We start from the raw sequence: 54,994 nt of genomic DNA, 5'->3' as shown, positions 1-54,994 counted from the left end.
CGTGAGAAAGGGGTCGTAGCGCCGAAAGCCTAGCTCGTCCTCCTCTCGCCCGAATAGGACCGCATACTCGGTCCGCATGGTGTAGGCGCCGAAGCCGCTGACATCGAGCTGCCCCCACTGCCAGGCATTTGCACGCGCGGCGGAAAGGCCGGGCAGTTCAAGCTCGGCGTCATTGAACAGCTCGGCAGGGTCAGCAAAAGACTCGCACTGAACGATCACGACCACTTCCGCAGCAGCGGCTGCCGGACTGCCGATCTCGGCACGACAAGGCGCGGGATCGCGACTCTCCCTCCAGCGCAGCCAATACAGAAGCAATGTCGGTAGCAATCCATGCCGGCGAACATCGCCCTCGGCGTCAGGGGTGCTGACGAGCGCGCGGAACCAGGGAGTACGCACTGAGATCGCAAGCGCGCTAAGGGTGGCGATCAGAAGCGCCAGACCGGCGAGGTGCGCCTGCAATGCGGGAACGAAGAGCCAGGCCAAGCATCCCAGAAGCACGAAAGCGGCCAGTCCCACGGTAACACGCTGCGCGATCGTGATTGCAGACAGATAAAACTTGGGATGGCGGAAGATGGAGGCGATCAGCGCAAGATCTGAGAAGAGCAGCGGTTCACCGAGCATCGCATTCTTGGCGTTGGAGACCAAGACCAGGAAGGCAAGCAGGGCCAATGCCAATCCCGCTGAGACAACTGCGTTGCCGCAACAGGCAAGAATCGCACCGAACAACGCCGACATCATCAAGGAGGTCAGCCACATGCCGGCTTTGCTGCGCCCAAGCGACGTGAAAGCGCCGGCTGGCCGGGGGCGCACTAATCCGTCCAGAAGAACGGCACTCACCAGCAAAACCGCAAATATCATGGCTGGGAACGTCACTGTCCTGCTGCGTGGGCTACCCATGTCCGCTTAGGCTCGGCTTCCATATCCCCCTTGCGGCTGGGAACGGCCTCATAGCCGGCTGACACGGTGCTGTCATCTTACGTCTGTGTCACGAACCCGTAGCAGACTTGCGGGCCGGTGGCAGGTGGACTAACGCGGCGAGCGGATGCCCGGCTCACGGCCATGAGATAAAACTCGCCGGCCTCGCGTCCATACGAATGCTACCACGGAGCACGTCCTGCCCGATGCCAGTACATGTAGCCGCCGCGCCGGATCATCGTGGCGTTGAGGATATCGAGCCGAGCGTGGCCCCGAGGCGTGCCGTTCTGCTGCTGCAGAGCTTGATGGGACCGTTGTTCCGCCGGTTGGGTCAGGGATTGATGGGGGCCGGGCACACGGTCTATAAAGTCAACCTCAATGGCGGCGACCGGTTGTTCTGGCGCCTACCCAACGGGATTGACTACCGGGGCTCGCTGCACGAGTGGCCCGATGCACTGAAAACCCTGATACACGAACATGGCATCACCGATGTCATGCTCTTCGGCGACTGCCGGGATCATCACATGGCGGCGACGAGAGTCTGCCGCGAGGTGGGAGTCCATGTGCATGTGTTCGAAGAGGGGTATATCCGCCCCGATTGGGTCACGCTTGAACTCGGGGGCGTGAACGGTCACTCCTCGCTTTGCCGCGACCCTGCCTGGTTTCGCGAGAGAGCCGCGGCTCTGCCCCCTATCACTCCGCACTCCCAGGTTCCGTCGTCTTTCCGTCGACGTGCTACCGAAGGGCTGCTTTACAACGCAGCAGACGTGCTAACGCGCTGGTATTACCCACACTGGAGCAACCATCGGCCTTGGCATCCGGTGGTGGAAGGGGTGGGCTGGTTCCGCAAGCTCCGGCGCCGGAAGCAGCGCGATGGTCAAAGCACGGAACTGATGGCGAGACTGGCCGCTTTGTCGGAGCCCTACTTCCTGTTCCCTCTGCAACTCGACTCCGATGCGCAGATACGGCTGCACTCTTCCTTTGCAGGCATCGCTGACGCGCTGAGGCTGGTGATCGATTCGTTCGCCCGCCATGCTCCTCAAGAGGTCCGGCTTGTCGTCAAAGAGCATCCGCTCGACAACGGCGTACGTGACTGGATGCAGGTCACAGCCGATATGGCTAGCCTCTTTGGTGTCGAGGATCGGGTCGACTATCTTCCTTCGGGCGATATCGTCCCTGTCGCGGAGCGCGCACGAGGCATGGTGACGATAAACAGCACCAGCGGAACTTTGGGGTTGGCGAAAGGTGTTCCGGTGGTCGCGTTAGGGCATGCGATCTACGACATGCCGGACATTACATTCCAAGGCGGGATTGACGCTTTCTGGAAGAATCCGACTGCACCCGACCCCGAGACTTTCGCCGCGTTTCGTCGCGTGCTGGTCGAGGATTGTCTGATCCCTGGGGGCTTCTTTTCAGAAGAGGCGCTTGAGAAAGTGGTGCGACACGCCATAGCTCGCTTTGAGCGTAGGCCTATCGCACCTGAATAGTCCGCCTGCTCTAGCGGACCCGATCGGCTTTGCCGAAGCTGCTTTCCAGCCGCGACGTGAGCTTGCTCAGGGCGCCATTGACCGCCTCTGATACGTTCTCCGCGCGGTGAGAGACGGCCAGCGGCTGTTGACCTGCAGGCCGCGCCTCCAGTGTAGCCTCAAGCCCTTCGCTCGTCACCGTATCGGATCCGTCCAGATCGCGCAGATGCACCTCCACTCGCGTCAGCCGCTCGCTGAAGCGAGACAGGCGCTCGCGAATGCGTTCTTCCGTGTCAGAGACCGTAGTGGCACCGATCTTCGAAGTGTTGTCGCTGTTAACTTGGATTTGCATCAGCGCTCCTTCCTTGTGCGTTCCACCACGGGGCGATGACCTTCTGCATTGAGTGCGCCGTCGACCGGTGCGTCAGGGTTACGGCCTTGAACCGCCCCGGTATCGGGCGTGTCAGTCTGCCGATCGAGGTACTCCTGGTCCTCGCTGGCCTTTTTCGCCGAGAGTGCCTCTTGCGAAAGTTCGCTTTGGGATTTCTCGGTCATCATACTTTCTCCTGATTTTGTGGAAATCTTACTGCTTCAACGGCTTGGCCGTCCGCCAGTTCCTCATTGAGGGTAAACCAAGGAGCGCGCCCTGCGGCGCTGGCGTGGGGAGGATTACGTCGCGCGCTTATTTCGTTCGATACGGTGTGCGAGCGCGCTTCCGGTTATAGCGCTTTAGGGCGTATCCGCCGGCGGCCGCCGCGAGCATACCTGGCAGGCCGAAGCGCCGTGTCACCGCGACAGCGGCCGCGCCCATCAAAGCGCCACCCGGCTCTTTCATGCCACCGCGACGCTTTGCTGCCTTGGCGCCGATAAGCCCGCCAACAAGTTTTCCAAGCATGGTCGTCTCCATAGGTTGATGGAGATTTAGCGGCTCAGAATGCACTGGGTTCCCATCTTTCGTGTGCGAAGTGCCGGGAAACGAACCGAGGCCTGGGGAGGTCGCCCGGGATGGTCGCTTAGATGTTAACTACCGCCGGTGAGGGCGCGCGTCACAAACTCCTGGCCCAGTCGCAGTCCAACCGGATCGACGCTGTGCCCCACACCGGCCGAGACATGGGTGGAGACATCGAGCCCAAGACGCTTCAGCTCGCTCTCTGCGCCGTGCAAAGCTGCGACGGGCACCACCTGGTCGTGGGAGCCATGGACAAGCAAAATCGGAGTGCGGCCAGTCTCTTCATGCCTCAGGTCGCTGATGCTGGTGAGCATGCCCGAGTAGCCGACGATCGCCGCCACGGGCCGCACCCTGCGTAGCCCAACGTGAAGCGCCATCATCGTTCCCTGGCTGAAACCCACGATGGCCAGGTCCGCTCCGGTCAACGAGTACTGGCTAAGCTTACGATCGACGAACGCATTGATTGCTGGGGCAGCCTTTGCTGCTCCGGCAGCTAGCGCCTGTGGGGAAATGTCGGAAAGCGCCCACCATTGATAGCCAGCTCCGAACCCGCATCGCTGGGGTGCGTGGGGAGCCAGGAAGAGCGCGTCCGGTAGGCTGTGCTGCCATCCGGGCGCTAGCGAGATCATGTCGCTGCCCGACGATCCGAAGCCGTGGAGAAGTAGAACGATCTGCTTGGGTCTTGCGCCAGACAGCGGCTGCAGACTGGCTCCATTGACGATCTTTTCCATTCAGGTTCCGCAAAAGGTGGCGCGCACGCGCTCGTGCTCAAGGGGCGGCGTGGCGTAACGCGCATACTGGGGCTGCAGTTCGAACGGACGCGACAGCAACGTCATGAGTTCATGGAATGGCGCGAAGTCCGCCTTGTCAACGGCGGCTCTGATCACCTCCTCGATCCTGTGATTGCGAGGGATGTATGCGGGATTGGATGCATCCATGGCCGCCTTTCTGGTGATGGCGTCCTGTGGCTCCTCTGCCAGTCGAGCCCGCCAGCGCTCCAACAGCGTGTCGGCGGCAGTGGGGTCTACGAAGAGTGAGCGCACTTGCTCGTCTCCAATCCCGGGCTGGATCGCGCTGCTGAGATTGCGGAAGAAGAGCGTGAAGTCGACCTGGTTCTCCATCATTGCGGCCAGGAAGTCGTTCGCCAGTGATGCGTCCTCGTGCCGTTGTTCTATGAGGCCCAGCTTGCGCGCCATTCCGGCGTGGTACGCCTCAAGGAAACGAGGCTCGAAGGCGTCCAACGCCTCTTGTGCGATAGCGATTGCCTGCCCCTCATTGTCGCTAAGCAGCGGGAGCAATGTCTCTGCGAGGCGCGTGAGATTCCACAAGCCGATCTGTGGCTGGGCGCCATAAGCATAGCGCCCGAACTGGTCGATGGAGCTGAATACCGTGGCCGGATCATAAGTGTCCATGAAGGCGCACGGGCCGTAGTCGATCGTCTCGCCGGCGACAGACATGTTGTCCGTGTTCATGACGCCATGGATGAAGCCGATCAGCAGCCACCGTGCGATCAGATCGGCCTGCGCCGCAACGATACTGTCGAGGAGCGAGCGATAGACGTTCTCGGCTGTCGTCGCCTCGGGATAGTGCCGCCACAGGACGTGGTCGGCAAGCGCCTGCAAGGATTCGACGTCTTGTCGCGCTGCAAAGTACTGGAACGTCCCGACTCTGATATGGCTCGACGCAACGCGCACGAGTACCGCGCCGGGCAGAACCTGCTCTCGCACGACAGGCTCGCCCGTTGTCAGCGCCGCCAGCGCGCGCGTGGTCGGAACGCCGGCGGCTGCCATGAACTCGCTGACGATGTACTCGCGCAGCACCGGGCCCAGCGCTGCCCGCCCGTCGCCCATGCGGGAAAAGGGCGTACGCCCACCTCCTTTGAGCTGGATGTCGAACCGTCGGCCCTCGCAGTCCAGCAGTTCTCCCAGGAGGATAGCTCGTCCGTCGCCAAGTTGCGGAACGAAGTTGCCGAACTGGTGTCCAGCATATGCGGTGGCAGCGGGCTCTGAACCATCAAGGATCGACTGCCCCGACAAAAATGCGAGCCCTTCGTCGCTCGTCAGCCAATCCACGTCGAATTTGAGTGAACTGGCCAACTCGGTGTTCAGCCTGACCAAGCGCGGCTCAGGAAATGGCGCTGGAGCCACGCGAGCAGAGAACCGCTCGGGCAAGCGGAGATAGCTGTTATCGAAGTCTAATCTGGGTGGCACCTTGATCCCCTTTTTGCTGCAACACCGCTGATCGGCCTCAGGTTCCTGCACCGCTCCGTAAACGGGGCGGTACGTTGGACACGCACCTCCGCTACATTGCGGCAATATGCTATTGCTAATCTGTCGCAAGAGGCTAAGCGGCCGCACATGATTGATGTGGAGGCAAGGGGTTCACATGGGTAAACTGATCACTGCGGCTGGGCTTACAAGCGCGTTGCTCTGTCAGTCGGCGTGGGCGAATGAAAGCGCTCCCGGAAAAGAAGTCATCGACGAGATCATCGTAACTGGTGCGAACGCGGGCACGAAGACGGAAACTCCGCTGATCGAGTTGCCGCAGCCCGTGACGATCATCACGTCCAACCAGTTCCTCTCGCAAGGTGCGATCAACATCAGCGATACGGTGAAGTACGCGGCCGGCGTGCTCGCCAATCCTTACGGTCGCGACACCCGAGTGGACGGCTTCAACATCCGCGGCATCGATGCTCTCCAGTTCCGGGATGGCATGCGCGACATCTTTTCGTCTTATGCCAGTATCACGTCTGACCCATACAACTTCTCACGGGTAGAGATAGTTCGCGGCCCGGCTTCGGTTCTTTTCGGGCAGGGTTCAATCGGAGGTCTCGTCAACTTGGTCTCAAAGACGCCGCAGTTCGAGAATGCCGGTGAATTGAACCTGGTGTACGGCAGCTATGACCGCAAGGAAGTGCTTGGCGACATCAACTTGGCACTCGGTGATAATCTCGCGGTCCGAGCCGTTGCCCGCGTCCGTGATGCCGACACGTTCGTCGACCATGTCGCTGACGACCGCGTCTTGTTCGCGCCTTCTATACGCTGGCAGCCCACGGTTGATACGGATGTGGTCCTGACCGGCCTTTATCAGGAGGACGAGACCGGCTCCACCTCGCAGTTCCTGCCGATCGTCGGCACTTTCCGCCCGAACCCCGCCAATCCCGGCGAGCGGCTGAATCCTTATACTTTCGTGGGTAAGCCAGGTTGGGATCGCTACAACGGCCGCTCGCTCCAGGGGGGCGGCTCTATCACCCATGCGTTCTCGGATAAGGTCCGCATCAGCTTGAAGGCGCGCTATATTGACAGCGACCTGGAGTACTTCACACACTACGCCGACAGCTACAGATACCCTGCCAACCCGTTTCAGGTGTATGGCAGCAACGGGCGCACGATTGGCCTGTACGTGGATGCCAACGATGCGCGCATGAATGTCTTCTCGACGGACAACAACGTCCAGTTCACATTCAACACCGGCGCCAATATCGAGCATAAGATGCTGGTGGGAATTGACTACAGCTGGAACAAGGTTGGCAAGCGTACGGCCGCAACCGCTATGGAGACAGTCGATCTCTACGATATCGACTATGACTCCTTGCTCACGTACGATCCGACCGGCCCATTCAACTTTGACTCGCAGAAGCAACTTGGCATCTATATACAAGATCAGATCAGGTTCTTCGATCGGGTATCAGTTGTCTTGGGAGCGCGCCGCGATCGGGTGACGTCCTCGGCTGGCGCAACCGATCATGCCACGACTTTCCGCGCCGGTATCATTGGGGAGATCGGAGCAGGGTTCTCTCCATTTTTCAGCTATACCGAAAGCTTCCTCCCGATCGCTGGCGCAAATAGCGACGGCGACGGATTCAAGCCGCAGACAGGCACGCAGTTCGAGGCCGGAGTGAAGTGGCAGCCGACCCCCGCAACGCTGGTGACGGCAACGGCCTTTCACATCAAGGAGCGCAATCGCGTACTCTATCTGCCGAACAACGTAACGGCTCAATCCGGCGAACTGACCACGAAGGGCGTAGAGGTTGAGGCGAGCCACACGCTGCCGGATGACTTCGAACTGCTTCTCAACTATGGCTATAACCAGCTTCGATCCGAGGTGAACAGCAGCCTCAACTACATGCCGAGGCATATCGCGTCGGCATGGTCCACCAAGACCTTCGGCGTCATGGACGGTGCCCAACTGCGCCTGGGTGCCGGTGTCGTATATAGCGGGAAAAGCAAGTCGAGAGGGCCGCTTGATCCTTACGGCATCAATCCAGCCATACCTGCCGGTACACTCTATACGATCGTGACACCGGCGCGGACCACGGTCGATGCTCTGGCCGAAGTCGACTGGGGTAACTGGCGGTTTGCGGTGAATGCCACAAACTTGCTCGACAAGAGGTATTTTGCTTCCTGTCTGGCGCGGGGCGATTGCTTCATGGCCGCACCCCGCAATGTGATGGGCACGGTCGGATTCCGCTTCTAACCGCTGAGGAAACCCCGGGTGGCAGGGATGTGCCCTGCCACCATTCAGGGCTCTGGGCCTAAGCAAGGGTCTCCATAGACCTTCCGTGCATCCCATCTGCGAGAGAAAATGCGGCGGGGCCCGGCGGCATTCTGCAACTCCACCGGGAACATCTCGGGCTCCTCTCCGTAGTCTCTTCGTGAGAGGGCGCAGCATGACATGGGCGAAGTGTCGCGAACCAGTGCGGTTCGGACTTCAGTCTGCCGTAGGAGCAGTTCTCTCCTACGGTGTCGCGCGCCTCCTTGGCTTGTCTGAAATGTCTTGGGCAGTCATCTCCGCAGTTTTTGTCGCCCGCCAGAATCTGGATGCCACCTTCAAGGCTGCGATGGGACGACTAGGTGGCACTCTGCTCGGGTCTATGGCGGGGCTGGCGGCCGTGATGCTGCTCCCGGGCGCCGATGATGTCGGCTGGCGGCTCGCGGCTGTCGCTCTGAGTATGAACGGCGTCGCCGTGGTTCTGCCAAGTATGCAATATGGCGTCGTGGCAGCGGCGATAATCGTGCTACCCAGCGACAATGATGCCTTGGCGGGTGCGATTGACCGAGGTGTTGCGATCGGAGTTGGCACTCTGGTCAGCACGGCTTGTACCTTCGTGATCTGGCCTGAGAGCGCTAGTAAGCGCGCAGAGCGAGCCATCATGCGCGCGCTGGCTGCGTGCACCGACTTGCTTAATGCTCAAGCCGATGCGCTGGTGCATGATAAGCAGGTGTCCCGCAACGATCTGCAACAGCGATTTCTCAATGCGATCACGGATGCGCGGGGGCTTATCGGCGATGCGCAACGATGGAGTGCGCGCGGCCACGATGTAGCGCCATTGATCGAGGCCACTTCCCGGCTATGGCACACCCTGATCATTCTGGATCGGCTTCAGCGGGCTCGTGGACGGCGCGCACCGCTCGCTGAGAACGCGATGGCAAGGCAGCGTCTTGGCGAGATGCGTGAGCAAGTTTGCACCACGCTGACGAAGGCGCGGCTGGGCTGTCGGCTCGACGTCAAGCCCGCCATTGCGGCAGTTCGCTGCACGATCGATGCCGCAGAGGATGACACAAGTCGAGTCGCGCTGGCGCCACTGACGTTCGCACTTGAAGAACTGATCTGCGACCTGGAGGCCCTGAACCATGCGCTGCCCACGGAGTGAGGCAGGAGCGGCGCTCGCAGCAACGGGCGTTACACAGCGCTGAATGGTGCCGGCTACAGGATTCGAACCCGTGGCCCCCTGATTACAAATCAGGTGCTCTACCAACTGAGCTAAGCCGGCCCGCGAAGAGCGGATGCGGCGCCCCATACCAAGGGGTGGGGGCGCCGGTCCAGACTTCGTTTTGAAAAAATGCTGCGAATGTCCTTAGAAGACTGCGCGGGGTTCAGGTTCCTGCATCATGACTTGGCGGATCAGCGGGATCGGCGCACCGCCAAAGCCCAGGAAAGTGTCGTGGAATTCCTTCCAGCTTGCCTTTCCGCCGCGCGTGGCGGTCCAGTCCTCGCGCAGCTTCAGGATCATCAACTTGCCCAACGTGTAGTTGAGGTAAGCCGGATCGTAAGTGCCGCGTGCTGCCTGCTGTTCGGCGGTGCCTTCAACCTGGTAGCACTGCTCCTCAAACATCTTCTGTGACTGCGCCTGAGTCATGCCGCGCGCATGAAGCCCGACGGCTGAGAGGAAGCGGCAGTTGCGCAGGAGGGCGTTGGAGAGCTGGCCAACATGCACGCCGGGGTCACCATTGCCGTACCCGGCTTCCCACATCATCTCTTCTGCGTAGTGTGCCCAGCCTTCGGCGTAAGCGTACCCCACGAAGATCCGCGAGACCCAAGACGGTGCGCGGTTCGAATGCAGGAACTGGAGGAAGTGCCCCGGCATGACCTCATGGATGCTGGTGAACAGCAAGTCGTTCTTGCCCGGAATGTAGTCCCGCTGCTTCTGCAACGGCCAAGCCGGGTCGGGCGGCGAGATGTAGTAGATGGAAGGGATGCCTTTCTCGAACGGTCCCGGCGGGTCGATGTAGGCGCTGTTCTGGCGGTTGTACGGCGGGCTCTCGCGCACCAATGCCTGCTGCGTGCCGGGAATCGTGACGAGATCCTGTTCGCGCACGAAGGCAGTCAGATCGGGGATCTGCTTGGTGGCGGTAACGACAGGACTTTCGGCGGGTTTGTCCGCGTTCAGCTTGTCGAAGCACTGGGGAATGGTCTTGCCAGGAGCGTAGCGGGCGCAAGCGACCTTCAGGGCCTCCTGATTGCGCTTGAGGTCGGCGCGGCCGATGGCTTCCAGCTCGTCTATCGAGATGTCGACCAGCTCGGTTTCCTTGAGCATTCGCGCGAACAGGTCGGGCCCAAGTGCATAAGCTTGCGAAGCACTCGTCTGCTGCGTTTGCAACCAGGCTGCGAGTTCGGCCATGGCCGTCGCCGCCTTTTCGGATGCCGCCTTGAACTCGGCCTGCAGCGCGGGATCGTTCACGTCTGCGAAGGCTGCGCGGGCATCGCCGCGATAGTACTCCGCGAAGCCGCCGAAGCCGGCAACACCGAGCTTGATGAAGCTGGCTGGTAGCGGCGTCTGCAAGTTGGCGCGAATGTTGGTGGCAGCTTGCGGAATCGCGTTGAAGAACGAGACCATGGCACGCATGCGCGTCGGCTTGTCCGCGTATTCGCGCGAGACATAGACGTTAGGGTCCAGGCCACCGTCAATGTACCAGCCGGGATTGCGGTGCGGGCGATCGGCATCGACAATCCAGAAAAGTTGGCCCCGGGCGACCGAAACCAGATGGTCACGCTCCAGCGCGTCCTGCGGGGAGAGGTTGGTGTAGGCCCCGGCATTGTCGACAACCGAGCGCAAGAAGGCCACTCGCTTCGCGATGCCGGCGGCGCTCCAGTCCGGGAGTTTGCCGTCGTACTGGTGCGCGCCTTGATAAACGGCCGTCGCCGGATCGAGTGCGAACCACTGATCGATGGTGGTTTGTACGTAGTCCTGCCAAGCCGGCCGCGCGACGGTTGCTGCGGCTTGCTCCACGTCCGGCGCTCCGGCGGTTGTACAGGCTCCGAGTGTGAGGCAGGCAATCCCTGCCAGCAGCAATTTTCTGGTTCTCATGGCAGCCCCTTCGATGAACGCATGAAGGGGTGCCCGCTGGGCGGGCACCCCCTCCTGATCAGGATTGTGGTCTAAGCTGCTCCGAAGGTCCAGCCCTCCGTGCGGGCGATATCCTCGCTCAGTTCGCCGGGGTGCCAGAGCGCCGCATCGCTGGCATGCAGCCGCAGCCAGGCGGCGGTCAGAAGTGCGTCGGCGCTATGATCGTCGATCGGGCCAGCCAACTTGCACGGCGGCGAGCCGAGCACCGACAGCGCGGTGTTGAGGGCAGCGGCATCACGGATCTTCGAGCGCCCTGCGCTCCGACTGGCCGCGACGGCAGCGATGGCGGTGTAGATCTCCACCACGACCGAGCCGTGCTCGGGCGGCTCCATACCGTCGATCGGCCACACGAAAAGGCGGTCCGCAAGCCGATGCAGCAGGCGCATTCCGGTGAGGCTCGACTTCCCGACTTGCGCCGCGCCGACGAGGTTGAAGTTGCTGTAAGGCTTACATCCTGCACGTTCCTGTGCTGCCTCGGTCACGCGAAAACGGCCGCGGCGATGCGATGCACCGGACAAATGGAAAAGCGCTCCCTCGCGACCGCCGTGGCGGCGGAAGTACGCGCTTGCGAAGGGGTGATCGACAAAGCTGCTGGCAGCGAAGTGCGGATCGGCGGCGCAAGTCTGGTCCACCAGGCGCCAGAGGGACCGCGCATCCGGCGGGCTCAGTTCCCAGCCCGGGAAGAAGGCGCCAGCGTCGCGATAGGGTAGGGACAGGCCCAGATCGAGGCCGACCAACGTGTTAGCGGGCAGGTCGGTCACCAAGTAGTCGAGCACGGCCTGGCGCGACCAGTGGCGTTGTCCTGCTGGCTGCAGCAGGCGCGGTGCGCCATTGGCTGAGCAAACACCGAGGGCAATGCCGGGCTGATGTTCGCCAGCCGCGCCTGACCAGTCGATGGCAAGGAAGTGCTGGAAACGCGCGCCCCTCACCGACAGGAGTGGCTTACTCACCGCGTTCGCGCCGTTCGCGACGCTTCTTGTCCCACCACTCCATGCGTTCGATCACTTGCCGCTCAAAGCCGCGCGGAACGGGTTTGTAGTACGTCTGGGCGGACATGCCTTCCGGCCAGTAGTCGGCGCCGGAAAAGCCATCCGGTGCATCATGATCGTAGGCGTAGTTCTGCCCGTAGCCGATGTCTTTCATCAGCCTTGTGGGCGCATTGAGGATATTTGCAGGAGGCATCAGCGATCCGGTTTCCCGCGCCGACTTGAAGGCCACCTTGTATGCCGCGTAGGCCGCGTTCGACTTGGGGGCGGTGGCACAATAGAGGCAAGCCTGCACGATCGCCAACTCGCCTTCGGGAGAGCCGAGAAACTCATAGGCATCCTTCGCGGCGAGGCACTGAACCAGCGCCTGCGGGTCTGCCAGGCCGATATCCTCGCTGGCGAAGCGCGTCAGGCGCCGCAGGACGTAGAGTGGCTCTTCCCCCGCGGTAAGCATACGCGACATATAGTAAAGCGCAGCCTGCGGGTCGGAGCCGCGCAGCGCTTTGTGCAAGGCCGAGATCAGGTTGTAGTGGCCGTCGCGGTCCTTGTCGTAAACTGCCACGCGCCGCTGGAGGAAGCCGCCCAGCGAAGCAGGGTCCAGCGCAGCGGGCAATTTAGCAGCGTAGAGCGTCTCCACTTGGTTGAGCAAAAAGCGCCCGTCGCCATCAGCCGACGCCACGAGCGCATCGCGCGCGTCGTCGGTCAGAGGGAGCGGACCTTCCAGCGCTTCGGCCCGCTCGATGAGCGACGACAAGGCATGGGCGTCCAGCCGGTGCAGGATCAGCACCTGCGCTCGGCTGAGCAGGGCCGCGTTGAGGGCGAAGCTGGGGTTCTCAGTCGTGGCCCCCACCAAAGTCACCGTGCCTCGCTCGACGAAGGGCAGAAAGCCGTCTTGCTGTGCGCGGTTGAAGCGGTGGATCTCATCCACGAAGAGGAGGGTGCGCTGTCCCGCCTTTGCCGCGACGTCGGCTTCGGCAAAGGCCTTTTTGAGGTCCGCCACGCCTGAAAATACTGCGCTGACTGCGGCAAAGCGCATGCGGACCGCATCAGCAAGCAAACGCGCAATGCTGGTCTTGCCGGTGCCGGGAGGGCCCCACAGGATCATTGAGGACAATCGGCCCGCAGCCACCATCCGCCCGATTGCACCCTCCGGCCCGGTCAGGTGCTCCTGGCCAACGATGTCCGCCAGGGTTCGAGGGCGCAGACGGTCAGCCAGCGGCGCGTCTTCTCGCGCTGCTACGGGCGGCTGGTCGGGAAGTTCTTCGGCGAAAAGGTCGGCCATCCCAAAGCATCTAGCAACTGCGCGCCTCGATTGCATCGTCCGGATAGCAGGAGCATACGTCCCCCAAGTGGGTGGGGAGCTGCGGCATGGACACGATCGCGAATGGAGAGGCTGGGGGCGGGGCGCCTGTCCACCTGTGGGTGGTGGGCGTTCTCGCGACTTTGTGGAATGCATTTGGCTGCGTCGACTACCTGCTGACCAACTTGCGCGATCCCCGTTATGTCGCGCGGTTCGCGCCGGACATGATCGATTACATCGATGCATTTCCGGCCTGGGTGATCGTCACCTGGGGAATGGCGGTAGGGTTTGCGCTGATCGGTTCGCTGCTGCTGTTGGCGCGATCGCTGTGGGCGGCGTATTGCTTCGCCTTCGCAGTGCTCGCCCTCGCTGCCACGCAGCTTTATCAGTCCTCGACTGTGCTCCCTCCCAGCATGAACAACCCGGCGAGCTGGCTCCTTACCAGCGTGATCTGGCTGGTTGCGGTGGCTCTGTTGCTCTACGCGGTGCGGATGCGCACACGAAAGGTACTGCGCTAGGCGCGAGCCAGTTTCTGGCGCACCAGGCGCAGGTACGTATCAGCAACGGCCTGGTTGATCTTGTCCCAGCTGAAATCCTGCGCGCGTGTCTCTCCGGCGGCTCCATGACGGGTCCGCAGTTCCGGATTAGCTACATAGTTGCGCAAGGCCTCAGCGAACTGATGGACTGCACCGGGGCGGATCAGCCGGCCGGAAACATGGTCCTCGACGAGGCTTTCACTGCCAGTTGCGGCCGCGGCCACCACCGGAATTCCGCAGGCCATCGCCTCGAGCGTCACGTTGCCGAATGTCTCGGTAACTGACGGATTGAACAGGATGTCCATGCTCGCGACGGCGCGGCCAAGGTCTGCACCCTGTTGGAAGCCGACGAACTTCGCCCCGGGTAGCCGGGCCTCGAACCAGTCGCGCGCTGGGCCTTCGCCAATCACCAGAACCTTGGGATAAACTCCACGGCGGCGCAGCTCGTCGATGGAGTCCGAGAAGACGTCGAGCCCCTTTTCCATCACCAGTCGTCCGAGAAAGCCGATGGTGGGTTCCTCATCGCCGATGCCGTTGGCGCGCCGCCACTCCAGCGAACGCGCGCCGGGATGAAAGATGTCGCGGTCCACGCCGCGCGACCAGATCGACACGTCATAGTTCATGCGCTGTTCGCGCAGAACCTGGGCCATGCTTTCCGATGGAGCGACAAGCGCGTCGCATCGGCGATAGAACCGCCGCAGCATCGCCTCCATCGCAGGCTCCGCCCAAGCCATGTTGTAGTAGCGCAGGTACGTCTCGAACCGGGTGTGGACCGACGCCAGCACCGGCAAGCGACGATGACGGGCCCAAGTCACCGCTTGATGTGCAACCGGGTCGGGGGAGGAGACGTGCACCACGTTGGGCGCAAAGGCCACGAGGTTCCTGCGAGCCTTGCCGGAGAGGGACAGCGGCATGCGGTACTCGCCTCGTGTGGGGATCGGCAAAGCGCGCACGCCGACCAGGTCCCCCGTCGCCTCGAAAGCAGGGTTGGCGATGACAGGAGAGTAAACGCGCACTGTTGCGCCCTGGCTCAACAAGTACCCGACAAGCCGGTTGAGCGCTTGGTTCGCCCCGTCACGAACGTAGTTGTAGTTGCCCGAGAACAGAGCAATGCGCAGGTCGGCAATTTCCATGGTGGGTGCGCCATAGCCTTGGCCGGCGTCCTTGGCGAGACCGTAGCTCTATCGTCCGCAAATGGCCGATCCAGCCATGCTCAACCGTAGCTTGGCCGTCCGTCAGTATCCTGCGCCTCAGCAGAGCGTGACTTGAATGTCACTCGTTCATGTCAATGCATGGCTCTGTGCAACCGGACGACATCGCTGGGTTTGTGGCAGGTCGGGAAAAGCAACGGTCCCAAGAAGGAACATTGATGTCTCAGGTTAGAAAAACGATGACTGGCCTCACTATCGGCCTTGCCACTGCGGTTGCCGTCCCTGTGGCCGCTCAGGACCGCGAGGCCCACTTCGACGGCCCATATATCCAGGTTTTCGGCGGTGCGTCCGGCCAGCCTGCCGATCGGGGCAACGGCCTCGTCTTCGATACGGACCAGGATGGAACGTACGGGGATACCGTCAGTACGGTTAGCGGGGCCGACGCGTTCAGCCCTGGCTTCTGCGGCGGGCGCGCGCGCACCGGCACACCTGACGCGGGCTGCATCGCTGACAGAGACGGCGTCGAATACGGTGGTCGCATCGGATACGATCGTCGCATGAACAACTTCGTGGTCGGGGGCTTGATCGAAGCCACCGGCAACAGGTCCGTCGATGGGACCAGCGGTTTCAGCACCACGCCTGCAAGTTATACGTCCGAGCGTAGCCTGGACTACAACGTCTCGGCGCGTCTGCGTGCCGGCTACACGCCCGGCGGCGGTATGCTGTTCTATGTCACCGGCGGCGGTGGCATGGCGAAGATCGATCATCAGTTCAGGACGACGAACACTGCCAACTCGTTCCAGGAGCGGCGCGACGGCAAGGCTGTCTGGGGCTGGCAAGTTGGCGGCGGTGGAGAGCTGATGGTCACTGATCAGATCAGCCTGGGTCTCGAATACCTTTATAACCGTTATGACGATGACAAACACTATGTAGAGGTTGGGCAGGGCACGGCTCCCGCGACAAACCCCTTCCTCCTGCGATCCGGAGGTACACGCATTCAACCATCCGACACGCGGTTCGAGTATCACTCGCTGCGCGCGGTCGTAGGCTTCCGCTTCTGATTGGAAGCTGGCGGTCGTAAAGAAGTCGGCGCCCGGCTCAGAAAGCCGGGCGCCTCATCGGCCGGAGCTAGCGGGCAAGGGGAAACCGCGCTCCGGCACGCATCTTAGTATCCGCGGCGACCGTAATACCGATTGTCATAGCGACGACCGTAATAACGATCATCATAGCGTCGGCTATAGTGACGATCGTCATAGCGACGTCGATCATCCCGCCGCGAGTAGAAGCGTGAATTGTAGCGCGGTGCGCGGTTGTAGTAGTAGCGATCGTTGTCCACATAACGGCGGTCGTAGTAGCGCCGATCTACGTGACGCCGGTCGCGATTGCTGGAGGCGACGATCGCGCCCACCGCAAGACCCACGATGCCGGCTCCGATCGCCACGGCGGCTGTGTCGTCGCGATCGCGATATCCGTCACGCGCCATGGCGGGAGACGCCGAGACCACCGCAGTTGCAGCCAAGGTTAGCGCTGCAAGGCCCTTACTCAATATATTCATGTCCATTCTCCTCGATTTACGGGCGGAGAAGACTCGACTGCCTTCGCATGTCGTCCGATGTGTCTCTTATATAAGGTCCACGCTGAACGCTTGCGGGACCTGAGTTGCAGCGATGGTTCAGATTGGATCGGCTCATTGAGGCGTCACACTGTCGTACAGCCTCATAACTCTTGGGATCGCCGGAACGTTCCGCTTCCGCGTCCGGTTGGGGAGTGCCGGGGAACAGGAGGGGTTAGAGGCACTTACGGTCAGGAGACCTCACGCAGGAGTAACCCTATGTCATTTATTGACAAGATCGCCGCCTCACTTGCCCCGACCGCATCTGCCGAAGACAGGGCTGAAGCCCGCCGTAAGGCCGAGCAGATCGCGCAAAGCAACGACTGGCTCCACAAGATCATCGGCCACCATCGGCAGATCGAAGCCGCATTTGAGCGCTCGATGAATGCGCCCGGCTCACAGCAGCGGCTGGAGGCCGTACGTGAGTTGAAGCTTGTGTTTACCGGGCATTCGAACGCCGAAGAGTCCGTCATCTATCCCGCAGTTATCGAGCACAGCAGCAAGTCGCACGCCACGATGGCTTACGAGGAGCAGGCTGCGGCGAAAATCAACTTTGCGATCTTGGAAAACCTGGACCCGATGAGCGATGACTGGCGTGAAAAGCTGGAGCATATCCTGAGCGCTGTGCAGCAGCACGTCTATCAGGAGGAGAGCAGCTGGTTCCCCGACGTGGCGCAGAACGCGCCGCTGGCCAAGCAGAAGGCTCTGACTGACCGCTATACGGAAGAGTTTGAGCGTTACTGTGGTGGGCGCGTCGGTCAGCCGACGCAGATGTCGCCGATCACCTGACCTTGTAGGCTCTAATGCAAACGGGCGCTCGCGATGCGAGCGCCCGTTCTTGTATGCAGATCAGGCCGCGTCCTTCTTGCGGCTGGCTTTCTTGCGCTCGTTCGGATCGAGCATCGCCTTGCGCAAGCGGATCGACTTGGGCGTCACTTCCACCATCTCGTCATCGTCGATGTATGCGATCGCCTGCTCCAGCGTCATCACGCGGGGCGGGGTCAGGCGGATAGCGTCGTCCTTGCCGGTCGAACGGAAGTTCGTCAGTTGCTTGGACTTCATCGGGTTAACTTCGAGATCTTCGGGCTTCGCGTTCTCGCCGATGATCATGCCTTCGTAAAGCGGCTCGCCGACGCCCACGAACAAGATGCCGCGCTCTTCGAGAGGGCCAAGCGCATAGGCATTCGCTTCACCGGCGCCGTTCGAGATCAGCACGCCATTCTTGCGGCCTTCGATCTTGCCCTTGTGTGGGCCGTAGCTGTCGAACAGACGGTTCATGATGCCGGTGCCGCGCGTGTCCGACAGGAACTCGCCGTGGTAGCCGATCAGGCCACGCGAGGGGGCCAGGAAGGTGATGCGGGTCTTGCCGCCGCCCGAGGGGCGCATGTCGGTCATCTCGCCCTTGCGGATCGCCATCTTTTCGACGACCGTGCCCGAGAATTCCTCGTCCACGTCGATCACGACGGTCTCATATGGCTCGGTCTTCTTGCCGTTCTCGTCTTCGCCGAACAGCACGCGCGGACGGCTGATGCCCAGCTCGAACCCTTCGCGGCGCATCGTCTCGATAACGACGCCGAGCTGAAGCTCGCCGCGGCCGGCCACTTCAAAGCTGTCCTTGTCGGCGCTCTCGGTAACGCGGATGGCAACGTTGGTCTCGGCTTCGCGCTCCAGGCGGTCGCGAATCATGCGGCTGGTGACCTTGCTGCCTTCACGACCGGCCATCGGCGAATCGTTCACCGCGAAGCGCATCGACAGCGTCGGCGGATCGATCGGCTGGGCCTGGAGCGGTTCAGTCACCGTGGGGTCGGCGATCGTGTTCGACACCGTGGCGGTGGTCAGGCCTGCGATCGAGATGATGTCGCCAGCCTTGGCTTCCTCCACAGGAATGCGGTCGAGCCCGTGGAAAGCCAGCAGCTTGGAGGCGCGACCGGTCTCGACCACGTTGCCCTCGTTGTCGAGTGCGCGGATCTGGTCGTTGAGCTTGATCCGGCCCGACTGGACCTTGCCGGTCAGAATGCGGCCCAGGAAGTTGTCGCGGTCCAGCAGCGTGACGAGGAACTTGAACGGCCCGTCGACGTCCGCTTCGGGAGCGGGAACGTGCTCGATGATCTTCTCGAACAGCGGTGTCAGCGTGCCTTCGCGAGCATCCGGATCTTCACTGGCGTAGCCGTTGCGGCCCGACGCGTAGAGAGTCGGGAAGTCGAGCTGCTCATCGTTGGCGTCGAGGCTGACGAACAGGTCAAACACTTCGTCGAGCACTTCGGCGTGGCGGCCGTCGGGACGATCGATCTTGTTCACGACGACGATCGGCTTGAGGCCGAGGCCGAGCGCCTTGCCGGTGACGAACTTGGTCTGCGGCATCGCGCCTTCCGAGCTGTCGACCAGCAGGATCACGCCGTCGACCATCGAGAGAATGCGCTCCACCTCGGCGCCGAAGTCGGCGTGGCCCGGGGTGTCGACGATGTTGATACGGTAACCGTTCCACTCGATCGAGGTAGGCTTCGCAAGAATGGTGATCCCGCGCTCCTTCTCGAGGTCGTTGGAGTCCATCGCGCGCTCTTCGACACGCTGGTTGTCACGGAAGGTGCCGGACTGGCGGAAAAGCTGATCGACGAGCGTGGTCTTGCCATGGTCGACGTGCGCGATAATCGCGATATTGCGCAGCGGAAGCGGGGCGGACATGAGCGAGCCTGTAAGTTCGAGGAAGGGTTAGGCGGCACTTCGCTGCGCCGCACAATCCGCGCGCCCTTACTCGATGTGGATGGCTGGGGCAAGCCGCGCGCTACGAGCATTTCGTTTCCCAAGGCCCGCCGAAGGACTTAATGTGGGTGGCCACACAGCGAAATGGGAGAGCTTGCCGTGCTCGATTACATGCTGATGCCGTTCCGGCGCTATGCCGAATTCTCGGGTCGCTCACGACGGATGGAGTTCTGGGCGTTCACTCTCCTGAACGTCATCGTCTATGCCATCATAACGGCCATTGTCCTTGGGACCACCGGCACGCTGGCGACTTTCGGGGACGTCGGCAGCGCAGGTTACACCGGTATGATGTCGCTGTTTTTCGGTGGAGCGGGTCTGCTTTACGTGATCTGGTGGCTCGCCACGGTCATTCCGACCATTGCGGTGACAATTCGCCGTCTGCATGATCGAAACATGAGCGGTTGGTGGTACCTTGGATTTATCGTCGCCGGATTCATTCCGCTGTTGAATCTGATCGGCAGCATCGCCCTGCTGGTTATCATGCTTCTGCCGGGAACCCCCGGACCGAACCGGCATGGGCCCGATCCCAAGGACCCCGCGAGCGCAGAAGTCTTCGCCTGAGAGCTTTCTCGCTCGTCGCCTCGCGGGCCGCGGTCGCGTTCGGTGGGCTCGCCGCGCTTGGCGGGTGCGATGCGATTGCACCGCCTGCGGCGTCTCCCAGCACCAGCGCTCCCGATCAGCCGCGGCGGATACCGGTGACGGGTCCCGAACGCCCGGTCGTCTTTTTTGGGGACTGCCTGCTGGCAGGCGCTGTTGTCGAGCGCGGAGACAATTACCCTGCCAAGCTCGAGGCAGCGATGCGGGCCCAGGGTATCGATGCGCGGATTAGCAATGCAGGCGTCTCCGGTGAAACGACCGGGCAAGCCCTACGCCGGCTGTTGCCAACTCTCGATGCCCAGTCGACCAAGCCTGATGTCGTCATCATCAGCTTGGGGGGCAACGACATGCTGCAGGGATTGCCGCCCGAGGAGGTGCGGGCAAACCTCTCACGCATTCTGGACGTCTTGCGCGAACGCCGCATCGGTGTCGTCCTCCTGGCGATGTTGGCGGCGCCCAGCTTGAGCCCCGAATATGCACGTGATTTCAATCCGATCTATCCGGGTCTGGCGGATGAGTACCAAGCAGCGCTGGTGCCGTTCTACCTGCAGCCGCTGTCGTTGGGACCGGACCATGTCGCAAGCGACCGAGCGCGGCCCACGACACTTGGCGTCGACGGGATCGTGGCCGCGACGGTCGATGACGTCGCGGATGCGCTACCTGACCGCTAAGTGGCTATGAGCGCAGGGCCACGCCCCCGTGGACTTGCCAGACTGCCGCCTCCCTCAGAATCGCCTCGAACGGTGCACCTTCGGTACCGGTAAACCATACCTGTGCCGACCCGGACCGCAGCCGGTCAAAAAGCGCTTCCCGACGTAGCGGATCGAGGTGTGCGGCGACTTCGTCCAGCAGCAGGAGGCGAGGGCGGAGTTCGCCAACGCTCTCCAGCAACTGAGAGTGCGCGAGGACAATGGCGATGAGCATGGCCTTTTGCTCGCCGGTCGAGCATTCCGCAGCCGGCTGGTTCTTGGCGGCCATGATCACCTCCAACTCGTCGCGATGTGGCCCCGTCAGAGTGCGCTGCGCAGCACGGTCACGTGGACGACCGTCGCGCAGGGCAAGCGCCAAATCGGTGACGGACTGCGGCCCCCCGGCCCGGTAAGTGAGAGCCGGCCGCGCGAACGGCGCATCAGGCAAGTCTGCGAGCACTGTATTGAGCGCATCGACGGTTCCGTTTCGAGCCTGTCCCACGGCTGCTCCCGCTTCGGCAAGTTGTGTCTCGATGGCATCGAGCCATTGCGGGTCCGGTAGGCGTTCATCAGACAGCAGTCTGTTGCGCTCTCGCAGCGCGGCCTCTAGCCGCGTCGCGTGGCCCGCATGGCTGGGGTACAGTGCAAGTGCAAGCCGATCCAGAAAACGCCGGCGCGCCCCCGCACTTTCCGAAAACAAGCGATCCATCGCCGGAGTGAGCCAGCCGATGGAGAGCCACTCCGCCAAGCGAACCGCGGGTGCCTCCGCGCTGTTGATCTGGACGACGCGCCGGCCCGGTCGATCAGCTGATGCTGCGGTTCCCACCCGCACCGGCTCGTTTCCGGTGGTAAGGAGAGCGCTGACAGCAAAGCCGCCGACGCCGCTCTGTGCAGGCATATCGGCGAGCGTCGCACGCCTCAGCCCCCGGCCCGGTGCGAGCAAGGAAATCGCCTCCAGGACATTGGTCTTGCCTGCGCCGTTCTCACCGATCAGCAGGTTGAACTGGGCCGTACCTGTTAAAAGCGTGTCGCGGTGATTGCGAAAGTCAGCCAGTTGAATGCGGTCAAGCGCCATCGTGGGCGGCACCTAGCCCGGTCGGTGCGAGCGGGTCAAACCGCGCTGGTCTTGGCGAACGGCGAGAAGTCGGTGTCCTCGTCGTAGACATCCACGCCTTCCCGGCCCTTCAACCAGCCTACCACCACGTAAGTCACGGGCGTCAGCAAAGCCTCCCAGGCTACCTTCATGGCCCAGTTCGTGACCATGACTAGCAGGACAGACTGCGTGGTCCAGGTGCCGAGGAATGCCACGGGGTAGAAGATCGCGCTGTCCACGGCTTGTCCGAACACTGTAGAGCCGATCGTGCGGGTCCAAAGCAGCTTGCCCTTCGTCCAGACCTTCATCTTCGCCATGACGAACGCGTTGACGAACTCGCCCGCCCAGAACGCGAGAAGCGACGCAAGGACGATGCGCCATGTGCTGCCGAACACCGACACATAGGTGGATTGGCAGACAGATCCGCTGTCTCTGGCCGCGACAACGCTGGCGTAGAGCGGATCTGCGCTCGCGGCGCAGCCCCAGTCCGACGAGGGCGGCATAGCGACGACTACGAAGCTCATAAACGCCATGAACAGCAGCGCAAAGAACCCGGCCCAGACGCATCGCCGCGCGTTGGCGTAGCCGTAGACCTCGGTCAGAATATCGCCGAGGACGTAACTGACGGGAAAGAACAGGATGCCTGCGCCGAACGTCACGCCCCCTAGGCTGGAGAGCTTCGCCGCACCGATCAGATTGGAGAGCAGCAGCATCGTCACGAACGCTGCCATCACATAATCGAAAAAGCGGAAATGGCGTCGTGCGCCGATTCTTCCGCCAATACGGGAAAGCTGCTCTTCGCTCATGGGCCGAGGCGTAACCTGCCCCTTTGCGCAAGCCTAGTAGCTTTTTCCTTCATCGGGCGGGGAACGGTGCATCCGAGACGTTTGCCTCTCTCGGGAACCGCGCTATGGAAAGCTTAAGGTGCGCCCGTAGCTCAGCTGGATAGAGCACGAGCCTTCTAAGCTTGGGGCCACAGGTTCGAATCCTGTCGGGCGCGCCAATTGCCTCAGAGTGATCAGCGGCTCGAAGTGAGCGAACGCGGGTTCGACACCCGTTGGCGAAACCCGCCAGCTTGTCTCTCATGCTCCCGAACGGAGCGGAGCGGGGAGAGAGCCGATGGCCGAGCGCGACGACATTATCGAGCTTATCAACTTGTATGCCTTGGCGATGGACACCTGGCGCTGGGACTTGTTCGACCGCAGTTTCGCGCCCGAGATCGGCGCTGACTATGGCCCACTTCGCACTGGATGGATCGGGCAAGCTTCAAGCAAGATTTCGGCACTTTCCATGAGCTGTTCAATGCGACCAGCACATGATGACCAATCACCTCGTAGCGGTGACGGGTGACGATGCTCGCTCTCATACCTACAGCACTTGGCGTCCTGTCCGGCACGCCGCGGGCGATCTTCCGGTGTGGGACGGCACTGGCTACTATGACGGCACTGGCTACTATGACGACACATGGAAGCGCGGCGCGAGCGGGTGGCGTATCACGCAACGCACCTGCCGCGTCGTTACTGGACGGGCAATCCCCGCGTGCAGTCTCCCCAGGGACGATATCGCGTTCCAGCTTGATCTCGTCTAGCCGTGGAGAGAAGCGGCGGAGGGACGGATCGGGGTTCTCAACGCACTAAGCCTTGCTGCAGGCAAAGCGTAGCTCGACAAGCGACATTACATCGCGGACAAAGCTCCCAAAGGCATGCCGGGCAAACGGCGGCTGATCGGGAGAGCTGCGTGACCTACCTGGGTGAATTCCGTCGCAATCTGCGACCCTTGCTCGCTGCGAGTGTGGGGTCTGGCACGAGCCTGCCGCTGTTCGCCTACACAAACAGCGTCTTCGCCCCGCATCTGGTGGAGGAATTCGGCTGGTCCCGCGCGCAGTTCGCGCTAATCGGCGTCGCGACACTCACGACTTTGTTCGTCCTGCCGTTCGCGGGGCGTTTTACGGACAGCAAGGGCGTGCGGCCGGTGGCTTTGCTGGGCACGTTTCTCGTGCCGCTCTGCTTCCTCGGTTACGCTGCGCAGGGCGGCAGTTTCCTTTATTATGCGGCTGTCTTCACGCTCGTGTTGGCGGTGGGCAGTCTGACGAGCCCGCTGGTGTATACGCGCCTGATCGCAGAGAATTTCAGTCGGGCAACAGGCCTTGCGCTTACGATCGTAAATTGTGTGCCGGCGGCGCTGGCCATGGTTTTGGTGCCGCTGCTGAACTGGTGGATCGAAGGGTATGGCTGGCGCAGCGCGTATCTCGCTCTTGGCGGCCTGACACTGTTGGGCGGACTGACCGCCATCTCGCTCATCCCCAAGCGCAAAGCGAAGGATTCGCCAGGAGAAACTCCAACTCACACTGAGCCCTCCAGCGTCGCCTCTGAGCCCATCACCGCCAAGCAGGACTACCGTACCATCCTCTCCAACCGACTGTTCTGGATCGTATTTCTCGGCATGTTCCTTTGCCTGCTGCAGATGCCGCTCCATTCCAGTCAGATGAACCTGATGCTGGTGGATAACGGCATATCGACGCAGGCTGCGGCTAACATCGTGCCGCTCTATGCCTTTGGCACCATCGTCGGTCGCATCGGGTGTGGTCTCGCCCTGGACCGGTTCGCGACGCCGCCGGTGACCACCCTCTCGTTGATTCTTCCAGCTGCCGGCTTCTTTGTGCTGGGGACGGATCTCGACAGTCTTGTCGTGATCGGTGCGGCGATGTTCGTCGTTGGTCTTTCAATCGGTGCCGAGTCCGATCTCATCTCCTACCTTGTCGCTCGCTATTTCAAGCTGCGCATCTATGCCACGACGCTGGCACTGCTGTACTGCGTCTCGTTCCTGGCATCCGCGCTGGGTGCGCTCGGCGTCAGCTGGACCCTGGCCATCAGCGGCTCCTTCTCTCCCTACCTGTTCTTCATCTCCGGTGCGGTGGCAGTGGGTAGCCTGTTGTTCCTCCTGATGCCGTGGGACCACCGCCATGAGAAGATCGGGTAGCCCCAACCCATAGCGGAACGAGAAGCCGGAAGTGATTCTGTCCGAGATGGCAGCGGCGAGAACATTGGTTTCAAAGCGGAGACAGGGGAGCTCTCAACGAGGCTGTTTCGGCCTCAAAGACAGTGAGAACAGCGATATCGCTTTGGCGATGGCTGGGGCGGCAGGATTCGAACCTGCGAATGCCGGTACCAAAAACCGGTGCCTTACCACTTGGCGACGCCCCATCGCGTTGGTGGAGGGCGCTTAGCGGCTAACCATCGTGATGAAAAGGCCCCTTGCTGCATTCGTCGCATCATGTATGCGCCCGTCGCAGGCGACGGCTGAGGGATATTGCCGCCGCGACCAGGGAGATAAATGAATGAGGCACACAGCGGCAAAGCTGTTTCTTTTCGCGACCACTGCGCTGGGGAGCTTCGCTCCTGCGATGGCGCAGGACGCTGGCGGCGACATCGTCGTTACCGCACGGCGTACTGAAGAGCGGCTGCAGGACGTTCCAATTTCGATCACGGTGTTTAACCAGGAGCAGGTGAGCAACCGGAACATCGTATCCGGCGCTGACCTGGCAACCTACACACCCTCGCTCGCCGCAAACTCTCGATACGGCGCAGAGACCGCCACGTTTGCAATCCGCGGCTTCACGCAGGAAAGCTTCACCTCGCCGTCCGTGGCGATCTACTTCGCTGACGTGATCGGCCCACGTGCGCAGGGCGGGACACCCGGTGGTAATGGTGCTGGCGTCGGCCAGTTCTTCGACCTCCAGAATGTGCAGGTTCTGAAGGGGCCGCAGGGCACGCTCTTCGGTCGCAACACCACGGGTGGTGCGGTGCTGATCGTTCCGCAGCGTCCTAAAGACGAACTGGGTGGCTACATCGAGGGGTCGTACGGCAACTACGACATGAAGCGCGTCCAAGGCGCGCTGAATGTGCCGCTGGCTGACACGTTTAAGGTCCGCCTTGGCTTCGATCGCATGAAGCGCGATGGCTTCTTGAAGAACCAGGCGGATGTTGGACCCGACGCGTTCGGCGACGTCGACTACACGGCCCTGCGCCTTAGCATCCTCGCCGAGCTGACGCCGGACATCGAGAACTACATCGTCGCTCGCTACAGCAAGTCCAATACCAACGGTACCGCCGGCAGGCTGGTGGGCGCAAACACGCCCGGATGTGATGCGGGTGTCGATCGCTCGCGCTTCGGACTGCCGAGCCCTACGAGCACCGCCTTCTACCTCGCGCCGCTGGCTTGCGATCAGCTGCAGGCCGCAGAGGAGCGTGGCGACGGGTACTTTGACGTCGCGGTGAACAACCCCAATCCGTTCCTGAAGATCGAGCAGTGGGGTGTGCAGAACACGACTACCTGGAACGTCAGCGACACAATCACGCTGAAGAACATTGCCAGCTACCAGGAGTTCCGGCAGCGGCAGTCGTTCAACATCGGCTCCGACAACTACAGCGTGCCGGCTCCGGGAACCAGTCCCCTCTGGTTCAACACGCCTCCTTCGCAGGTTGGACTGCCATTCACTTGGGTCGGCCTTGCTCCCGATTCGAACTACGACAACGTGAATCAGTCGACCTGGACCGAGGAGTTCCAGGTGCAGGGCCGCACGAGCGATGGATCGCTGAACTACGTTCTCGGCGGGTATTATGAAGGCAGTGCGCCGGGTAGCCAGTTCCAGGGCTCCCTCTCGCCGATCACGACCGTGCTTCAGCCAGCGCAGACGGGTGCACCGATCCCGATCTTTACGACTGTAAGCTGTGCGAACCTGCAGACGCTGGATTGCACCGCGATCAACAATGTGGGTGATCCGCGTATCCCGTCGATCATCCAGAACTCGCTTACGCGCTACTGGTACCAGAATGTCGGGTTCTTCGCTCAGGGTACCTATGCGTTGACCGATCAGCTCTCGCTGACTGGTGGCATCCGGTACACGATCGACAAGGTAAAAGGGCAGGGCGCCACGCGCACGATCCGCATCATCAACGGCGCGCCGCCGATCATCGGCTGCGCTGCAAGGGGAACGGGTCCTGACTGCCTGACCACGATCAACCAGAAGTCCGAGAAGCCGACTTGGCTTATCAGCCTTGACTACAAGCCGAGCAACGACGTGCTGCTTTATGCAAAGTATGCGCGCGGCTATCGTCAGGGTAATGTGAACGCCTCAAATGCGATCCCGGTCGCATGGGGGCCGGAGAAGGTTGACACTTACGAGATCGGCGCCAAGACGTCCTTCCGTGGTACCGTGTCGGGCTACTTCAACATGGCGGCGTTCTACAACGACTTCTCGAACCAGCAGCTCTCGGCCAACCTGATCCCCGACGGCACGGTGTCGAACGCGACGCCTTCGCAGGCGATCGTGAACGCCGGTAAGTCGAAGATCCAGGGTGTCGAAGTTGACGCTTCTGTCTCGTACGAAGGCGCCAACCTGAACGTGGGTTATGCCTATCTCGATACCAAGCTGAAGTCGTACAATCCGCCGACGTTCGTGGGTTACTTCCCGCCGACGACGGGCGCCCTGATCGGCGGTGACCTTCCGCTGTCTCCAGAGCACCGTCTGACGGTAACGCCGTCGTACACGCTTCCGCTCGACTACAGCGTCGGACGCGTGAGTATTTCGGCGACTTACACTTACACGGCAAAGCAGGTTGCCACGAACGACTCCCCGTACGGCATTCTGCCATCCTCGGATCTGTGGAACCTCAACCTCAACTGGAACTCGGTGGGCGGCAGCCCGATCGATCTCGCAGCGTTCGTAACGAACCTGACGAACGAGAAGTATCCGGTGTTCGTCGGCAACTCTTGGATCTCGACCGGTTCCGAGAACCTGATCCTCGGCCAGCCGCGGATGTATGGTGCGCGTCTGCGCGTCACCTTCGGCGGCGGCTGAACGGGTGGCACGTCACCTGTAGGCTGTGCTCACAGGTGGGTGTCAGGCCCAATCTTGTTGAGAGCCCGTCGACCTCAGGTCGGCGGGCTCTTGCATTTTAAAGTTGAGCGAAGTCAGGCCAGCCTTGTTCGCTATGCGATCAGACGTTTGATGATGTCGCCATGACCTCTTCGTCTTTGCCTTACATCACGGCGTCGATGTCGGCTGCATCGTGCCGCTCGCGCACCAGGCCGTCACCGCTGCGGTTCACCTTCGTGCCACGCTTTACGCCGGTCCGCTCGCTGAGTTCGGCCGCCCAACGCTTCAGGTTGGTGTAGCTGGGCATGTCCAGGAAGCGGTGCGCGTCGCCATAAGCTTCGCCTCGGATCAGATAGCCGAGCCATGCATAAGTCGCGATGTCGGCTATCGTGTATGCCTCGCCGGCGATGTAGGGGGATTCCGCCAGCCGCCGGTCGGCAACGTCGATGATCCGCTTCGTCTCCATCGTGTAGCGATTGATCGGGTACTCGTACTTTTCCGGCGCATAAGCATAGAAGTGACCAAAGCCGCCGCCGATCACGGGCGCTGTCGACATCTGCCACATCAGCCAGGACAAGCACTCGGCGCGACCTTTCGGGTCGGTCGGGATGAAAGCGCCGAACTTCTCTGCCAGGTGGAGGAGAATGGCGCCGGATTCGAAAACGCGGAAGGGCTCGGATCCGCTGCAATCCAGTAGGGCCGGGATCTTGGAGTTGGGGTTGAGGGCGACGAACCCTGATCCGAACTGCTCGCCTTCCGCGATCTCCATCATCCAGGCATCGTATTCGGCACCGCTGTGGCCGGCCGCGAGCAGTTCCTCGAACATGATAGTGACCTTCTGGCCGTTGGGCGTGCCCAAGGAGTAGAGCTGGAAAGGATGCTTGCCTCGCGGCAGATCCTTGTCGTGCGTAGCTCCCGAGATCGGTCGGTTGATGTGCGCGAACTTCCCCCCGTTCTCCTTGTCCCAGGTCCAGACTTCGGGCGGCGTGTAGGAGGTATCGGCCATCGCGTTCTCACATCCCTGCTGAATTAAAGGCCCCTCATCTAGGTGCGCGGGAGGCGTGAACAAGGCGTGAGAGTCATCGAAGGTCCGTGAGTCCTGCCGGAAATTCGACGCGCGGTCACAGCGGCTCAGCCCTGTCAGAGGATCTAGTCCGCTGAAGAGGTACGGTGCGAACACAGTCCAGAAGGTAACTCGCCTCGCTGCGGCCCTGTGATGCGAGCACGAGCACCGGGCGAGCAGCTTCGCCGCTCAGCTCAGCTTCATTACCCAGCCATGCGGGTCGGGCGCCTCGCCGCGCTGGATGGCGACCAGCCGGGTCTTGAGCTTTTGCGTGGTTTGACCCGGACCACCGCTACCGATGGTGAACTCGCCATCGTGGCCCGCAACCTTGCCGACCGGCGTCACCACGGCGGCCGTTCCACAAGCGAAGCATTCAACGAGACGCCCGGAAGTCGCGTCCTGGCGCCACTGATCGAGGCTGTAGCGCTCCTCGCGCACGGTCAGGCCTTCGTCGCGAGCGAGCGTCAGCAGGCTGTCGCGCGTGATGCCGGCCAGGATCGTGCCCGACAGCGGTGGCGTCAGCAGCGTGCCGTCGTCGAAGACGAAGTAGAGGTTCATACCTCCCAATTCCTCGACCCACTTGTTCTCCACCGCATCCAGGAACACAACTTGGTCGTGGCCCTTCCGGATCGCTTCGGCTTGCGGAACCAGGCTGGCGGCGTAGTTGCCGCCGCACTTCGCAGCGCCGGTGCCACCGGGAGCGGCGCGGGTGTAATCCTGGCTGACCCAGATGCAGACAGCCGGTGCGCCAGACTTGAAGTAGTTCCCCGCCGGGCTGGCGATGACGATGTACTTGTACTCCTTGGCCGGGCGCACGCCGAGGAACACCTCGGACGCGAACATGAACGGGCGAAGGTACAAGGCGCCGCCCTCAACCGTGGGCATCCATTCGCGATCAGCCTCTACGAGCCGGCGAACCGACTCGACGAATACGTCCTCGGGCAATTCAGGCATCGCCAGGCGCCGTGCCGAACGGTTAAAGCGTTCCGCATTGGCATAGGGGCGAAACAGAGCGACGCTGCCGTCAGGATGCTGATAGGCCTTCAGCCCTTCGAAGATTTCCTGAGCGTAGTGGAGAACGGCACAGGCCGGATCAAGCGAGATGGGGCCACGCGGTCCGACGACGGCATCGTGCCAGCCGCGACCCTCCGTCCATTCTATCGTCACCATGTGCTCGGAAAACTTCGTGCCGAAACCGGGGTTTTCCAGCACCGCCGCGCGCTCCACTGCGCTGATCGGCGTGGTGAGGGGCTTTGTGGTGAACTGCAGGCCGGTGTCGGCGACGGTCGCCATTGAACAGGATCCTTCAACGTCGGAGGTGCTTGGCCGTTGACTGAAAATTTCGGCTCGCACAACAGCAAAGCAACATTCGGCCTGCCGTTCTCGTCGCTAATAAGCGTGCACTCAAACGCAAAGTTGAAAAACCCGGCTTTCCCTCAGGTCTGCTCGGCGTGCTTATGGCAGGCGCTGTCTGGCACGCTTGCTTGGCGGTGGCACGCAGTCAGTATGCGAAATGAGAAGGGCCGCACCGAAGCCTCGGCACGGCCCTTCGCATGGTCAGCGGCCGGAAGTGCCGCCAGCGAAACCTCTATCGCTTACTGAACGAACTTCAGCGATAGTGCCTCACTACGGAAATTGCCGACCTCTCTGCTGAACCATGAGACATCGGATCACCTCCTTTCGCGCTGTTGAGCCAAGACGCCGCAACTAAGCGGCTGGGGCAAGTTGGCGTCAAACCATCTCTGTCTAAGAGAGGTCTCGGTGCCCGCCGGCCTTGGTCTATTTGTGGGAAATTCCGCGCCGCACAACAAGACTTGCAATGTTTTTTTTTAGCGCCAAGATCGGCGGTTCCGACCGCTTTTCCCCAGCCGGCTTCACGCGGTTGAACTCAGCTCAGCGGCAGTCTTCGATGACGCGGCTCACCTCAGTCCAGCTCGGAACAAAAAGCGGCGGCATGCCAGAAGTCTCGACGGCGAAGCGCCCCCGGGTAAACGCCATGGCATCCAGCAGAGGATCGCGTGCGGGAAGGCTCACGGCTACGCGGCCCATTTCTGGACGCGAAGCAAAGCTGCGCGTCAGCGATTGTGTGTGCACCGTCATCGTCGCTCCGCCAGAGGATGCCGGCGAGCCGGGTTCGCTGCGTTCAATCCGAACCGTGCGCGCAGCTGGTTCGCAGCGCAGGATGAGCCGCCCTCCGGCGAAGCGGGCAACCGACTGTCCATTCTCCATGCTCCAACTCCAGTCTCCCGGCGTCACCGGCGCATCGATCCATGCTGTAGAAGGTGAGGGGGCGGGCACCGGAGTGGGTGTGCTTGTCGGAGCGGGCACAGCAAGGGCTGCAGGCGCCGGAGCCGGAATTATGCGCTGGTCCGCACAAGAGGCGAGCGAAAAAGCTCCGAATGTCAGGGCGGCGGCCGCCAGCAGGTTTGCCTTCATGGTCGTGGTATGGAATGAGACGCGCCACACCACAACCCTGTGCCATCCATGTCCAACCCATCCCCGCCTCGATCCGCCGCCCGCAAGGGGCCAGGCAAGCTTCGTGCAGATCAACTGCTCGTCGATCGCGGTCTTGCGGAGAGCCGCACGCGTGCCCAAGCTCTTGTACTGGCAGGCCTTGTGTTCACCGGAGAGGTAAAGGTGGCCAAGCCGGGCCAGCAATTGCCTGCTGAGGCTCCGCTGCATGTGCGTGGACGCGATCACCCGTGGGTCTCGCGCGGAGGGATCAAGCTGGCGCACGCGATCGCGCATTTCGCCCTCGACCCGCGTGGTGCCGTCGCCATGGACATCGGCAGTTCCACCGGCGGCTTCACCGATGTTCTGCTCAGCCAGGGGGCAGCGCGTGTCTTCGCCGTCGACTCCGGCACCAACCAGCTCGCGTGGAAGCTGCGGCAGGACCCACGGGTAACCGTGCTTGAGCAGACCAGCGCCCGCGTGCTTACGCGCGAGTTGATCGATGCGGATTGTGATTGGGTGGTCTGCGATGCGAGCTTCATCGGCCTTGCCAAAGTGCTGGAGGTGCCACTCTCTCTCGCAGCGGCCAAGTGCACCCTTATCGCTCTGATAAAGCCCCAATTTGAAGTGGGTCGCGGCGAAGTGGGTAAGGGCGGCGTGGTCCGCGATCCTGCCTTGCACGCTCGCGTCTGCGAGGAAGTGCAAAGCTGGTTGTCCAGCAAAGGGTGGACTGTATCGGGGGTTATTGAAAGCCCGATTACAGGTCCGGAGGGGAACGTAGAGTTCCTGATCTGCGCCACTCGGGACAACTGAGTTGATCCGTTTCCTTGCGTGTTTGCATTCGATGCTTAACACACAGCAAGTGTAACCGATTCGGCGGAGATAACGCGCGGATGAACTTCCTGGCGTCTACAGGGCAATTGCGTGCAGGCTTCATCCGTTCGGCGCTCGTCTGCGTCCCGGTCGTACTCCTGTTGGGAATTCTATCCGGCACGCTCTCAGGCAGCGGTTCGGATGGCGCTTGGTTTGCCGCTTTGCGCAAACCAGCTGCTTATCCTCCCTCGGCAGCGTTCGGCATCGTATGGAGCGTGCTGTACGTCCTCATGGGATTAGCGCTCGCGATTGTGGTGTGCGCCAACGGAGCACGGCGCAGAAGGGTCGCAATGATCGTTTTCGCCGTGCAGCTGGCCTTGAACCTCGCGTGGTCGCCACTGTTCTTCGGCATCCATCGTATGAGCTGGGCGCTGATCGACATCCTGCTGCTGGATGCCGCTGTGGTGGTTACGATCTTGCTGTTCGCCCGCGTGCGCCCGCTGGCTGCCTGGCTTCTTGCGCCTTACCTTCTTTGGGTTCTTTTCGCGACGTATCTGAACTGGGCCATTCTGCAGGACAACCGCGATCTTGATGGAGTGCAAGTCTCTGCGCCGGTCCAGCGGATCGAGTTCTGATTCTGGTACTTGCGGAGGTCGAAAATACCTCCCATCTAACAACTATGCAAAGCGAAAACCCCATCATCTCCGACTTCGTCAAACTGATGAACAGCGCAGCCGGTACGCTCGCCGGTGTGGGGCGCGAGGCCCGCGACTCCGCCCGTGAGCGTTTCAAGGAATTCATGGGCGAGATGGACTTCGTGAGCCGCGAAGAGTTCGACGCCGTCAAGGACATGGCCGCCAAAGCCCGCGAAGAGACGGAGACGCTCAAGCAGCGGGTCGACGAACTGGAAATGAAGCTCATCGCGAAGAGCTAACGTTCCGGGCGTCAGTCTAGCAGACCGTCCGGATCACTCCTACACGACCGGCTTGCACCGCGCAGCTTCGGGCCTCAGAACCCCTCCATGGAGTACCGTGGTCCCGCTATTGTCTGCGCCAGCCGTGCGCAAGGCGAGACGGCCGTCATCGCGCGTCTTTTAACTGCCGAGCGCGGGTTGCTCAGTGCTTACATCGCGGGCGGTCGGGGGCGGCAGCTTCGTCCCGTTCTGCTTCCAGGAAATCTCGTTGAGGCGGAAATCCGCTCGCGATCCGAAAGCCAGCTTCCCTTTGGCCGCCTGGAACTGCGTGAGAGCCGGGGGCCTTGGTTGAGCGAGCCACTGCCGGCGGCCGGCATTGCCTGGGTGACGGCGCTCACCGCGGCCGCCCTGCCAGAACGCCAACCTTTTCCCGCTCTGTTTCAGGCGCTTTCTGCCTTGCTGACTGCCATTTGCGTGGCGCCCTCGGCGCGCGGCTGGATCATTCCCATGCTCTCGTACGAAGTTCTGGTGCTGCGCGAACTCGGCTACGGCGTGGCGGCGACCCGTCCCGTAGAGGGAGACTGGACGGGAATATTCGCTGCTTTTGATCGCATCGGGCGCGAGCTTTCGCGCTACCCGCTTGCCGAACGCCGCGCAGACGTTATGGCGACGCGCGCTATCCTGCGGGAGCGGTGGGCGCGGATTGCAGGCGCCTGAACTGGTGGGGACGAAGATGAGCGCGAGTGCGATGCGGGTGGCGGTGTTCGCCGGTGACGGGATTGGGTCGGAAGTGACGGCCGAGGCAGTACGCGTGCTGGAAGCGCTCGACCTGCTCAAGCTCGAACTGGTCTACGGCGACGTCGGCGGGGTGGCTTACCGTAAGCACGGTCATCCGTTGCCGGCCGAAACGCTGGAGATCGCACGCTCTTGCGGCGCGGTTCTGTTCGGCGCCGTCGGTGACTTCTCGTGCGACCATCTCGAGCGCCACCTGCGGCCTGAGCAAGCCATTCTGGGCCTGCGCAAGGAACTCGGCCTTTTCGCCAACTTGCGACCTGCGACCGTCTTCAAGGGCCTGGAGGACCTAACTACGCTACGTCCGGAAGTTGCTGAGAAGATCGACCTGCTGATCGTTCGCGAACTCAACGGCGACGTCTACTTCGGTGAAAAGGGAATTCGCACCCTCGACGACGGGCGCCGTCAGGGGTGGGACATGATGTCCTATGCGGAGGACGAAGTGCGTCGAATCGCCCATACCGGCTTCAAGGCCGCCATGGGGCGCCGCAGGAAGCTCTGCTCGGTCGACAAAGCCAACGTTCTGGAGACATCGCAGCTTTGGCGCGACGTCGTGATCGAGGTCGCGAAGGAATATCCCGAGGTCGAGCTCAGCCACATGTACGTCGACAATGCGGCGATGCAGTTGGTGAAGAATCCCGGTCAGTTCGATGTCATCGTCACCGGCAATCTGTTCGGCGATATCCTCTCCGATCAGGCAAGCATGTGCGTGGGTTCGATTGGACTGCTGGCTTCTGCCAGCCTCGCAGAGGGGACCTTCGGGCTGTACGAGCCGATCCACGGTTCAGCGCCGGACATCGCGGGCAAAGGCCTCGCCAACCCGATGGCCACAATTCTTTCGGCAGCGATGCTGCTGCGGCACAGCTATGGGCTTGAAGTACAAGCCGCTCGGATCGAGGCGGCTGTCGGCAGAGCGTTGGCCGATGGCATTCGCGGCGGAGATCTGGGTGGGCAAGCCGGAACGAAAGAGATCGGTGACGCCGTTCTCGCGCGGTTATGAACAACCAAAGTTGACAACGCTAAAGCATCTTTCAGGTTTGAGAATTAAAGCGCGTTTCCATGAACATGCCCAGTCCCGCCCTTAATCAGGCTGTGTGCACCGCTGCGCGGCCGCTGGAGCTGGCCGTTGTTCTGCCTACGTTCAACGAGCGCAACAACCTTGAGGCGCTGGTGGAGCGGTTGAACGATGCGCTTCAAGGCATCGCCTGGGAAGCCATCGTCGTGGACGACAACAGCCCTGACGGCACCGCCGAGGCGGCGCGCGCGATCTCGCTGCGCGACCCTCGTCTACGCGTGATCCAGCGCATCGGCCGCCGAGGCTTGTCGTCAGCGGCGATCGAAGGGATGTGCGCCACTGCGGCCCCCGTAGTTGCTGTGATGGATGCGGACCATCAGCATGACCCGAAGCTTCTGCCGGGCATGCTCCAGGCGATACGATCGGGTGAGTACGACTTGTCCTATGCCTCTCGTTTCTGCGAAGGGGCGAGTACGGACGCCTGGAACCGGCCAGACCGGGTGAAGGCATCCGGGCTTGCCAACAGCCTTGCTCGCAGAGTGACCGGCCTCACATTGACCGATCCAATGAGCGGTTACTTCATGCTACGCACGCAGACCTTGCGGGCCGACGCACACCGCTTGTCCGGTGTCGGCTTCAAGATCCTTCTCGATATTCTGGCCACCGTGGAGACCCCGTTGCGCGTCAAGGAATTCCCGCTTGCATTCGCCGCCCGTGCCGATGGGGAAAGCAAGCTTGATCGCACTGTCGTGTTCGAGTTCCTGGTGGGGCTCTATGACAAGTGGCTCGGCCGAGTGATCCCCACGCGCTTTGCCCTGTTCGGTACCATCGGCGCAGTGGGCGTTCTGGTCCACATGGCGATACTTATGACGTTCCTGGCGATCTTCGGGGGGCCGCCGATCCGCGGGCAACTCGTTGGCTCGTTTGAAGTGGGACAGACGATCGCTGCGGTCTGCGCGATGACGTTCAATTTCTTCCTCAACAACTCGCTGACATATGCGGACAAGCGCCTCACCGGGGTCCTGCCGCTGGTACGGGGGTGGGCGAAGTTCGCCATGACTTGCTCCGTGGGCCTGACCGCCAACGTGGGCGTGGCCGCCGTGCTCGTGCACTATGGCTTCCATGAGTATCCGGCCGCCTTGACGGGTATCGTCATTGCGTCGGTGTGGAATTTCGCACTTTCGTCCAAGTTCGTCTGGGGCAAGTACGGCACCGCTTGAACTCTTCGGGAGCGTTGAACGGAGTAGCGCGGGATCGGGGCTAAGTCCCCGTTAACGCCAGCTATCCAGCCACATCCATTGCATGAAGCTTTGCTTCCCATGGTGCAGCCGCGCGGCCGAGATGATGGGGTAGAAGTAGACGAACATGCCTGCCGCGATGGTCAGCGCCGCGGGAGCGAGGCAGCGCCACCAGTCGCTGCGCCGCCACACTGCATCGAGTGCCAGCGCAAGGCAGGCCATCAGAAAAGCGCTCGGTAGCAGATAGTGGTAGTAGAATTGGATCGGCTTGCCGTTGATGATCCAGATACCCAGCGTGACGGCGTAGAGCACTACGAATGCCAGCGCGTCGAATCGGCGCCGCCATAGCCCCGCCCAAGCGCACCAAATAAGCGCCGGGAGTCCCGCCAGCATGGTGAAGGGATTGCCGACCAGCAGGATGCCGCGCTGGCCGCCATCGGCGTCGTCGTACAGATACCATATGGCGCGCCAATTGATCACCCACTGATACCAGACGCTGCGATAGGGGTGGAGGCGCTTCACGCTATCCTGCAGCCGGATCATGTATTCGTGATACGGGATGAAGCCGAGCGGCTCGATCGCGCGTGAACTCCAGAAGAAGCCGGGAAGGTAAGTCAGCCAATAGAGCCCGAGCGGGAAGGCTCCCAACCACCAGGCGGCTTCGACCAGCGAGATGCGGGGGATCGGCCCCGCGCCCCTACGTCCTACGATCCGCCAGCCGCTTTCCCGCACACGGAGCGCGAGGAACAGCAATCCCGGCAGCACCAGCACAGGCGCGATGCTCCACTTCGCGCCCAACGAAAGACCCATCGCCAGTCCGCACAGCGCCAGCCGCAGGCGAGGCCTCCAGGATGGCTCGCGCAGCACTGCCGCGAATTGCCACAGGGCCACCATACCCAAGCCGGCCGAGATCATGTCGAGCATGGCGATGCGGCTCTGGACGAACCACAGGAAATTGACCGCGAGGAGGAACATCGCCGCGATCGTGGCGAACCGGCGCTGGCTGACATGCCAAACCAGCCGGCCGAAGGCATGCAGGCCAAGCACGCCGAATATAAGCGACGGGACACGCCATGCCCACGGGCGATCTCCCAGAACGGTGATGGCAGCGGCGATCACTTCCTTGGCGAACATCGGATGCTCGCGATTGGCTGGAACGCCTTCGAGCAGTTGGCGCGCGGCCACCACGTAGTGGATTTCGTCGAAGTAGATCCTGTTGGGAAGCCCTAGGCGGTGAAGGCACAGCAGAAGGAAACCAAAGCAGAGCGCCAGGCACCAAGGCAGCGGATCGCGTTCGCTCGCAGATTGCATCGGAGCGGCGGCATAAGTGCCAACGGTTGTACTCGCAAGACAGATCGGCGCTCTGCCCGCTTGTGCTGGCAATCACGCGATCGTAAAGCGCTTCGTCATGAAACGGACCACCGGACAGGATCGCAGCAAGACATCGCAGTGGCGCCCCGCCACCCAGGCCGTGCGTGGGGGCACCTGGCGTTCCGAGCAGGGTGAAACCAGCGAAGCGCTGTTCCTGACCTCCGGCTATTCCTACGAGGACGCGGGCACCGTGGCGGCGCGCTTTGCGGGTGAAGATGCGGGCATGACTTACTCGCGCCTGCAGAACCCGACCGTGCAGATGCTGGAAGAGCGCATTGCGTTGCTCGAGGGCGCCGAGGCATGCCGGGTGCAGGCATCGGGCATGGCCGCGATGACGGCTGCCTTGTTGTGCCAGCTTTCGGCCGGCGACCACATGGTCACTGCGCGCGCCGCATTCGGTTCTTGCCGCTGGCTAGGCGATCACTTGCTGCCGCGCTTCGGCGTCGAGGTGACCGTCGTCGATGCCTGCGACAACGCGGCGTGGGAAGCGGCGATCCGGCCCAACACGAAGGTGTTCTTCTTCGAGACGCCGGCGAACCCGACTATGGACATCGCCGACTTGGAGTACATCTGCGGCCTTGCCCGGGCCCACGGCATCACATCGGTGATCGACAACGCATTCTGCACGCCCGTGCTGCAGCGTCCGTTGGAGTTCGGCGCCGACGTGGTTGCTTATTCCGCCACCAAGCTGATGGACGGGCAGGGCAGGGTGCTGGCTGGCGCGGTCTGCGGCAGCGAGACTTTCATCAACGAGAAGCTGCTGCCGTTCCAGCGCAACACGGGGCCAAACCTCTCTCCGTTCAACGCCTGGGTAGTTCTCAAGGGGCTGGAGACGCTGGATCTGCGGGCAAGGCGTCAGAGCGAAAACGCGCTCAAAGTGGGCCGCTTCGTGGAAAGCCGGGTGCCGCGCATCCTTCACCCCTGGCTGGAGAGCCATCCGCAGCACAATCTGGCGCGTCGTCAGATGGTGGACTGCGGCCCGATCTTCAGCTTTGTTCTGGATGGCGGGCGAGAGCAGGCGCACGCCTTGCTCGATGCGCTCGAACTGGTCGATATCTCCAACAACATCGGCGATTCGCGATCGTTGATGTGCCATCCCGCTTCCACTACCCACCACAACATGGGGCCGGAGGGTCGGGAGGCGATGGGTATTTCGGAGGGCATGCTGCGCCTCAACGTCGGTCTGGAAGACCCTGAAGACGTGATTGAGGATATTGACCGGGCACTGACGAAAGCTGGGCTTTAATCGGGTCGAAGGCTGAAGAGCGAGCGGCCGGCCACGCCGGCGCTCGTTGAGATTTGTTCCCAAGACCTTCAATAGGCACAAGAAAAATTGGGGGTGCAGCGGTGTTGTCCGCTTCGGAAATTGAGGTTACCTTCGCTCACGAGATGAAGGAGCTATTCCAGCACGCAGCCATCACTGATGGCATTACCGTCCGGGTCGCGGTGAACTTCCTGCCGGAGCAATCGCGCATTGATGCCGGCAAGTGGTTCTGGGTCTATCACATTCGGATCGAGAACGGATCGCAGCAGACAGTCCAGTTGACGACGCGGCATTGGCGAATCACCGATGGGCATGGCAGCGTCAACATGGTCGAAGGCGAGGGCGTCGTCGGTGAACAGCCGGTGCTGGAACCCGGCCAGAGCCATGATTACGTTTCGGGCTGCCCGTTGACGACGCCGCACGGCAGCATGGAAGGCCACTACGTCTTCCACCGGGCCGACGGCACTGCGCTGCGCGTGGCGATCCCCTTCTTTCCACTCGCCGCGCCTGCAACGGCAGGCTGACGCGCCGCATGCCATCCTGACAGCAGTTCACACGAGTGGCCGCCTGAGAACTATAGGAGTAATGGATGATCAGCATCGCCATCGCCGTAGCGCTCGCGTCAGCTACCAACCCTAAGGTGCCCTGCGGAGCCGAACCGGCCGAAGCGGCGGCTTGGGTGAGCCTTTTGGATCAGAGACACTGGGACGAAAGTTGGGCTGCCGCAGGACCCTTGTTTAAATCGCAAACGCCACAGGCGCGCTGGGCTTCGATCATTGAGCCGGTTCGTGAACCGCTAGGGGCAGTCTCGTCCCGCGCGGTGCAGAGCGTGACCAACGCCAGTTCACTTCCGGGCGTACCTGACGGTCAGTACCAAGTGGTGAAATTTCACACCAGCTTCGCTCACAAGAAGGGTGCGACCGAAACCGTGGTCTTGGCCTGTGAGCCGTCAGGCTGGAAGGTAAGCGGCTACTTTATTCGTTAGTCGCTAAAGGGTTTTCTGAAGCTGGATGCCGGCTGACGGGCCGTTCTTCATGTTGGGTGGGCGGGCACTCTGCGGGCCGCGTCTCAATCAAGAAAAACCCCCGCTTCCTTCGGGAAGCGAGGGTATTTTTCTGTGACCCAATGATGGCGTCAGACTTAGGCCTGTGCTTCGCCTTCGGTCTCTTCCTCGTCCGCGACGATCTCGCCGGGCTCGAGGCTGGGGTCGCGCTTCTCGGTGAAGCCGGAGACGTCCTGCTCGAACATGGCGGCCATGACGTCGACGCCCTGCGACTGCAGTTCAGCTTCGTCGGGCGAACGTGCAACGTTCACCTTCACGTTAACCGAAACTTCCGGGTGCAGCGAAACGCGCACGTCGAAGATGCCCAGCGTCTTGATCGGGCGTTCGAGCACGATCATCTGCTTGGTCACGTTGGCGCCGTCTTCGTTCAGCGCGTCGACAATGTCGCGCACCGAAACCGAACCGTAGAGCTGGCCCGAGTTCGACGAGGCGCGGATCAGGACGACCTGCTTGCCCTCGACACTACCGGCGTCCTTCTCGGCATGGGTGCGGCGCTCGGCGTTCTCGCTCTCGATGCGGGCGCGGTTGGCTTCGAAGACCTGCTTGTTGCGATCGTTCGCGCGCAGGGCCTTCTTGTTAGGGAGCAGGTAGTTGCGCGCGTAGCCGTCCTTGACGGAAACGACGTCGCCGATACCGCCGAGCTTCTCGACGCGCTCCAGGAGGATGATATCCATGAGGCTTTCCTCCTTACTTGACGATGTACGGCAGCAGGCCGATGTGCCGGGCGCGCTTGATCGCCTGGCTCAGCTCACGCTGCTTCTTGGCCGAGACGGCCGTGATGCGGCTGGGGACGATCTTGCCTCGCTCGGACATGAAGCCCTGGAGCAGACGAACGTCCTTGTAGTCGATGATCGGCGCGTTCTTGCCCGAAAACGGACAGGACTTGCGGCGGCGGAAAAAGGCGCGTGCCATGTGTCAGTTCCCCTCGCGTTCGCGGCGGCGGGTCCGCTCGCGGTCGGACTTGCGCATCATCACCGAAGGGCCTTCCTCGGCCTCGTCGACGCGAATGGTCATCCAGCGGATGACGTCTTCGTTGATCGCGGTCTGACGCTCAAGCTCGGCGACAGCGGCGCCGGAGCCTTCGATGTTGAGCATCACGAAATGCGCCTTGCGGTTGCGCTTGATCTTGTAGGCGAGATTCTTGAGGCCCCAGGTCTCGGTCTTGGTGACCTTGCCTTCCTGGCTCTCGACGATCTCGGTGGCGGTGGCGGCCAGCGCATCGACTTGCGCTTGGCTCAGATCCTGGCGCGCCAGGAACACGTGCTCATAAAGAGCCACGGCTATTTCCCTTCACATCTGTAACCGATCGCTGGCTTGTCCGCACGATTGCGGGGCCCCTCCGGCTTTCTTCAGCTTCCGCGAGGCGCAAGGTGCGCTGCGGAAGGGGCGGGCCTTAGCGATTTCGGGAAGGAACGCAAGTGCTGAGAGGCGCTGAGCCTATTCTTTAGTCGGGACACATCGTCCCTCTGGTGCGTTCTGCTGCAATGCAGCAATTCCTCGCAACGCCCTCGCGCGACTACGACTTGGTCCTTGTCCTCAGCGGAGGCAATGGGCTGGGCGCCTATCAGGCAGGCGCATATCAGGTGCTCCACGAGAGCGGCTTTGCGCCAGACTGGATCGTGGGCGCCTCGATCGGTGCAGTCAACGGTCATCGGCGGGAACGCACCTGAGCGCCGAGTCGCGGCACTGCAGGAGCTTTGGCGCATAGACGGGCGCGGCAGATCGGCCGCGGACACGTGGCAGCCCCTGGACGAAGCACGGCGGACGCAGGCCGTCAGCTCGGCAATGACGATCGGAGAGCCGGGCTGGTTCGCTCCACGGTCGCTCTATGGCCCCTTGTGGAACCCCTTCGGCAACCCCGAGCCATCGAGCTTGTACGATTCGTCTCCGCTGGAGGGGCGGCTTCGCCGACTTGTAGACTTCGACTTGCTCAATCACGGCACGACCCGGTTTTCAGCAACCGCCGTGGATATCGAGACAGGCGCCGAGATCGTGTACGACAATCGCTCGCACCGCTTCACCGCGCATCATCTGCGGGCCATCGGTGCGCTTATGCCGGTCTTCTCGCCGGTGGAGCTGGAGGGTAGGCTGGTCGGCGATGCCGGGCTCTCCACGAACCTGCCTCTGGATGTGGTTATGGGCGCGCGAGCCGATCGGTCGGTGCTCTGCATCGCGTTCGATTTGCTGCCGCTGCGCTCGGGACGACCGGAAAGCCTCGGTGCCGTGGCATCGCGCACGCAAGACCTGATCTTCGCCACGCAAAGTCGCCGCGCCATCGCGGCATGGCAGGCGATTTTCGCTGAGCGGGCCGGGCGCGAGGCGAAGGAATCCATCACCTTGCTGCACATCAGCTATGCGGACCAGGACCGGGAAGTCAGCGGCAAAGCGTTTGACTTCTCCCGCGCTTCCGCATCAGCGCGTTGGCAGGCAGGGCACAAGGACGCCGAGAGAGCCTTGGCCGCGATTGCCGCGAAGTCTCTACCCCTCGGCGAGCCTGGGCTGCATGCCTATGCGCTGGGAAGCGGCGAGGGCGACAGTCCGCGGCTCCAGCCGATCGACGCGAAGCTCGGGCCCGTGCTTGCCTGAGAGCGACGCTGCAAGACGGATAAACGCTGGCGCAACCAACAAGCTTCTGAGCACTTTTGCCTTCGATCTCGCCACGGCGCATGAAATCGGCCACTGAGGCCGGCGTTGCAGAACAGGAGTGCCTCACCACCATGCCTTCAGGTCTCGTTGCGCTACTGGACGATGTTTCCGTAATCGCTCGCGCCGCTGCTGCGTCTGTCGACGATGTTGCCGCCGGCGTGGCCAAGGCGGGGAGCAAAGCGGCCGGCGTGGTGATCGATGACGCGGCGGTGACGCCTTCCTACGTGACCAACTTCACGCCCGACCGCGAACTGCCGGTAATCTGGCAGATCGCCAGGGGATCGCTATTCAACAAGCTGGTCATCCTGCTGCCCGTGGCGCTTTTGCTCAGCGAGTTCCTGCCAGGCGCCATCACTCCGCTACTGATGCTGGGCGGTCTGTTTCTCGCCTTCGAAGGTGCCGAGAAGGTGATGGAGAAGCTGGGCGGAGCGAAGCACGGAAAAACGCTGGAAGAGCCCATCACTGATGTCGTGGCTTTCGAGAAGACGCGCATCTCTGGCGCGGTGCGGACCGATCTCATCCTGTCGGCAGAGATCATGGCGATCTCCTTGGCCGAAGTCGCGGGTGACGGCCTCGTGGTGCGCGCGGTCATCCTTGCTGCCGTTGGCGTTGTGATCACGGTGCTTGTGTACGGAGCGGTCGGTCTGATCGTGAAGATGGACGATATCGGCCTCCACTATGCGAAACACCGCAGTCCATCGGTTCAGCGCACAGGACGCATGCTGGTTCACGCGATGCCTTATCTGCTGACGGTGCTCTCGACAGTAGGGACGGTGGCGATGTTGTGGGTGGGCGGCGGCATCATCCTGCACGGGCTTGAGGAGTTGGGTGTCGCAGGCCCAGCGCACTTCGCCCATGATGCCCAGCACGCCGCGGCGCACGCGACCGGAGCGTTGGGCGGCGTTATGGGCTGGCTGACGTACGCCGTCGTTTCTGCAATCGTCGGACTGGTGCTCGGCGGAGTAATTGCCTTTGTGGTTCACCTCGTCTCCGCGGCGCGCGGAAAGGGCGCGCATTAGGCTGGGACCCCAGGCACCTGCGGCTGTTTTCGGGAAAGGCACCTTCCGGCCAAACGGTGGGACGGGATAGTGGTCGTTGAGCTAAAGCCTCTTGATGACGCGAACCGTCTCAGGCTGGAACCCTGCTCGCTGATAGAACACAAGTCCGTGATCGTTGCTGGTAAATACATCAAGCGCGAGGCGGCTAAAGCCCATCCCCTTTGCCCACGTTTCCGCCTGCTTTACGAGTGACTTGGCGATGCCACGCCCCTCATGCTCCTGCTTGATTGCCAAAAGTGCAATATAGCCGCACGGCTCGTTCAACACATCATCCGAGCCTTCGCGAACACTGATATAGCCGATTCTGTCACCGGCTTCGTCAACCGCCAAGAATGTCGCGCTTTTTTCGTCGTCTACTTGCCATGCTGTGGCAGTGAAAGCGTCTTGGAATGCCCTGACGTCATCGGGAGTATGAGTGGGAGCTTTGATGACGTCAGTTAATCGTGGATTGAGGCTCTCAATAAACCTGCGGTCTTCGTCATCACGTTCCAACCGAATTGAATACGACACGTCGCTTTTTCCAAGTTGCCACACTTTGACTCTCATGAGATTTCATCTGATTTGGCCTCAGCTAGCTGATAGACCTCGCTTCAAAACAATTTCCGCTGTCTGCCGTTCAGCTCAAGCGTTCACAGTGTAAGGCGCCAGTAATCACGCCATCTTAGCCAGCAACTCCGTCGCGAACGTGGTGAGCGTATCGTCGCGTGCCCCCATGACGACCACCCTGTCGCCGTCCTGCGCGATCGCTGCAATTCGCACTCCGCATGCTTCGCGGGAGGCGATGTGTTCGGCATGGCCCCCGGCGGCGCGGATGCGTTCGACAAGACGCTCGCTGCCTTCGCTGCGGTCGACGGTGCCACCGAAGTAGACCGGATCGCAGACAATCACCACGTCGTCGCCCCCCAGCATGCGTGCAAAGGTTTCCGCCAGTTCCGCGCCCATCTGACGCAAGGGACCGTAGCCGTGGGGTTGGAAGAAGGCGATGACGCGCCCCGGATGCGCTTTGAGAGTCGTCAGGGTGGCGCTGACCTTGTCCGGGTTGTGGCCAAAGTCGTCGATCACGGTCACCCCGCGCGCGCTGGTGCCGATCACGTCGAATCGCCGCGCCAGCCCTGCGAAGCTGCCGAGCGACGCCACTGCGTCGCCCAGCGGCACGCCGAGCGCCGCGCTGCCTGCGAGCGCGGCGAGAGCGTTGTAGAGGTTGTGGCGACCGGGCTGGTTCAGCGTCAGGTGGTGCGCCGTGCCGACGCGGCGGTCGAGGATGCGAGCCTCGATCGCGTCGGCCCATTGCACAACACTGCCGGGCTCGACGCCGATCATGGCTTGCGGGCTGTCGATGCCGAAGCTCAGCAGTTGCGCAGCGCGGGGAGCGAGGCCAGCGCTTTCCGCATCGTCCAGGTTAACTACAGCCGTTTTCGCGGCGCCAAGAAAGTTGCCGAAGAGATCGCGCAGCTCCTCAAGGCTTTTGTGATCGAGGCTGACGTTGCCGAGGACCGCTACTTCGGGCCGGTAGAGGGCAATCGATCCGTCACTCTCGTCCACCTCCGAAACGAACATCTCGCCTTCACCCACGCGCGCACTGGCGAACGGCGCATCGGGTGCCACGAAGTTCTTCATGACCGCGCCATTCATGATTGTCGGGTTCCGGCCGGTATCGGTGAGAATCCAGCCGATCATACTCGTGACAGTGGACTTGCCGCTGGTGCCGCCCACCGCGACGCTGCGGGGGGCTGCGTTGAACAGACACGCCAGTAATTGCGCCCGGCTCATCCTCTCGCAGCCGAGCGCCTTGGCTTGCATGACTTCGGGCACAGTGTCCTCGACCGCGGCTGAGGCGACCAGCACTTGCTCGGATGAAGTCACGCCGCTGCCATCCTGCGGATACAGGGCGATGCCTTTGCTCTCCAGCCAGGCGAACTTGGCGGTACTACGGCCTTGGTCGCGGCTGCGGTCGGATCCGGAGACGCTCGCGCCCAGGCCTCTCAGGATCATGGCGAGCGGCAGCATGCCGGACCCGCCTATGCCGCAGAAGAACCATGGGCGTGTGGTGAGCGATCCAGTGGCGACGGTGCTTGCAGTCATGGTGCCCAGCGGTATGCGTGCTTGCGTCGCAAGACAACCTCGATAGGACAGCAACGATGACCCGCATTGCCGTCTGCGCTCCGTCCACCCCTATCGCTCGCGGGGACGCGGAGCAGGTCGTGGTTCTTGCCGCGGGAGAGTTTCCCGCCGTCGAATTGGTGATTCACCCGCAATGCTTCGCGGTGGAGGGGCACTTCGCCGGAAGCGATGCGCAACGCCTCGACGCGCTTGTCGAGTGTGCGAACGACCCTTCGTTCGACGCTGTCTGGTTCGCACGCGGCGGGTATGGAGCTTGCCGCATCGCCGAGGAGGCATTGCCCCGCTTCGGTCCGGCCGCTCGGACGAAAACATGGTTAGGCTACTCCGACGCGGGGTATCTGCTGGGTGCGTTCTATCGTGAGCGGATAGGCCGCTCCGTTCACGCGCCGATGCTCGGCTGCATTCGGCGCAAGGGCGGCGTGGACGCCGTGCGGCGCGTACTCGGCTACGTGTCCGGTGACCCGTCGGGAGTCGAGCCCACGCTCGATCACCATCCCACCGTGGCTTTCAACCTGACGACGCTGGCGATGCTCTGTGGGACGCCACTGATGCCGGGGCTCGCCGGTCATGTCGTGATGGTCGAGGAAGTGTCAGAGTACCTCTACGCGGTCGACCGTCTGTTTTTTCATCTCACCGCGCATCTGGGCGGCATCGCCGGTTTGCGGCTCGGCAGAGTGAGCGATGTTCCGCAAAACGACCGTCCGTTCGGTGCCACGCCGGAACAGATCGCCCGCTATTGGTGCGATCGGCGTGCCATTCCCTTCCTGGGGTCGGCCGACATAGGCCACGACGCCGCCAACAGAATCGTTCCGTTCGGGGTTGCGGAGCGGGCGCAAGGGCAATAGTCCGCCGCGCCACGTCACCGAATCGTCACAAGAGCTGCCCGAGGGGGCGCGACGGCGCTAGCGCCGTGCAACGGAGTGGTCGCAATGCGCGCATTTGTGTTCCCAGGTCAGGGCAGTCAGAAGATCGGCATGGGCGCCGAATTGGCGGGAGCTAGCATAGTCGCCCGCGAGGTGTTCGAGGAGGTGGATGACGTCCTCGGACAGAGCCTCTCGAAGATCATGCGCGAGGGCCCCGAGGATGAGCTCATGCTCACCGAGAACGCCCAGCCAGCCATCATGGCCAATGCCATCGCCGTCCTGCGCGTGCTGGAGAAGGAAGGCGGTATCTCGGTTGCGGACAAGTGCGATTTCGTCGCCGGCCACTCGCTGGGCGAATACACGGCGCTGTGCGCGGTCGGCGCGTTCAGCCTCGCCGATACGGCACGGCTGCTGAAGCTGCGCGGACGTTCGATGCAGGCTGCCGTGCCGGTAGGGCAGGGTGCCATGGCCGCTCTGTTGGGTGCCGACATAGAAAAGGCGACGGCGCTGGCGCAAGCCGCCACGCAGGGCGAGGTGTGTTCCGTCGCGAACGACAACGATCCGACGCAAGTCGTCCTCTCCGGGCACCGTGCCGCGATCGAACGGGCGATCGCTCTGGTCAAGGAGCACGGCGTCAAGCGTGGCATAGCGCTTCCGGTCTCGGCACCGTTCCACTGCGCCTTGATGCAGCCGGCCGCCAAAGCTATGGCCGAAGCACTGGAGGCTTGCGCGCCCGGCGCATTGCGCTTGCCTCTATTCGCCAACGTGACCGCCACGATGGTAGCCGATCCGCAAGAGGTGAAGCGCCTGCTGGTGGAGCAGGTCACCGGGCGCGTGCGCTGGCGCGAGAGCGCGATCGCCATGCGTGACGCGGGCGTCGAGCACTTCGTGGAGTTTGGCGGCAAGGTAGTCGGGCCCATGATCAAGCGCAGCGCCGGAGATGTCGAAGTCACATCCGTATCTTCGATGGATGAGATCGAGGCGCTGGCGAAGGCGCTCTAAAAGGGCGGTCGCCGCTTGACCGCAGAGCGCCAGCGGCGCGAAGACGTGGTGGCGAGGGTTGCGCGCATCACGGCGCACACCTGAATGATTACGGGAGATTTCTAGGCATGTTCGACCTTCACGGAATGACGGCTCTGGTGACTGGCGCCTCTGGCGGCATCGGCTCTGCGGTGGCTCGTGGCCTGGCTGCTCAGGGCGCGCGGCTTGCGGTCTCGGGATCAAATCAGGCAAAGCTGCGGGCCTTTCGCGACGAATTGGACGAGCATACGCCCCAGCATCTACAAGAGGTCGACCACGTCGCCATCGCCTGTGATCTCTCTGATGCCGAGCAGGTGGAGAAGCTGGTACCGGCGGCGCTGGACTCGCTGGGGAAGATCGACATCCTCGTGAACAACGCAGGCATCACTCGCGACAATCTCGCGATGCGGATGAAGGACGATGAGTGGGACGCGGTGATCCGCGTGAACCTCGAATCCGCGTTCCGCCTCATGCGGGCCGTCACCAAGCCGATGATGAAGGCGCGCTTCGGCCGCATCGTCACCATCACTTCGATCGTCGGCACGACCGGCAATCCCGGCCAGATGAACTACTGCGCCAGCAAGGGCGGTCTGACGGCGATGTCGAAAAGCCTCGCTCAGGAACTGGCCAGTCGCAACGTGACGGTAAACTGCGTCGCGCCCGGCTTCATCCGCACCGCGATGACGGATGTCCTTCCAGATGCCCAAAAGGAAGCGCTCAACGCCAAGATCCCGATGGGTCGCATGGGCGAGGGCGCCGAGATCGCCGCGGCTTGCGTTTTCCTGGCCAGCAAGGAAGCGGCGTACGTTACGGGGCAGACCATCCACGTCAATGGCGGCATGGCGATGATCTGACGGGTGCTGCAGCGGGCGAGAACTTCGGCGAAGCGGCGTTATCCCCAGATACCCGCCGTTTCCGCCAGTTCTGGCTTGCCGCCCCGCGTCCGCGCGCTAGAGAAGATGGTCCGTATTTTAGGCAACGAATTCCCGGCCTTGCCTGGGGGGACATGAGGCGATCATGAAGGCCACAATCGAACGTTCGACGCTGCTGCGTTGCCTGTCTCACGTGCAATCCGTGGTAGAGCGGCGGAACACGATCCCCATTCTGTCCAACGTTTTGATTGAGGCGTCCTCCAGCGGCGCGCTCAAGATCATGGCGACGGACCTCGATCTGCAGGTCGTCGAAACCATCGGCGCTGTCGGCGTCGAATCTTCGGGAGCGATCACCGTTTCCGCTCACCTGCTTTTCGACATCGCCCGCAAGCTGCCGGACGGGAGTCAGGTCAGCCTGGACGCGGCCGACAACCGGATGGTGGTGAAGGCCGGGCGCAGCCGCTTTCAGCTGCCCACTTTGCCGCGTGACGATTTCCCGATGATCGCCGAGGGCGAGCTGCCGACCAGCTTTGAAATTCCGGCGGCGACTCTCGCGCAGTTGATCGATCGCACCCGGTTCGCGATTTCAACAGAGGAAACCCGTTACTACCTCAACGGGATATTCCTGCACGTTGCGGAAGAGCAGCTCAAGGCGGCCGCCACGGACGGGCACCGCCTTGCCCGCTTTACTCTGGCATGTCCGGATGGCGCGCAGGATATGCCTGACGTCATCGTGCCGCGCAAATGCATCGCCGAACTGCGCAAGCTCCTGGAAGAGGCGCTCGACGCCAACGTGCTTGTGGAGTTGTCCGCCAGCAAGATTCGTTTCACGCTCGGCGGTGAGCATGGCGTGGTGCTGACCAGCAAGCTCATCGACGGCACGTTCCCTGATTACACCCGCGTGATTCCGACCGCAAACGACAAGTTGCTCAAGATTGATCCGCGCACCTTCTTCGAAGGCGTAGATCGTGTGGCCACGATCGCGACCGAGAAGACGCGTGCGGTGAAGATGGCGCTCGACAGCGATCGCGTGACTCTTTCCGTCACTTCGCCGGACAACGGAACTGCTGCCGAGGAAGTGCCGGCACAGTACGGCGCTGAAGGGTTTGAGATTGGCTTCAATGCCAATTACCTGAAGGACATTCTGGGGCAGATCGAGGGTGATACAGTGGAGCTGCACTTGGCCGACGCCGGCGCGCCCACGCTTATTCGCCAGGACGAGAAGAGCCCGGCGCTCTACGTTCTGATGCCCATGCGGGTGTGATCTCGAAGAGTGCCAAGCGCACATTTTGACTGGCGCGCCGTCATCGGGTATAATGGAGGATGTCTGGACCAGGGCTGCAGCTCTCGCAGCGGCTTGTCGTTGACGCGATCCTTGTCGTTGACACGATCCTCGAATCATCCTAAGCGCGCCCCTCGCTCGACAGAAACGGCTGCGTCCGGAAGGCGATTGGCATTATAGCCCCGCCTGCTAGGACGCCGCCTTTTCGGTGCCGTTACCTGTCATATGGGCGTCAGAGCGTTGAGATAGGGGGGTTATGGCTCCCCTGTGGAGCAGGAGAATAAAGTGGCTCGTATTGCCGGGGTAAACATCCCCACCAACAAGCGCGTTATCATCGCGCTTACCTACATTCATGGTATCGGTCGTACCAAGGCCGTCGAAATCGCAGACAAGCTGGGCATCGACCACGCTCGTCGTGTGCAGGATCTCTCGGACGCCGAGGTCCTCCAGATTCGCGAAACGATCGACGCCGAACACACTGTCGAAGGTGATCTTCGTCGCGAAACCGCGATGAACATCAAGCGTCTGATGGACCTCGCTTGCTACCGCGGCCTGCGTCATCGCAAGGGCCTTCCGGTCCGTGGTCAGCGCACGCACACCAACGCGCGTACCCGCAAGGGTAAGGCCAAGCCGATCGCCGGCAAGAAGAAGTAAGCCAGCCAAACGGCTTAAAGGTGGCCGCTTCGGCGGCCCCGGCTTTCCCTCAGCGATTTTTCGACAGGATACACAATCATGGCACGCGAACCTCAGCGCATTAAGCGCCGCGAGCGCAAGAATATCACGAGCGGCATTGCGCACGTCAACGCCAGTTTCAACAACACGATGGTGACCATCACCGACGCCCAGGGCAACGCGATCTCTTGGTCGTCCGCGGGTATGATGGGCTTTAAGGGCAGCCGCAAGTCGACGCCTTACGCTGCCCAGGTTGCCGCAGACGATGCCGGCAAGAAGGCTGCCGAGCACGGCGTGCGTACTCTCGAAGTCGAAGTGAAGGGCCCCGGCTCGGGTCGCGAAAGCGCTTTGCGCGCTCTTCAGGCTGTCGGCTTCACCATCACCTCGATCCGCGACGTGACCCCGATCCCGCACAACGGCGTTCGTCCCTCCAAGCGTCGCCGCGTCTAATCGAGTCTCGGCGGGCAGCGAACCGGTCGCTGTCTGCCATGCATCGGCCGCGGCTCCCTGCAGGGGCATCGCGGCCGAAGTCGCACTGAAACACCCCAGGGGAAGTCCATGAGCGTCAACATCAAGAACTGGCAGGAACTCAAGAAGCCCAACAGCCTTGAGGTCAAGCCGGGAGCCGACCCCAAGCTCCGCGCTACTTTTGTCGCAGAACCCCTCGAGCGCGGCTTTGGTCTGACGCTTGGCAACGCACTGCGCCGCGTGCTGCTCTCCTCGCTTCAGGGCGCGGCGATCACCTCGATCAAGATCGAGAACGTCCTGCACGAGTTCTCCAGCCTTGCTGGCGTGCGCGAAGACGTCACCGACATCGTTCTCAACGTCAAGCAGATCGCGCTCAGGATGCAGGGCGAAGGCCCCAAGCGTCTCCAGCTTTCTGCCACCGGACCGGCCGAGGTGAAAGCGGGCGACATCGCTGTGACCGGCGACATCGAGGTGATGAACAAAAACCTCGTGATCTGTCACCTGGACGAAGGCGCTACGCTCAACATGGAGCTTACGGCTGATTCAGGTAAGGGTTACGTTCCCGCCGTGTCGAACCGTCCTGTCGACGCACCGATCGGGCTGATCCCGATTGACTCTCTATACTCGCCCGTTCGCCAGGTCAGCTACAAGGTCGACAATGCGCGCATCGGCCAGGAGCTGGACTACGACAAGCTGAACCTCACCGTCGAGACTGACGGCACGGTCACGCCCGAGGACGCCGTCGCCTACGCCGCGCGCATCCTGCAGGATCAGCTGGCGCTGTTCGTCCACTTCGAAGACGTGGCTCCAGTCGGCCAGTCGCCGATGATCGGCATGGCATCTGGCGGTGCGGCTCCGGAAGAGAGCGATACCAATCAGCTCAACCGATACCTGCTCAAGAAGGTCGATGAGCTTGAGCTGTCGGTGCGTTCGGCCAACTGCCTCAAGAACGACAACATCATCTACATCGGCGATTTGGTTCAAAAGACCGAGGCCGAGATGCTGCGCACGCCGAACTTCGGTCGCAAGTCGCTCAACGAGATCAAGGAAGTTCTGTCTTCGATGGGTCTGCGCCTTGGCATGGACATCCCCGGCTGGCCGCCGGAGAACATCGAGGAAATGGCCAAGAAGCTGGAGCAAGAGTTGCTCGGCTAAGAGTGTTGGGATCGTCGTTGCGGGTAAGTGCCCGCGGCGATGGTCTGCAGTGAAGTACGAGTTCACAGAAGGGTGACGGTGGCGGCCCTAACAGCCACCTGGACCGGGCTACCTCACACGGGCTCCTTACAAACGAAAGTGAAAAGACATGCGTCATAAAATGGGCGGCCGCAAACTGCAGCGTACCTCCAGCCACCGCACCGCTTTGTTGCGCAACATGGCTGCAGCTCTTATCAAGCACGAGCAGATCCAGACCACGCTTCCCAAGGCGAAGGAACTGCGTCCTTACGTCGAGAAGCTGATCACGCTCGCAAAGCGGGGTGGCCTTTCGAACCGTCGTCTCGCCCACGCTCGTCTGATGGACGAAGCGCAAGAGAAGAAGCTGTTCGAGGCACTGGCTGAGCGTTACGCGGACCGTAACGGCGGTTACAGCCGTGTCATCAAGGCTGGCTACCGCGGGTCGGACGCCGCGCCGATGGCGATCATCGAGCTGGTCGACCGTGACGTGGACGCGAAGGGCAAGGACTCTGGCCCGGTGACGAGCGACGAGGAAGAATACGCAGAGGCGTGAGACGGCGCAGGCCGGGCGAACGCCAAGGCCGTGTTGCTAACATCTCTCAGTTGTCAAAGCGGCTCCGGGCGTTAAGCTCCGGGGCCGTTTTCTCGTGGAGAAATGTTCTTGCTTCATCGCTTTTGGCCGGTACGCCCCTGTCTTGTCACCGCAGCCGCCTTGTCGGTCTTTGTCACGTCTCCCATCTTGGCCGAGACCATGAAGACTCCATCATACCCTGACACCCGCCGCGAGAACGCCGTCGAGGAGCATTTCGGCGAGGCTATTGCCGACCCATATCGCTGGCTTGAGAATGATGTCCGCATTGACACGCAAGTTGCTGACTGGGTTGAACGCCAGAATGCGGTCACACGCGCCTATCTGGGCGCGCTCCCGTCACGTGAATGGTTCGCACAGCGCATTCGGACGTTGATCGACTACGAGCGCTTCGGACTGCCTGTTAAAGCGGGCGGGCACTACTTTTACTCGCGCAACTCGGGGCTTCAGAACCAAGCGCAGCTATTCGTTCGCGATGGTTTGCAGGGTGAGCCGCGCTTGCTGCTCGACCCGAACAGCTGGGCGGCCGATGGCGCGACGGCGCTAGACGCATGGGAGCCTTCGGGCAGCGGCCGTCGGTTGCTATTCAGCGTGCAGGACGGCGGAAGCGACTGGCGCGTTCTTCATGTGCTCGACGTCGCCTCGGGCGAGCGTCTGCCAGACGAGGTGAAGTGGGCCAAGTTCACCAATCTCGCCTGGGTGGGCGAGGATGGCTTCTTATACTCGCGCTTTCCAGCACCGGCCGAGGGCACGGCGTTTCAGGGACGCAACTACGACCATGCGGTGTACTACCATCGCATCGGCACGCCTCAGGATGAGGACGAGCTGGTGTTCGCCACGCCGAACGAGCGCGAGATGAACCACGAGGCGCAAGTCACGCCGGACGGACGCTACGCGATCATACGCAGCAGTACCGGTACCGACGCGCGCTACCAGGTGCGGGTGATCGACTTGTCTCAGCGCGACAAGGAGGGCTGGAAGCCGCGCACGCTCGTCCCCGATGCGGCGAACGACTGGAAGCCGGTAGCGAATATCGGGACGAAGCTTTGGTTTGTCACCAACAAGGATGCGCCGCGCTATCGTCTTGTTTCCATCGACCTTTCTGCGCGCGATCCGCAGTTCACGCAGGTAGTCGGCGAGCGCCCCGAATTGCTGGAGCGGGCAACGATTATTGGCGATCACATGATCCTCAACTACTTGCAGGACGCAGCTAGCCACGCCGAAACAGTCAACCTTGACGGTAAGTCGGTGCGCACGCTGGCTCTGGCGGGGCTCGGTACGGCGTCCGGCTTCGACGGCAAGCCCGGGGATCCCGAGACCTTCTACGCTTACTCCAGCTTCAATCAGCCGACGGCGATTTACCGGATGAATATCGCGACGGGAAAATCAGAGCCGTTCGCCACGCCGGCGCTGAAGTTCGACCCCGAAAAGTACTTGGTGGAACAGCGCTTCTATACGTCGAAGGACGGCACCAAGGTTCCCTTGTTCATCGTGCGCAGCAAGGCGGCGGCACAGGCGGGCAGAGCGCAGCCAACGCTGCTCTACGGCTATGGCGGCTTCGACATAGCGCTGACGCCTGGGTATTCTGCAGTGCGCATGGCTTGGCTGGAAGCTGGCGGTGCCTTTGCGATGGCGAACCTGCGCGGCGGTGGAGAGTACGGCAAGGAGTGGCACGACGCTGGTCGTCGAGCCAACAAGCAGAATGTCTTTGATGATTTCATTGCCGCGGGCGAGTATCTCATCGCGCAGGGCATTACGCCCAAGGGCGGACTGTCCATTCAGGGCGGGTCGAATGGAGGGCTCCTCGTCGGCGCAGTGGTCAACCAGCGACCCGACCTGTTCGCGGCTGCCAACGCGCAAGTTGGCGTCATGGACATGCTTCGCTTCGACCGCTTCACCGCGGGCCGCTATTGGGTGGATGACTATGGCTATCCGGAACGGGAGGCGGACTTTCGCATACTGCGGAGTTACTCGCCTTACCATAACATCCGATCTGGTGTGGATTACCCCGCTGTCCTCGTGACTACGGCGGACACCGACGATCGTGTGGTTCCCGGCCACAGCTTCAAGTACACGGCAGCGCTTCAGCATGCCGACGCCGGCCACCAGCCGCATCTGATCCGCGTCGAGACGCGGGCCGGGCATGGTTCTGGCAAGCCAACTGACAAGGTGATCGAAGAGGGTGCGGATATCCTCTCGTTCCTTGCGCACGGATCGGGGTTGCAACCTCCCGAAAACGCCAACGACGGCGCTACAGCGAAACGCTAGAAAGAAGCGGCGGGGGCGGGCTGCGTGTAGCCGGCTCCGCTCCTTCGCCAGTCGGAAGCCGGCTGTCACCCCTAGTTCGCGGACTTGCTTCGCCTGCCAACGGACGAGTTCGGTAAGGTCGGAACGGATGCAATCGGCCTTGTGTGCTGCTGCCTCCCCCCGCCAAGGTTGCTGCGTGAACAGGCAGCAAGCAGGTGCTCCATGCCGGAGGTGAAGTCCCACCGCAGCCAATGGGTGGATATTGCCAAGGCCATCAGCATCCTCCTCGTGGTATTCCATCATAGCAGCTTCAGCTTCACGCCCGCGATGATGACGCTGGACGAAGTTCTGCTGTTCTTCCGGATGCCGTTGTTCTTCTTTGCCTCGGGCCTCTTCCTGAGCAAGATGATGCGCTACGATTTCCCCGCGCTGGTCGGCAGG

The 54,994-nt window shown here is 62.1% G+C and carries 57 protein-coding genes and 3 tRNA genes (2 of these 60 only partly in view); 35 read left to right on the top strand and 25 right to left on the bottom strand.

All coding sequences use genetic code 11. The features are described 5' to 3' along the window. On the bottom strand, nt 1-756 hold the 5' portion of the coding sequence (locus ABVV53_RS00570; RefSeq protein WP_353982370.1) for an LTA synthase family protein. 639 nt of this gene lie to the left of the window's left edge; 756 of the gene's 1,395 nt are visible here — the first part of the coding sequence; the start codon lies at nt 754-756; its stop codon lies off the left edge, out of view. Between the two features lie 365 nt (nt 757-1,121). On the opposite strand from ABVV53_RS00570, the gene ABVV53_RS00565 reads away from it, so the two are divergent. Further along, nucleotides 1,122-2,402: a capsule biosynthesis protein gene (locus tag ABVV53_RS00565; protein WP_353982369.1), complete on the top strand. Its 1,281-nt coding sequence runs from the start codon at nt 1,122-1,124 to the stop codon at nt 2,400-2,402. A gap of 10 nt (nt 2,403-2,412) precedes the next feature. Here ABVV53_RS00565 and ABVV53_RS00560 read toward each other — a convergent pair whose 3' ends face one another. From ABVV53_RS00560 to ABVV53_RS00540, 5 genes are all read right to left on the bottom strand, one after another. Continuing rightward, nucleotides 2,413-2,733 carry an HPF/RaiA family ribosome-associated protein gene (locus tag ABVV53_RS00560; RefSeq protein ID WP_353982368.1) on the bottom strand — a complete coding sequence of 107 codons (321 nt, stop codon included), beginning with the start codon at nt 2,731-2,733 and terminating at the stop codon, nt 2,413-2,415. Further along, nucleotides 2,733-2,936: a hypothetical protein gene (locus ABVV53_RS00555; protein ID WP_353982367.1), complete on the bottom strand. Its 204-nt coding sequence runs from the start codon at nt 2,934-2,936 to the stop codon at nt 2,733-2,735. Before ABVV53_RS00555 ends, ABVV53_RS00560 begins: the two co-directional genes overlap by 1 nt. A gap of 127 nt (nt 2,937-3,063) precedes the next feature. After that, nucleotides 3,064-3,276: a hypothetical protein gene (locus tag ABVV53_RS00550; protein ID WP_353982366.1), complete on the bottom strand. Its 213-nt coding sequence runs from the start codon at nt 3,274-3,276 to the stop codon at nt 3,064-3,066. Nucleotides 3,277-3,401: 125 nt separating this feature from the next. Continuing rightward, nucleotides 3,402-4,061: an alpha/beta hydrolase gene (locus ABVV53_RS00545; protein WP_353982365.1), complete on the bottom strand. Its 660-nt coding sequence runs from the start codon at nt 4,059-4,061 to the stop codon at nt 3,402-3,404. Beyond that, nucleotides 4,062-5,540 (bottom strand): protein adenylyltransferase SelO, encoded by a 1,479-nt coding sequence (locus ABVV53_RS00540; RefSeq protein ID WP_353982364.1) that lies wholly within the window; start codon nt 5,538-5,540, stop codon nt 4,062-4,064. 175 nt (nt 5,541-5,715) lie between these two features. On the opposite strand from ABVV53_RS00540, the gene ABVV53_RS00535 reads away from it, so the two are divergent. Together ABVV53_RS00535 and ABVV53_RS00530 are read left to right on the top strand one after the other, a co-directional pair. Beyond that, nucleotides 5,716-7,806 carry a TonB-dependent siderophore receptor gene (locus ABVV53_RS00535; RefSeq protein WP_353982363.1) on the top strand — a complete coding sequence of 697 codons (2,091 nt, stop codon included), beginning with the start codon at nt 5,716-5,718 and terminating at the stop codon, nt 7,804-7,806. A 193-nt stretch (nt 7,807-7,999) separates the two neighbouring features. Further along, nucleotides 8,000-8,983, top strand: coding sequence for an FUSC family protein (locus ABVV53_RS00530; protein WP_353982362.1), 984 nt, complete (start codon nt 8,000-8,002; stop codon nt 8,981-8,983). 44 nt (nt 8,984-9,027) lie between these two features. Here ABVV53_RS00530 and ABVV53_RS00525 read toward each other — a convergent pair. From ABVV53_RS00525 to ABVV53_RS00510, 4 genes are all read right to left on the bottom strand, one after another. After that, nucleotides 9,028-9,103: transfer RNA gene (locus tag ABVV53_RS00525), tRNA-Thr, on the bottom strand. An 84-nt stretch (nt 9,104-9,187) separates the two neighbouring features. Further along, nucleotides 9,188-10,918 carry a DUF885 domain-containing protein gene (locus ABVV53_RS00520; RefSeq protein WP_353982361.1) on the bottom strand — a complete coding sequence of 577 codons (1,731 nt, stop codon included), beginning with the start codon at nt 10,916-10,918 and terminating at the stop codon, nt 9,188-9,190. A gap of 71 nt (nt 10,919-10,989) precedes the next feature. Further along, the gene (locus ABVV53_RS00515; RefSeq protein WP_353982360.1) at nt 10,990-11,907 is read right to left on the bottom strand and encodes a hypothetical protein; all 918 of its coding nucleotides are present in this window, start codon (nt 11,905-11,907) and stop codon (nt 10,990-10,992) included. Beyond that, a complete protein-coding gene (locus ABVV53_RS00510) occupies nt 11,900-13,225 on the bottom strand; it encodes a replication-associated recombination protein A (protein WP_353982359.1) in 1,326 nt (441 codons plus the stop codon). The genes ABVV53_RS00515 and ABVV53_RS00510 overlap by 8 nt, the downstream gene beginning before the upstream one ends. Before the next feature lie 86 nt (nt 13,226-13,311). Here ABVV53_RS00510 and ABVV53_RS00505 point away from each other — a divergent pair, with 86 nt between their 5' ends. Further along, a complete protein-coding gene (locus tag ABVV53_RS00505; protein WP_353982358.1) occupies nt 13,312-13,761 on the top strand; it encodes a hypothetical protein in 450 nt (149 codons plus the stop codon). On the opposite strand, the gene ABVV53_RS00500 is transcribed toward ABVV53_RS00505, so the two are convergent. After that, entirely contained in the window at nt 13,758-14,912 is a 1,155-nt protein-coding gene (locus tag ABVV53_RS00500; RefSeq protein WP_353982357.1) for a glycosyltransferase family 4 protein, read from the bottom strand. The two genes, ABVV53_RS00505 and ABVV53_RS00500, sit on opposite strands and share 4 nt — an antisense overlap. Before the next feature lie 257 nt (nt 14,913-15,169). Here ABVV53_RS00500 and ABVV53_RS00495 point away from each other — a divergent pair, with 257 nt between their 5' ends. Then, nucleotides 15,170-15,991: an outer membrane protein gene (locus ABVV53_RS00495; protein ID WP_353982356.1), complete on the top strand. Its 822-nt coding sequence runs from the start codon at nt 15,170-15,172 to the stop codon at nt 15,989-15,991. Nucleotides 15,992-16,095: 104 nt separating this feature from the next. On the opposite strand, the gene ABVV53_RS00490 is transcribed toward ABVV53_RS00495, so the two are convergent. Beyond that, nucleotides 16,096-16,485, bottom strand: coding sequence for a hypothetical protein (locus ABVV53_RS00490; RefSeq protein WP_353982355.1), 390 nt, complete (start codon nt 16,483-16,485; stop codon nt 16,096-16,098). Nucleotides 16,486-16,761: 276 nt separating this feature from the next. Here ABVV53_RS00490 and ABVV53_RS00485 point away from each other — a divergent pair, with 276 nt between their 5' ends. Then, nucleotides 16,762-17,331, top strand: coding sequence for a hemerythrin domain-containing protein (locus ABVV53_RS00485; RefSeq protein WP_353982354.1), 570 nt, complete (start codon nt 16,762-16,764; stop codon nt 17,329-17,331). Nucleotides 17,332-17,391: 60 nt separating this feature from the next. Here ABVV53_RS00485 and typA read toward each other — a convergent pair whose 3' ends face one another. After that, nucleotides 17,392-19,224 (bottom strand): translational GTPase TypA, encoded by a 1,833-nt coding sequence (gene typA / locus ABVV53_RS00480; protein ID WP_353982353.1) that lies wholly within the window; start codon nt 19,222-19,224, stop codon nt 17,392-17,394. A gap of 177 nt (nt 19,225-19,401) precedes the next feature. On the opposite strand from typA, the gene ABVV53_RS00475 reads away from it, so the two are divergent. Continuing rightward, nucleotides 19,402-19,863: a DUF805 domain-containing protein gene (locus ABVV53_RS00475; protein WP_353982352.1), complete on the top strand. Its 462-nt coding sequence runs from the start codon at nt 19,402-19,404 to the stop codon at nt 19,861-19,863. Nucleotides 19,864-19,997: 134 nt separating this feature from the next. Beyond that, the gene (locus tag ABVV53_RS00470; protein WP_353982351.1) at nt 19,998-20,570 is read left to right on the top strand and encodes a GDSL-type esterase/lipase family protein; all 573 of its coding nucleotides are present in this window, start codon (nt 19,998-20,000) and stop codon (nt 20,568-20,570) included. Between the two features lie 4 nt (nt 20,571-20,574). On the opposite strand, the gene recF is transcribed toward ABVV53_RS00470, so the two are convergent. After that, nucleotides 20,575-21,663: a DNA replication/repair protein RecF gene (recF, locus tag ABVV53_RS00465; protein WP_353982350.1), complete on the bottom strand. Its 1,089-nt coding sequence runs from the start codon at nt 21,661-21,663 to the stop codon at nt 20,575-20,577. Nucleotides 21,664-21,698: 35 nt separating this feature from the next. Continuing rightward, entirely contained in the window at nt 21,699-22,487 is a 789-nt protein-coding gene (locus tag ABVV53_RS00460; protein ID WP_353982349.1) for a queuosine precursor transporter, read from the bottom strand. A 120-nt stretch (nt 22,488-22,607) separates the two neighbouring features. Here ABVV53_RS00460 and ABVV53_RS00455 point away from each other — a divergent pair. The 4 genes from ABVV53_RS00455 to ABVV53_RS00440 all read left to right on the top strand — a co-directional run bounded on the left by ABVV53_RS00455 (nt 22,608) and on the right by ABVV53_RS00440 (nt 24,660). Beyond that, nucleotides 22,608-22,684: transfer RNA gene (locus tag ABVV53_RS00455), tRNA-Arg, on the top strand. Between the two features lie 116 nt (nt 22,685-22,800). After that, entirely contained in the window at nt 22,801-23,031 is a 231-nt protein-coding gene (locus ABVV53_RS00450; RefSeq protein ID WP_353982348.1) for a nuclear transport factor 2 family protein, read from the top strand. Further along, nucleotides 22,997-23,269 (top strand): nuclear transport factor 2 family protein, encoded by a 273-nt coding sequence (locus ABVV53_RS00445; protein WP_353982347.1) that lies wholly within the window; start codon nt 22,997-22,999, stop codon nt 23,267-23,269. The genes ABVV53_RS00450 and ABVV53_RS00445 overlap by 35 nt, the downstream gene beginning before the upstream one ends. A gap of 149 nt (nt 23,270-23,418) precedes the next feature. Further along, nucleotides 23,419-24,660 carry an MFS transporter gene (locus tag ABVV53_RS00440; protein WP_353982346.1) on the top strand — a complete coding sequence of 414 codons (1,242 nt, stop codon included), beginning with the start codon at nt 23,419-23,421 and terminating at the stop codon, nt 24,658-24,660. Between the two features lie 149 nt (nt 24,661-24,809). Here the strand turns inward: ABVV53_RS00440 and ABVV53_RS00435 are convergent. Beyond that, nucleotides 24,810-24,884, bottom strand: a tRNA-Gln gene (locus ABVV53_RS00435). A 134-nt stretch (nt 24,885-25,018) separates the two neighbouring features. On the opposite strand from ABVV53_RS00435, the gene ABVV53_RS00430 reads away from it, so the two are divergent. Continuing rightward, the gene (locus ABVV53_RS00430; RefSeq protein ID WP_353982345.1) at nt 25,019-27,541 is read left to right on the top strand and encodes a TonB-dependent receptor; all 2,523 of its coding nucleotides are present in this window, start codon (nt 25,019-25,021) and stop codon (nt 27,539-27,541) included. A gap of 181 nt (nt 27,542-27,722) precedes the next feature. On the opposite strand, the gene yghU is transcribed toward ABVV53_RS00430, so the two are convergent. From yghU to ABVV53_RS00415, 3 genes are all read right to left on the bottom strand, one after another. Beyond that, a complete protein-coding gene (gene yghU / locus ABVV53_RS00425) occupies nt 27,723-28,565 on the bottom strand; it encodes a glutathione-dependent disulfide-bond oxidoreductase (RefSeq protein WP_353982344.1) in 843 nt (280 codons plus the stop codon). A 246-nt stretch (nt 28,566-28,811) separates the two neighbouring features. Next, nucleotides 28,812-29,915 (bottom strand): branched-chain amino acid aminotransferase, encoded by a 1,104-nt coding sequence (locus ABVV53_RS00420; protein ID WP_353982343.1) that lies wholly within the window; start codon nt 29,913-29,915, stop codon nt 28,812-28,814. 600 nt (nt 29,916-30,515) lie between these two features. Next, entirely contained in the window at nt 30,516-31,088 is a 573-nt protein-coding gene (locus tag ABVV53_RS00415; RefSeq protein WP_353982342.1) for a hypothetical protein, read from the bottom strand. 18 nt (nt 31,089-31,106) lie between these two features. Between ABVV53_RS00415 and ABVV53_RS00410 the strand changes: the two genes are divergently transcribed. The 6 genes from ABVV53_RS00410 to ABVV53_RS00385 all read left to right on the top strand — a co-directional run bounded on the left by ABVV53_RS00410 (nt 31,107) and on the right by ABVV53_RS00385 (nt 35,826). Then, nucleotides 31,107-31,886 (top strand): TlyA family RNA methyltransferase, encoded by a 780-nt coding sequence (locus ABVV53_RS00410; protein WP_353982341.1) that lies wholly within the window; start codon nt 31,107-31,109, stop codon nt 31,884-31,886. Nucleotides 31,887-31,966: 80 nt separating this feature from the next. Further along, nucleotides 31,967-32,521 (top strand): TspO/MBR family protein, encoded by a 555-nt coding sequence (locus ABVV53_RS00405; protein WP_353982340.1) that lies wholly within the window; start codon nt 31,967-31,969, stop codon nt 32,519-32,521. A gap of 44 nt (nt 32,522-32,565) precedes the next feature. Beyond that, on the top strand, nt 32,566-32,820 hold the full coding sequence (locus ABVV53_RS00400; RefSeq protein WP_353982339.1) for an accessory factor UbiK family protein: 255 nt from the start codon (nt 32,566-32,568) through the stop codon (nt 32,818-32,820). 87 nt (nt 32,821-32,907) lie between these two features. Beyond that, on the top strand, nt 32,908-33,516 hold the full coding sequence (gene recO / locus ABVV53_RS00395) for a DNA repair protein RecO (RefSeq protein ID WP_353982338.1): 609 nt from the start codon (nt 32,908-32,910) through the stop codon (nt 33,514-33,516). Nucleotides 33,517-33,547: 31 nt separating this feature from the next. Further along, a complete protein-coding gene (gene leuB, locus ABVV53_RS00390; protein ID WP_353982403.1) occupies nt 33,548-34,591 on the top strand; it encodes a 3-isopropylmalate dehydrogenase in 1,044 nt (347 codons plus the stop codon). Nucleotides 34,592-34,650: 59 nt separating this feature from the next. Further along, entirely contained in the window at nt 34,651-35,826 is a 1,176-nt protein-coding gene (locus ABVV53_RS00385; RefSeq protein WP_353982337.1) for a glycosyltransferase family 2 protein, read from the top strand. Between the two features lie 51 nt (nt 35,827-35,877). On the opposite strand, the gene ABVV53_RS00380 is transcribed toward ABVV53_RS00385, so the two are convergent. Further along, nucleotides 35,878-37,155, bottom strand: coding sequence for a phospholipid carrier-dependent glycosyltransferase (locus ABVV53_RS00380; RefSeq protein ID WP_353982336.1), 1,278 nt, complete (start codon nt 37,153-37,155; stop codon nt 35,878-35,880). Nucleotides 37,156-37,252: 97 nt separating this feature from the next. On the opposite strand from ABVV53_RS00380, the gene ABVV53_RS00375 reads away from it, so the two are divergent. The 3 genes from ABVV53_RS00375 to ABVV53_RS00365 all read left to right on the top strand — a co-directional run bounded on the left by ABVV53_RS00375 (nt 37,253) and on the right by ABVV53_RS00365 (nt 39,464). After that, the gene (locus ABVV53_RS00375; RefSeq protein ID WP_353982335.1) at nt 37,253-38,461 is read left to right on the top strand and encodes a trans-sulfuration enzyme family protein; all 1,209 of its coding nucleotides are present in this window, start codon (nt 37,253-37,255) and stop codon (nt 38,459-38,461) included. 143 nt (nt 38,462-38,604) lie between these two features. After that, nucleotides 38,605-39,003 (top strand): Co2+/Mg2+ efflux protein ApaG, encoded by a 399-nt coding sequence (gene apaG / locus ABVV53_RS00370; RefSeq protein ID WP_353982402.1) that lies wholly within the window; start codon nt 38,605-38,607, stop codon nt 39,001-39,003. Nucleotides 39,004-39,068: 65 nt separating this feature from the next. Continuing rightward, nucleotides 39,069-39,464, top strand: a complete 396-nt coding sequence (locus tag ABVV53_RS00365) for a DUF4019 domain-containing protein (protein ID WP_353982334.1) — start codon at nt 39,069-39,071, stop codon at nt 39,462-39,464. Between the two features lie 155 nt (nt 39,465-39,619). Here ABVV53_RS00365 and rplI read toward each other — a convergent pair whose 3' ends face one another. Genes rplI through rpsF form a run of 3 tightly spaced genes read right to left on the bottom strand, consistent with a single transcriptional unit; the run spans nt 39,620 to nt 40,820 of the window. Next, the gene (gene rplI, locus ABVV53_RS00360) at nt 39,620-40,216 is read right to left on the bottom strand and encodes a 50S ribosomal protein L9 (RefSeq protein ID WP_353982333.1); all 597 of its coding nucleotides are present in this window, start codon (nt 40,214-40,216) and stop codon (nt 39,620-39,622) included. 13 nt (nt 40,217-40,229) lie between these two features. Beyond that, entirely contained in the window at nt 40,230-40,454 is a 225-nt protein-coding gene (gene rpsR, locus ABVV53_RS00355) for a 30S ribosomal protein S18 (protein WP_353982332.1), read from the bottom strand. A 3-nt stretch (nt 40,455-40,457) separates the two neighbouring features. Next, complete coding sequence (rpsF, locus tag ABVV53_RS00350; protein WP_353982331.1) at nt 40,458-40,820, bottom strand: 30S ribosomal protein S6; 363 nt, start codon at nt 40,818-40,820, stop codon at nt 40,458-40,460. Between the two features lie 206 nt (nt 40,821-41,026). Between rpsF and ABVV53_RS00345 the strand changes: the two genes are divergently transcribed. The 3 genes from ABVV53_RS00345 (at nt 41,027) to ABVV53_RS00335 (ending at nt 43,207) form a co-directional block, all read left to right on the top strand. Beyond that, on the top strand, nt 41,027-41,212 hold the full coding sequence (locus ABVV53_RS00345) for a patatin-like phospholipase family protein (protein ID WP_353982330.1): 186 nt from the start codon (nt 41,027-41,029) through the stop codon (nt 41,210-41,212). After that, nucleotides 41,178-42,128, top strand: coding sequence for a patatin-like phospholipase family protein (locus ABVV53_RS00340; protein WP_353982329.1), 951 nt, complete (start codon nt 41,178-41,180; stop codon nt 42,126-42,128). The genes ABVV53_RS00345 and ABVV53_RS00340 overlap by 35 nt, the downstream gene beginning before the upstream one ends. A 131-nt stretch (nt 42,129-42,259) precedes the next feature. After that, on the top strand, nt 42,260-43,207 hold the full coding sequence (locus ABVV53_RS00335) for a DUF808 domain-containing protein (protein ID WP_353982401.1): 948 nt from the start codon (nt 42,260-42,262) through the stop codon (nt 43,205-43,207). A gap of 81 nt (nt 43,208-43,288) precedes the next feature. Here ABVV53_RS00335 and ABVV53_RS00330 read toward each other — a convergent pair whose 3' ends face one another. After that, entirely contained in the window at nt 43,289-43,792 is a 504-nt protein-coding gene (locus ABVV53_RS00330; RefSeq protein WP_353982328.1) for a GNAT family N-acetyltransferase, read from the bottom strand. 105 nt (nt 43,793-43,897) lie between these two features. Beyond that, nucleotides 43,898-45,328, bottom strand: a complete 1,431-nt coding sequence (locus ABVV53_RS00325; protein WP_353982327.1) for a glutamate ligase domain-containing protein — start codon at nt 45,326-45,328, stop codon at nt 43,898-43,900. Nucleotides 45,329-45,384: 56 nt separating this feature from the next. Between ABVV53_RS00325 and ABVV53_RS00320 the strand changes: the two genes are divergently transcribed. From ABVV53_RS00320 to ABVV53_RS00275, 10 genes are all read left to right on the top strand, one after another. After that, nucleotides 45,385-46,212: an LD-carboxypeptidase gene (locus tag ABVV53_RS00320; RefSeq protein ID WP_353982326.1), complete on the top strand. Its 828-nt coding sequence runs from the start codon at nt 45,385-45,387 to the stop codon at nt 46,210-46,212. 84 nt (nt 46,213-46,296) lie between these two features. After that, on the top strand, nt 46,297-47,232 hold the full coding sequence (gene fabD / locus ABVV53_RS00315) for an ACP S-malonyltransferase (RefSeq protein ID WP_353982325.1): 936 nt from the start codon (nt 46,297-46,299) through the stop codon (nt 47,230-47,232). Nucleotides 47,233-47,339: 107 nt separating this feature from the next. Further along, entirely contained in the window at nt 47,340-48,104 is a 765-nt protein-coding gene (gene fabG / locus ABVV53_RS00310) for a 3-oxoacyl-[acyl-carrier-protein] reductase (RefSeq protein WP_353982324.1), read from the top strand. 163 nt (nt 48,105-48,267) lie between these two features. Continuing rightward, on the top strand, nt 48,268-49,386 hold the full coding sequence (dnaN, locus tag ABVV53_RS00305; RefSeq protein WP_353982323.1) for a DNA polymerase III subunit beta: 1,119 nt from the start codon (nt 48,268-48,270) through the stop codon (nt 49,384-49,386). A 303-nt stretch (nt 49,387-49,689) separates the two neighbouring features. Further along, nucleotides 49,690-50,058 (top strand): 30S ribosomal protein S13, encoded by a 369-nt coding sequence (rpsM, locus tag ABVV53_RS00300; RefSeq protein WP_353982322.1) that lies wholly within the window; start codon nt 49,690-49,692, stop codon nt 50,056-50,058. A gap of 78 nt (nt 50,059-50,136) precedes the next feature. Then, entirely contained in the window at nt 50,137-50,526 is a 390-nt protein-coding gene (gene rpsK / locus ABVV53_RS00295) for a 30S ribosomal protein S11 (protein WP_007011846.1), read from the top strand. Between the two features lie 108 nt (nt 50,527-50,634). Further along, complete coding sequence (locus tag ABVV53_RS00290) at nt 50,635-51,699, top strand: DNA-directed RNA polymerase subunit alpha (RefSeq protein ID WP_353982321.1); 1,065 nt, start codon at nt 50,635-50,637, stop codon at nt 51,697-51,699. Nucleotides 51,700-51,847: 148 nt separating this feature from the next. Continuing rightward, nucleotides 51,848-52,270, top strand: coding sequence for a 50S ribosomal protein L17 (rplQ, locus tag ABVV53_RS00285; RefSeq protein ID WP_353982320.1), 423 nt, complete (start codon nt 51,848-51,850; stop codon nt 52,268-52,270). Between the two features lie 198 nt (nt 52,271-52,468). Next, on the top strand, nt 52,469-54,574 hold the full coding sequence (locus ABVV53_RS00280) for a prolyl oligopeptidase family serine peptidase (RefSeq protein WP_353982319.1): 2,106 nt from the start codon (nt 52,469-52,471) through the stop codon (nt 54,572-54,574). A 201-nt stretch (nt 54,575-54,775) separates the two neighbouring features. Beyond that, nucleotides 54,776-54,994 carry the beginning of an acyltransferase family protein gene (locus ABVV53_RS00275; RefSeq protein ID WP_353982318.1) on the top strand. Its footprint extends 831 nt past the window's final position, so the window shows 219 of its 1,050 coding nt (coding positions 1-219); its start codon is at nt 54,776-54,778; the stop codon falls past the right edge of the window.

This window comes from Novosphingobium kalidii, from assembly GCF_040534015.1.
GTDB lineage: Bacteria > Pseudomonadota > Alphaproteobacteria > Sphingomonadales > Sphingomonadaceae > Novosphingobium > Novosphingobium kalidii.
Note: the sequence above shows the minus strand (reverse complement) of the source record. Positions and strands in the feature narration are given on the sequence as shown.

Coding starts and splice junctions, on each gene's coding strand:
- ABVV53_RS00565 (WP_353982369.1), top strand. CDS start 1,122: ATGCCAGTACATGTAGCCGCCGCGCCGGATCATCGTGGCGTTGAGGAT.
- ABVV53_RS00560 (WP_353982368.1), bottom strand. CDS start 2,733: ATGCAAATCCAAGTTAACAGCGACAACACTTCGAAGATCGGTGCCACT.
- ABVV53_RS00555 (WP_353982367.1), bottom strand. CDS start 2,936: ATGACCGAGAAATCCCAAAGCGAACTTTCGCAAGAGGCACTCTCGGCG.
- ABVV53_RS00550 (WP_353982366.1), bottom strand. CDS start 3,276: ATGCTTGGAAAACTTGTTGGCGGGCTTATCGGCGCCAAGGCAGCAAAG.
- ABVV53_RS00545 (WP_353982365.1), bottom strand. CDS start 4,061: ATGGAAAAGATCGTCAATGGAGCCAGTCTGCAGCCGCTGTCTGGCGCA.
- ABVV53_RS00535 (WP_353982363.1), top strand. CDS start 5,716: ATGGGTAAACTGATCACTGCGGCTGGGCTTACAAGCGCGTTGCTCTGT.
- ABVV53_RS00530 (WP_353982362.1), top strand. CDS start 8,000: ATGACATGGGCGAAGTGTCGCGAACCAGTGCGGTTCGGACTTCAGTCT.
- ABVV53_RS00520 (WP_353982361.1), bottom strand. CDS start 10,918: ATGAGAACCAGAAAATTGCTGCTGGCAGGGATTGCCTGCCTCACACTC.
- ABVV53_RS00510 (WP_353982359.1), bottom strand. CDS start 13,225: ATGGCCGACCTTTTCGCCGAAGAACTTCCCGACCAGCCGCCCGTAGCA.
- ABVV53_RS00505 (WP_353982358.1), top strand. CDS start 13,312: ATGGACACGATCGCGAATGGAGAGGCTGGGGGCGGGGCGCCTGTCCAC.
- ABVV53_RS00500 (WP_353982357.1), bottom strand. CDS start 14,912: ATGGAAATTGCCGACCTGCGCATTGCTCTGTTCTCGGGCAACTACAAC.
- ABVV53_RS00495 (WP_353982356.1), top strand. CDS start 15,170: ATGACTGGCCTCACTATCGGCCTTGCCACTGCGGTTGCCGTCCCTGTG.
- ABVV53_RS00490 (WP_353982355.1), bottom strand. CDS start 16,485: ATGAATATATTGAGTAAGGGCCTTGCAGCGCTAACCTTGGCTGCAACT.
- ABVV53_RS00485 (WP_353982354.1), top strand. CDS start 16,762: ATGTCATTTATTGACAAGATCGCCGCCTCACTTGCCCCGACCGCATCT.
- typA (WP_353982353.1), bottom strand. CDS start 19,224: ATGTCCGCCCCGCTTCCGCTGCGCAATATCGCGATTATCGCGCACGTC.
- recF (WP_353982350.1), bottom strand. CDS start 21,663: ATGGCGCTTGACCGCATTCAACTGGCTGACTTTCGCAATCACCGCGAC.
- ABVV53_RS00460 (WP_353982349.1), bottom strand. CDS start 22,487: ATGAGCGAAGAGCAGCTTTCCCGTATTGGCGGAAGAATCGGCGCACGA.
- ABVV53_RS00450 (WP_353982348.1), top strand. CDS start 22,801: ATGGCCGAGCGCGACGACATTATCGAGCTTATCAACTTGTATGCCTTG.
- ABVV53_RS00445 (WP_353982347.1), top strand. CDS start 22,997: ATGATGACCAATCACCTCGTAGCGGTGACGGGTGACGATGCTCGCTCT.
- ABVV53_RS00430 (WP_353982345.1), top strand. CDS start 25,019: ATGAGGCACACAGCGGCAAAGCTGTTTCTTTTCGCGACCACTGCGCTG.
- yghU (WP_353982344.1), bottom strand. CDS start 28,565: ATGGCCGATACCTCCTACACGCCGCCCGAAGTCTGGACCTGGGACAAG.
- ABVV53_RS00420 (WP_353982343.1), bottom strand. CDS start 29,915: ATGGCGACCGTCGCCGACACCGGCCTGCAGTTCACCACAAAGCCCCTC.
- ABVV53_RS00410 (WP_353982341.1), top strand. CDS start 31,107: ATGTCCAACCCATCCCCGCCTCGATCCGCCGCCCGCAAGGGGCCAGGC.
- ABVV53_RS00405 (WP_353982340.1), top strand. CDS start 31,967: ATGAACTTCCTGGCGTCTACAGGGCAATTGCGTGCAGGCTTCATCCGT.
- ABVV53_RS00400 (WP_353982339.1), top strand. CDS start 32,566: ATGCAAAGCGAAAACCCCATCATCTCCGACTTCGTCAAACTGATGAAC.
- recO (WP_353982338.1), top strand. CDS start 32,908: ATGGAGTACCGTGGTCCCGCTATTGTCTGCGCCAGCCGTGCGCAAGGC.
- leuB (WP_353982403.1), top strand. CDS start 33,548: ATGCGGGTGGCGGTGTTCGCCGGTGACGGGATTGGGTCGGAAGTGACG.
- ABVV53_RS00385 (WP_353982337.1), top strand. CDS start 34,651: ATGAACATGCCCAGTCCCGCCCTTAATCAGGCTGTGTGCACCGCTGCG.
- ABVV53_RS00380 (WP_353982336.1), bottom strand. CDS start 37,155: ATGCAATCTGCGAGCGAACGCGATCCGCTGCCTTGGTGCCTGGCGCTC.
- ABVV53_RS00375 (WP_353982335.1), top strand. CDS start 37,253: ATGAAACGGACCACCGGACAGGATCGCAGCAAGACATCGCAGTGGCGC.
- apaG (WP_353982402.1), top strand. CDS start 38,605: ATGAAGGAGCTATTCCAGCACGCAGCCATCACTGATGGCATTACCGTC.
- ABVV53_RS00365 (WP_353982334.1), top strand. CDS start 39,069: ATGATCAGCATCGCCATCGCCGTAGCGCTCGCGTCAGCTACCAACCCT.
- rplI (WP_353982333.1), bottom strand. CDS start 40,216: ATGGATATCATCCTCCTGGAGCGCGTCGAGAAGCTCGGCGGTATCGGC.
- rpsR (WP_353982332.1), bottom strand. CDS start 40,454: ATGGCACGCGCCTTTTTCCGCCGCCGCAAGTCCTGTCCGTTTTCGGGC.
- ABVV53_RS00345 (WP_353982330.1), top strand. CDS start 41,027: ATGCAGCAATTCCTCGCAACGCCCTCGCGCGACTACGACTTGGTCCTT.
- ABVV53_RS00335 (WP_353982401.1), top strand. CDS start 42,260: ATGCCTTCAGGTCTCGTTGCGCTACTGGACGATGTTTCCGTAATCGCT.
- ABVV53_RS00330 (WP_353982328.1), bottom strand. CDS start 43,792: ATGAGAGTCAAAGTGTGGCAACTTGGAAAAAGCGACGTGTCGTATTCA.
- ABVV53_RS00325 (WP_353982327.1), bottom strand. CDS start 45,328: ATGACTGCAAGCACCGTCGCCACTGGATCGCTCACCACACGCCCATGG.
- ABVV53_RS00320 (WP_353982326.1), top strand. CDS start 45,385: ATGACCCGCATTGCCGTCTGCGCTCCGTCCACCCCTATCGCTCGCGGG.
- fabD (WP_353982325.1), top strand. CDS start 46,297: ATGCGCGCATTTGTGTTCCCAGGTCAGGGCAGTCAGAAGATCGGCATG.
- fabG (WP_353982324.1), top strand. CDS start 47,340: ATGTTCGACCTTCACGGAATGACGGCTCTGGTGACTGGCGCCTCTGGC.
- dnaN (WP_353982323.1), top strand. CDS start 48,268: ATGAAGGCCACAATCGAACGTTCGACGCTGCTGCGTTGCCTGTCTCAC.
- rpsK (WP_007011846.1), top strand. CDS start 50,137: ATGGCACGCGAACCTCAGCGCATTAAGCGCCGCGAGCGCAAGAATATC.
- ABVV53_RS00290 (WP_353982321.1), top strand. CDS start 50,635: ATGAGCGTCAACATCAAGAACTGGCAGGAACTCAAGAAGCCCAACAGC.
- rplQ (WP_353982320.1), top strand. CDS start 51,848: ATGCGTCATAAAATGGGCGGCCGCAAACTGCAGCGTACCTCCAGCCAC.
- ABVV53_RS00280 (WP_353982319.1), top strand. CDS start 52,469: ATGAAGACTCCATCATACCCTGACACCCGCCGCGAGAACGCCGTCGAG.